52 protein-coding genes, 2 tRNA genes, 1 pseudogene and 1 riboswitch (1 of these 56 only partly in view) are annotated in these 55,005 nt (G+C 70.8%); of the genes and pseudogenes, 23 read left to right on the top strand and 32 right to left on the bottom strand.

Annotation, left to right across the window (positions count from 1 at the left end; all coding sequences use genetic code 11):
* The 3 genes in view from AB0C75_RS32260 to AB0C75_RS32250 are tightly spaced (each overlapping or abutting the next) and all read left to right on the top strand, a layout consistent with a single transcriptional unit that may run on beyond the window.
* Positions 1 to 321, top strand: partial view of a DUF742 domain-containing protein gene (locus AB0C75_RS32260; protein ID WP_362895479.1) — the 3' portion only. The gene continues 51 nt to the left of window position 1, outside the view; the window shows 321 of its 372 coding nt (coding positions 52-372); its start codon lies beyond the left edge, outside the window; the stop codon is at positions 319 to 321.
* The gene (locus AB0C75_RS32255; protein ID WP_362895477.1) at positions 299 to 919 is read left to right on the top strand and encodes an ATP/GTP-binding protein; all 621 of its coding nucleotides are present in this window, start codon (positions 299 to 301) and stop codon (positions 917 to 919) included. Before AB0C75_RS32260 ends, AB0C75_RS32255 begins: the two co-directional genes overlap by 23 nt.
* Entirely contained in the window at positions 916 to 1,497 is a 582-nt protein-coding gene (locus AB0C75_RS32250) for a GAF domain-containing protein (protein WP_362895475.1), read from the top strand. The genes AB0C75_RS32255 and AB0C75_RS32250 overlap by 4 nt, the downstream gene beginning before the upstream one ends.
* Before the next feature lie 20 nt (positions 1,498 to 1,517).
* On the opposite strand, the gene AB0C75_RS32245 is transcribed toward AB0C75_RS32250, so the two are convergent.
* A complete protein-coding gene (locus AB0C75_RS32245; protein ID WP_362895474.1) occupies positions 1,518 to 2,243 on the bottom strand; it encodes a TetR/AcrR family transcriptional regulator in 726 nt (241 codons plus the stop codon).
* A 161-nt stretch (positions 2,244 to 2,404) separates the two neighbouring features.
* Between AB0C75_RS32245 and AB0C75_RS32240 the strand changes: the two genes are divergently transcribed.
* The gene (locus tag AB0C75_RS32240; protein WP_362895472.1) at positions 2,405 to 3,352 is read left to right on the top strand and encodes an NAD-dependent epimerase/dehydratase family protein; all 948 of its coding nucleotides are present in this window, start codon (positions 2,405 to 2,407) and stop codon (positions 3,350 to 3,352) included.
* Between the two features lie 14 nt (positions 3,353 to 3,366).
* On the opposite strand, the gene AB0C75_RS32235 is transcribed toward AB0C75_RS32240, so the two are convergent.
* The gene (locus AB0C75_RS32235) at positions 3,367 to 4,266 is read right to left on the bottom strand and encodes a transketolase (protein WP_362895470.1); all 900 of its coding nucleotides are present in this window, start codon (positions 4,264 to 4,266) and stop codon (positions 3,367 to 3,369) included.
* Between the two features lie 49 nt (positions 4,267 to 4,315).
* Complete coding sequence (locus AB0C75_RS32230; RefSeq protein ID WP_362895469.1) at positions 4,316 to 5,029, bottom strand: transketolase; 714 nt, start codon at positions 5,027 to 5,029, stop codon at positions 4,316 to 4,318.
* Positions 5,030 to 5,158: 129 nt separating this feature from the next.
* Between AB0C75_RS32230 and AB0C75_RS32225 the strand changes: the two genes are divergently transcribed.
* Positions 5,159 to 5,232: transfer RNA gene (locus tag AB0C75_RS32225), tRNA-Pro, on the top strand.
* Positions 5,233 to 5,366: 134 nt separating this feature from the next.
* Here AB0C75_RS32225 and AB0C75_RS32220 read toward each other — a convergent pair.
* The 3 genes from AB0C75_RS32220 to AB0C75_RS32210 all read right to left on the bottom strand — a co-directional run bounded on the left by AB0C75_RS32220 (position 5,367) and on the right by AB0C75_RS32210 (position 7,975).
* Positions 5,367 to 6,278: a DUF2510 domain-containing protein gene (locus tag AB0C75_RS32220; protein WP_362895467.1), complete on the bottom strand. Its 912-nt coding sequence runs from the start codon at positions 6,276 to 6,278 to the stop codon at positions 5,367 to 5,369.
* Positions 6,279 to 6,347: 69 nt separating this feature from the next.
* Positions 6,348 to 7,019 carry a response regulator transcription factor gene (locus AB0C75_RS32215; protein ID WP_362895465.1) on the bottom strand — a complete coding sequence of 224 codons (672 nt, stop codon included), beginning with the start codon at positions 7,017 to 7,019 and terminating at the stop codon, positions 6,348 to 6,350.
* Between the two features lie 2 nt (positions 7,020 to 7,021).
* Positions 7,022 to 7,975 carry a HAMP domain-containing sensor histidine kinase gene (locus tag AB0C75_RS32210; RefSeq protein ID WP_362895463.1) on the bottom strand — a complete coding sequence of 318 codons (954 nt, stop codon included), beginning with the start codon at positions 7,973 to 7,975 and terminating at the stop codon, positions 7,022 to 7,024.
* Between the two features lie 245 nt (positions 7,976 to 8,220).
* Here AB0C75_RS32210 and AB0C75_RS32205 point away from each other — a divergent pair, with 245 nt between their 5' ends.
* The 5 genes from AB0C75_RS32205 to AB0C75_RS32185 all read left to right on the top strand — a co-directional run bounded on the left by AB0C75_RS32205 (position 8,221) and on the right by AB0C75_RS32185 (position 12,484).
* On the top strand, positions 8,221 to 8,565 hold the full coding sequence (locus AB0C75_RS32205) for a hypothetical protein (protein WP_362895461.1): 345 nt from the start codon (positions 8,221 to 8,223) through the stop codon (positions 8,563 to 8,565).
* An 82-nt stretch (positions 8,566 to 8,647) separates the two neighbouring features.
* Positions 8,648 to 9,382 (top strand): FCD domain-containing protein, encoded by a 735-nt coding sequence (locus tag AB0C75_RS32200; protein WP_362895460.1) that lies wholly within the window; start codon positions 8,648 to 8,650, stop codon positions 9,380 to 9,382.
* Positions 9,383 to 9,534: 152 nt separating this feature from the next.
* Positions 9,535 to 10,302, top strand: coding sequence for a (Fe-S)-binding protein (locus AB0C75_RS32195; protein WP_362895458.1), 768 nt, complete (start codon positions 9,535 to 9,537; stop codon positions 10,300 to 10,302).
* Positions 10,299 to 11,852, top strand: coding sequence for a lactate utilization protein B (locus tag AB0C75_RS32190; protein WP_362895456.1), 1,554 nt, complete (start codon positions 10,299 to 10,301; stop codon positions 11,850 to 11,852). The genes AB0C75_RS32195 and AB0C75_RS32190 overlap by 4 nt, the downstream gene beginning before the upstream one ends.
* On the top strand, positions 11,849 to 12,484 hold the full coding sequence (locus AB0C75_RS32185; RefSeq protein ID WP_362895454.1) for an LUD domain-containing protein: 636 nt from the start codon (positions 11,849 to 11,851) through the stop codon (positions 12,482 to 12,484). The genes AB0C75_RS32190 and AB0C75_RS32185 overlap by 4 nt, the downstream gene beginning before the upstream one ends.
* Before the next feature lie 192 nt (positions 12,485 to 12,676).
* Here AB0C75_RS32185 and AB0C75_RS32180 read toward each other — a convergent pair whose 3' ends face one another.
* From AB0C75_RS32180 to AB0C75_RS32155, 6 genes are all read right to left on the bottom strand, one after another.
* Positions 12,677 to 14,572 (bottom strand): DUF2264 domain-containing protein, encoded by a 1,896-nt coding sequence (locus AB0C75_RS32180; RefSeq protein ID WP_362895452.1) that lies wholly within the window; start codon positions 14,570 to 14,572, stop codon positions 12,677 to 12,679.
* Positions 14,569 to 15,597: a hydroxyacid dehydrogenase gene (locus AB0C75_RS32175; protein ID WP_362895450.1), complete on the bottom strand. Its 1,029-nt coding sequence runs from the start codon at positions 15,595 to 15,597 to the stop codon at positions 14,569 to 14,571. The genes AB0C75_RS32180 and AB0C75_RS32175 overlap by 4 nt, the downstream gene beginning before the upstream one ends.
* A gap of 52 nt (positions 15,598 to 15,649) precedes the next feature.
* On the bottom strand, positions 15,650 to 16,525 hold the full coding sequence (locus AB0C75_RS32170) for a carbohydrate ABC transporter permease (RefSeq protein ID WP_362895448.1): 876 nt from the start codon (positions 16,523 to 16,525) through the stop codon (positions 15,650 to 15,652).
* Positions 16,522 to 17,523, bottom strand: coding sequence for a sugar ABC transporter permease (locus AB0C75_RS32165; protein WP_362895447.1), 1,002 nt, complete (start codon positions 17,521 to 17,523; stop codon positions 16,522 to 16,524). The genes AB0C75_RS32170 and AB0C75_RS32165 overlap by 4 nt, the downstream gene beginning before the upstream one ends.
* Before the next feature lie 44 nt (positions 17,524 to 17,567).
* Positions 17,568 to 18,935, bottom strand: coding sequence for an extracellular solute-binding protein (locus AB0C75_RS32160; protein ID WP_362895445.1), 1,368 nt, complete (start codon positions 18,933 to 18,935; stop codon positions 17,568 to 17,570).
* Between the two features lie 102 nt (positions 18,936 to 19,037).
* Positions 19,038 to 20,159, bottom strand: coding sequence for a substrate-binding domain-containing protein (locus AB0C75_RS32155; RefSeq protein WP_362895443.1), 1,122 nt, complete (start codon positions 20,157 to 20,159; stop codon positions 19,038 to 19,040).
* A gap of 143 nt (positions 20,160 to 20,302) precedes the next feature.
* On the opposite strand from AB0C75_RS32155, the gene AB0C75_RS32150 reads away from it, so the two are divergent.
* Positions 20,303 to 21,094, top strand: a complete 792-nt coding sequence (locus AB0C75_RS32150) for a sulfite exporter TauE/SafE family protein (RefSeq protein ID WP_362895441.1) — start codon at positions 20,303 to 20,305, stop codon at positions 21,092 to 21,094.
* 40 nt (positions 21,095 to 21,134) lie between these two features.
* On the opposite strand, the gene AB0C75_RS32145 is transcribed toward AB0C75_RS32150, so the two are convergent.
* Positions 21,135 to 21,536, bottom strand: coding sequence for a hypothetical protein (locus AB0C75_RS32145; protein ID WP_362895439.1), 402 nt, complete (start codon positions 21,534 to 21,536; stop codon positions 21,135 to 21,137).
* A 60-nt stretch (positions 21,537 to 21,596) separates the two neighbouring features.
* Positions 21,597 to 22,169: a DUF309 domain-containing protein gene (locus AB0C75_RS32140; RefSeq protein ID WP_362895437.1), complete on the bottom strand. Its 573-nt coding sequence runs from the start codon at positions 22,167 to 22,169 to the stop codon at positions 21,597 to 21,599.
* Between the two features lie 106 nt (positions 22,170 to 22,275).
* Here AB0C75_RS32140 and AB0C75_RS32135 point away from each other — a divergent pair, with 106 nt between their 5' ends.
* Positions 22,276 to 24,930, top strand: coding sequence for an AAA family ATPase (locus AB0C75_RS32135; protein ID WP_362895436.1), 2,655 nt, complete (start codon positions 22,276 to 22,278; stop codon positions 24,928 to 24,930).
* A 49-nt stretch (positions 24,931 to 24,979) separates the two neighbouring features.
* Positions 24,980 to 25,053: transfer RNA gene (locus tag AB0C75_RS32130), tRNA-Pro, on the top strand.
* Positions 25,054 to 25,197: 144 nt separating this feature from the next.
* Here AB0C75_RS32130 and AB0C75_RS32125 read toward each other — a convergent pair.
* Positions 25,198 to 25,588: pseudogene (locus AB0C75_RS32125) on the bottom strand (site-specific integrase); the annotation flags it as partial.
* 186 nt (positions 25,589 to 25,774) lie between these two features.
* On the opposite strand from AB0C75_RS32125, the gene AB0C75_RS32120 reads away from it, so the two are divergent.
* Entirely contained in the window at positions 25,775 to 26,869 is a 1,095-nt protein-coding gene (locus tag AB0C75_RS32120) for a hypothetical protein (RefSeq protein WP_362895434.1), read from the top strand.
* A 29-nt stretch (positions 26,870 to 26,898) separates the two neighbouring features.
* Here the strand turns inward: AB0C75_RS32120 and AB0C75_RS32115 are convergent, their stop codons facing one another.
* Positions 26,899 to 27,330 (bottom strand): peptidoglycan-binding domain-containing protein, encoded by a 432-nt coding sequence (locus tag AB0C75_RS32115; RefSeq protein WP_362895432.1) that lies wholly within the window; start codon positions 27,328 to 27,330, stop codon positions 26,899 to 26,901.
* A gap of 324 nt (positions 27,331 to 27,654) precedes the next feature.
* Between AB0C75_RS32115 and AB0C75_RS32110 the strand changes: the two genes are divergently transcribed.
* A complete protein-coding gene (locus tag AB0C75_RS32110; RefSeq protein WP_362895430.1) occupies positions 27,655 to 28,632 on the top strand; it encodes a helix-turn-helix domain-containing protein in 978 nt (325 codons plus the stop codon).
* Between the two features lie 274 nt (positions 28,633 to 28,906).
* Here AB0C75_RS32110 and AB0C75_RS32105 read toward each other — a convergent pair whose 3' ends face one another.
* From AB0C75_RS32105 to AB0C75_RS32090, 4 genes are read right to left on the bottom strand one after another with little or no spacing between them, the layout of a single operon-like run.
* Positions 28,907 to 30,613, bottom strand: coding sequence for an ABC transporter family substrate-binding protein (locus AB0C75_RS32105; RefSeq protein ID WP_362895428.1), 1,707 nt, complete (start codon positions 30,611 to 30,613; stop codon positions 28,907 to 28,909).
* A 14-nt stretch (positions 30,614 to 30,627) separates the two neighbouring features.
* A complete protein-coding gene (locus AB0C75_RS32100; RefSeq protein ID WP_362895426.1) occupies positions 30,628 to 32,754 on the bottom strand; it encodes an ABC transporter ATP-binding protein in 2,127 nt (708 codons plus the stop codon).
* Positions 32,751 to 33,707 carry an ABC transporter permease gene (locus AB0C75_RS32095; protein ID WP_362895424.1) on the bottom strand — a complete coding sequence of 319 codons (957 nt, stop codon included), beginning with the start codon at positions 33,705 to 33,707 and terminating at the stop codon, positions 32,751 to 32,753. Before AB0C75_RS32095 ends, AB0C75_RS32100 begins: the two co-directional genes overlap by 4 nt.
* A 1-nt stretch (position 33,708) precedes the next feature.
* The gene (locus tag AB0C75_RS32090) at positions 33,709 to 34,692 is read right to left on the bottom strand and encodes an ABC transporter permease (protein WP_362895422.1); all 984 of its coding nucleotides are present in this window, start codon (positions 34,690 to 34,692) and stop codon (positions 33,709 to 33,711) included.
* Between the two features lie 210 nt (positions 34,693 to 34,902).
* Between AB0C75_RS32090 and AB0C75_RS32085 the strand changes: the two genes are divergently transcribed.
* The 5 genes from AB0C75_RS32085 (at position 34,903) to AB0C75_RS32065 (ending at position 40,408) form a co-directional block, all read left to right on the top strand.
* Positions 34,903 to 35,109, top strand: a complete 207-nt coding sequence (locus AB0C75_RS32085; RefSeq protein ID WP_362895420.1) for a hypothetical protein — start codon at positions 34,903 to 34,905, stop codon at positions 35,107 to 35,109.
* Positions 35,110 to 35,202: 93 nt separating this feature from the next.
* A riboswitch (cobalamin riboswitch) is annotated at positions 35,203 to 35,389 on the top strand.
* Positions 35,390 to 35,495: 106 nt separating this feature from the next.
* Positions 35,496 to 37,001: an ABC transporter substrate-binding protein gene (locus tag AB0C75_RS32080; RefSeq protein ID WP_362895418.1), complete on the top strand. Its 1,506-nt coding sequence runs from the start codon at positions 35,496 to 35,498 to the stop codon at positions 36,999 to 37,001.
* Between the two features lies 1 nt (position 37,002).
* On the top strand, positions 37,003 to 37,950 hold the full coding sequence (locus AB0C75_RS32075; protein WP_362895416.1) for an ABC transporter permease: 948 nt from the start codon (positions 37,003 to 37,005) through the stop codon (positions 37,948 to 37,950).
* Positions 37,947 to 38,780 carry an ABC transporter permease gene (locus tag AB0C75_RS32070; RefSeq protein ID WP_362895415.1) on the top strand — a complete coding sequence of 278 codons (834 nt, stop codon included), beginning with the start codon at positions 37,947 to 37,949 and terminating at the stop codon, positions 38,778 to 38,780. The genes AB0C75_RS32075 and AB0C75_RS32070 overlap by 4 nt, the downstream gene beginning before the upstream one ends.
* Positions 38,777 to 40,408 carry an ATP-binding cassette domain-containing protein gene (locus AB0C75_RS32065; RefSeq protein WP_362895413.1) on the top strand — a complete coding sequence of 544 codons (1,632 nt, stop codon included), beginning with the start codon at positions 38,777 to 38,779 and terminating at the stop codon, positions 40,406 to 40,408. The genes AB0C75_RS32070 and AB0C75_RS32065 overlap by 4 nt, the downstream gene beginning before the upstream one ends.
* Positions 40,409 to 40,468: 60 nt before the next feature.
* On the opposite strand, the gene AB0C75_RS32060 is transcribed toward AB0C75_RS32065, so the two are convergent.
* Positions 40,469 to 41,035: a type 1 glutamine amidotransferase domain-containing protein gene (locus tag AB0C75_RS32060; protein WP_362895412.1), complete on the bottom strand. Its 567-nt coding sequence runs from the start codon at positions 41,033 to 41,035 to the stop codon at positions 40,469 to 40,471.
* A 44-nt stretch (positions 41,036 to 41,079) separates the two neighbouring features.
* Positions 41,080 to 41,541 (bottom strand): DUF5709 domain-containing protein, encoded by a 462-nt coding sequence (locus AB0C75_RS32055; RefSeq protein ID WP_362895411.1) that lies wholly within the window; start codon positions 41,539 to 41,541, stop codon positions 41,080 to 41,082.
* A gap of 151 nt (positions 41,542 to 41,692) precedes the next feature.
* Between AB0C75_RS32055 and AB0C75_RS32050 the strand changes: the two genes are divergently transcribed.
* Together AB0C75_RS32050 and lhgO are read left to right on the top strand one after the other, a co-directional pair.
* Positions 41,693 to 42,319 carry an alpha-ketoglutarate-dependent dioxygenase AlkB gene (locus AB0C75_RS32050; RefSeq protein WP_362895409.1) on the top strand — a complete coding sequence of 209 codons (627 nt, stop codon included), beginning with the start codon at positions 41,693 to 41,695 and terminating at the stop codon, positions 42,317 to 42,319.
* A gap of 60 nt (positions 42,320 to 42,379) precedes the next feature.
* Positions 42,380 to 43,597, top strand: a complete 1,218-nt coding sequence (gene lhgO / locus AB0C75_RS32045; protein WP_362895408.1) for an L-2-hydroxyglutarate oxidase — start codon at positions 42,380 to 42,382, stop codon at positions 43,595 to 43,597.
* A gap of 58 nt (positions 43,598 to 43,655) precedes the next feature.
* Here lhgO and AB0C75_RS32040 read toward each other — a convergent pair whose 3' ends face one another.
* The 6 genes from AB0C75_RS32040 to AB0C75_RS32015 are packed head-to-tail and all read right to left on the bottom strand — an operon-like array spanning position 43,656 to position 50,942.
* Positions 43,656 to 46,340: an amino acid adenylation domain-containing protein gene (locus AB0C75_RS32040; protein WP_362895407.1), complete on the bottom strand. Its 2,685-nt coding sequence runs from the start codon at positions 46,338 to 46,340 to the stop codon at positions 43,656 to 43,658.
* On the bottom strand, positions 46,337 to 46,564 hold the full coding sequence (locus AB0C75_RS32035; RefSeq protein ID WP_362895405.1) for a phosphopantetheine-binding protein: 228 nt from the start codon (positions 46,562 to 46,564) through the stop codon (positions 46,337 to 46,339). Before AB0C75_RS32035 ends, AB0C75_RS32040 begins: the two co-directional genes overlap by 4 nt.
* 4 nt (positions 46,565 to 46,568) lie before the next feature.
* Positions 46,569 to 47,201, bottom strand: coding sequence for an isochorismatase family protein (locus tag AB0C75_RS32030; protein ID WP_362895404.1), 633 nt, complete (start codon positions 47,199 to 47,201; stop codon positions 46,569 to 46,571).
* A 47-nt stretch (positions 47,202 to 47,248) separates the two neighbouring features.
* The gene (locus AB0C75_RS32025) at positions 47,249 to 48,895 is read right to left on the bottom strand and encodes an AMP-binding protein (RefSeq protein WP_362895403.1); all 1,647 of its coding nucleotides are present in this window, start codon (positions 48,893 to 48,895) and stop codon (positions 47,249 to 47,251) included.
* On the bottom strand, positions 48,892 to 50,094 hold the full coding sequence (locus tag AB0C75_RS32020) for an isochorismate synthase (RefSeq protein ID WP_362895402.1): 1,203 nt from the start codon (positions 50,092 to 50,094) through the stop codon (positions 48,892 to 48,894). Before AB0C75_RS32020 ends, AB0C75_RS32025 begins: the two co-directional genes overlap by 4 nt.
* 59 nt (positions 50,095 to 50,153) lie before the next feature.
* A complete protein-coding gene (locus AB0C75_RS32015) occupies positions 50,154 to 50,942 on the bottom strand; it encodes a 2,3-dihydro-2,3-dihydroxybenzoate dehydrogenase (RefSeq protein ID WP_362895401.1) in 789 nt (262 codons plus the stop codon).
* 670 nt (positions 50,943 to 51,612) lie between these two features.
* Here AB0C75_RS32015 and AB0C75_RS32010 point away from each other — a divergent pair.
* Positions 51,613 to 51,813 carry an FCD domain-containing protein gene (locus AB0C75_RS32010; RefSeq protein WP_362895399.1) on the top strand — a complete coding sequence of 67 codons (201 nt, stop codon included), beginning with the start codon at positions 51,613 to 51,615 and terminating at the stop codon, positions 51,811 to 51,813.
* A gap of 25 nt (positions 51,814 to 51,838) precedes the next feature.
* Here AB0C75_RS32010 and AB0C75_RS32005 read toward each other — a convergent pair whose 3' ends face one another.
* From AB0C75_RS32005 to AB0C75_RS31990, 4 genes are all read right to left on the bottom strand, one after another.
* Positions 51,839 to 52,333: an FBP domain-containing protein gene (locus tag AB0C75_RS32005; RefSeq protein ID WP_362895398.1), complete on the bottom strand. Its 495-nt coding sequence runs from the start codon at positions 52,331 to 52,333 to the stop codon at positions 51,839 to 51,841.
* A 50-nt stretch (positions 52,334 to 52,383) separates the two neighbouring features.
* Positions 52,384 to 52,896, bottom strand: a complete 513-nt coding sequence (locus AB0C75_RS32000) for an NUDIX domain-containing protein (RefSeq protein ID WP_362895396.1) — start codon at positions 52,894 to 52,896, stop codon at positions 52,384 to 52,386.
* 67 nt (positions 52,897 to 52,963) lie between these two features.
* A complete protein-coding gene (locus tag AB0C75_RS31995) occupies positions 52,964 to 53,863 on the bottom strand; it encodes a hypothetical protein (RefSeq protein WP_362895395.1) in 900 nt (299 codons plus the stop codon).
* The gene (locus AB0C75_RS31990) at positions 53,860 to 54,873 is read right to left on the bottom strand and encodes an SPFH domain-containing protein (protein WP_362895394.1); all 1,014 of its coding nucleotides are present in this window, start codon (positions 54,871 to 54,873) and stop codon (positions 53,860 to 53,862) included. Before AB0C75_RS31990 ends, AB0C75_RS31995 begins: the two co-directional genes overlap by 4 nt.
* Positions 54,874 to 55,005 lie beyond the last annotated feature (132 nt).

The following is a 55,005-nucleotide window of genomic DNA, read 5'->3' as shown; positions in this document are numbered from 1 at the left end:
ATCCGCCCGTACACCGTGAGCAACGGCCGGACGAGGCCGACCACCGTGCTCGACCTGCTCTCCCTGGTGATGGCCACGGGGAGCGAGCCCCAGGCCCATCTCGGCCCGGAACACACCGTGGCCCTGGAGCTCTGCGGCGGACCCACGTCCGTGGCGGAGATCGCCGCCCATCTCCGGCTGCCCGCCGTCATCACCAAGGTCCTTCTGTCCGACCTGGTCGACTGCGGGGCGGTCACCGCGCACGCCCCCGCGTTCCATGACATGCCAACCGACCGATCCCTGCTGGAGGCAGTGCTCGATGGTCTACGACGACAGCTCTGACAGCTCCGGAAGCTCCGAATTCTTCCCCGTGGCCCTCAAGATCCTGGTCGCGGGTGGTTTCGGCGTCGGCAAAACGACGTTCGTGGGTGCCGTCAGCGAGATCGCACCGCTGAGTACGGAGGAGCTCCTGACGCAGGTCAGTGCGGCGACCGACAGCCTCGAAGGCATCGAATCCAAGTCGGCGACCACGGTGGCCATGGACTTCGGACGGATCACGCTGTCCGATGAGCATGTGCTCTACCTCTTCGGCACCCCGGGCCAGGAGCGCTTCTGGTTCATGTGGGACGAGTTGTCCAAGGGCGCCCTGGGGGCGATCGTGCTGGCGGACACGCGCCGGCTGGCCGAGTGCTTCCCCGCCGTCGACTTCTTCGAGCGCCGTGGCATCGGGTTCGTCGTCGCCGTCAACGAGTTCGACGGCGCCTACCGCTACGAACCGGAAGAGGTGAGGGCGGCGCTCGATCTCGGACCCGCGGTGCCGGTCGTCCTCTGTGACGCGAGGATCGCCAGCTCGGGCACCGGGGCGCTGGTCACGCTCGTCCAGCACCTCATCAACGCCACCGCACCGGCGCCGCTCTCGGGTTTCGGAGCCCATCCGTGATCCCTTACGGGACGGGCCGGCCGCTGCTCACCCCCGTGGACCTGGACGGGTCCCGCCGGGGCGCACGGCTGCGGGGACTGGGCCTCGGAGTGCGCCCCGACGCCTCGTTCGACAGCTTCGACGCCCTCGCCGACCGGGTGGCCGAGGTGACCGCGACGCCGTATTCGATAGTCAACTTCATCGACGAGAACCGGCAGTTCTTCGCGGGGCTGCACACCCCCGCCGGCATCAGGAGCGGAACCGGCCTGGGCGCGGTCGGAGCGGCCGGAGGCAGCGGAAGCCGCCGTCTGGCCCGGGACCACGGGTACTGCCCGCATGTGCTCGTGCGGCGTAAGGCGCTGGTGCTGGAGGACGTCTGCGACTACCCGCGCTTCGCGGGCAATCCCGTGGTCGACGGCATAGGGATCCGCTCCTGCCTCGGGGCCCCGCTCATCGACCGTACGGGCGTCGCGCTCGGCACGGTCTGCGCGGTGGACACGGTGCCGCGTGCCTGGGGCCGCGCGGGACTCGACACCATCAAGCTGCTGGCCCGCGAATGCGTCGTACAGATCGAGCGCCGGAGGTCACCCGGACTCTGAACCCGGGGGCCGCCGCGCGCTCAGTCCAGGGCGAACGCGTCTGCCAGCAGGCCCAGTTGTGTGGTGAGCAGGGTGTCGCCGCGGTGTCCGGTCCCGTCGAACTGTCCCACCGCCTCGAGTCCCACCGAGCCGTGCAGCTGCGCCCATACGAGCACGGCGCCCGCCAGCCCGTGTGCGGCACGCCGTGTGTCGAGCGCCGTGTCCGGTGCGTACCCGGCGACCCACGCGCCCACCGGTGCGTCGGACGCGAGCCAGGCCTCCATCTCGGCCACGAGTGTGGCCAGGCCCGCCCCTGGTGAACCGCCCGCGAAGAGCGGCAGGAACGGGCCGAGCACCGCGCGGGCGCGGTCCAGTGTGTCGGCGGGGGCCACATAGCCCGGTACGGGGGCGCCCTGGATCAGCAGATAGCGGTGGGGCTCCGCCACCGCCCAGGCCCGATAGGCCCCGCCCAGTGTGTGCAGCCGTACGCGCGGGCTCTGGCCCGCCGCCTCGGCCCCGGCCGCCGCGTCGGCGACCGCCGTGGCCGCGTCGTCGTAGGCCTCCCTGATCAGCGCGCTCAGCAGATCGTCGCGGCTGGCGAAGTACCGGTAGAGCGCCGGGCCCGAGAGTCCCATCTCCTTGGCGATCCGTGTCAGAGCGAGCGCGCCGACCCCCGATTCGGCCAGCTGCCGCAGCGCGGTGGCCTTGATCTCCGCCCGGGTCTGCTCCCGGTACCGGGCACGCGGGCCTTCCTGTCCCTGGACCATCCCGGGCTCTCCCTCCGCTGGACGGGCACCCCGTGCTAGGTGCGCTCACTTTCGTTACGGAGTCTAACGCAAGCCGTTGCGAGACACAGATGCGAGAGTTACAGTCTCTAACGAACGCGACGGTAAATAACTTTCAGTTCCGCGACACGAAGGGGCACACCATGACCACCGCACCCGCTCTTCACGCAGTCCTCGGCGCCGGACCGGCCGGCACCGCCCTCGCCCGCGAGCTCGCCACCCGGGGCCACCGGGTCCGGCTCGTCGACCGGAAGGGGCAGGGCCCCGCGATCGATGGGGTCGATCGTTTCGCGGCCGACGCGGCCACCCCCGAAGGCGCCCGCGCGGCCGTCGAAGGGGCGGCTGTCGTCCACCACTGCGTCAACGTCGCCTATCACCTCCAGGTCGAGGTCATGCCCCGCATCCAGGAGGCGGTCCTCGCAGCGGTCGAGGCGTCCGGCGCCCGTCTGGTCGTCCTCGACACGCTCTACCCGTACGGCGAGACCCACGGCGCCGTGATGACCGAGGACAGCCCGTGGAACGCGACCAGCCGCAAGGGTGTGATGCGCGCGGAGCTGGACACCCGATACCTCACCGCACACGCCGAAGGGCGAGCCCGCGTCGTGCTGGGCCGCTCCGCCGACTTCGTCGGGCCCGGGGTGCTCAACTCCACGCTGGGCGGCGCGGTCTTTCCCGCCGCGCTCACCGGGGGAGAGATCCCGGCCCTCGGTGACATCGATCTGCCGCACAGCTACTCGTACATCGGCGATGTCGCTGCCGGGCTCGCCACACTCGGCGAGAACCCGGACGGCGACGGACGCGTCTGGCACCTTCCGACGGCTCCCGCGCTCACCACGCGCCAGATACTCGCGATGGTCGAGGAGCGCGTCGGCCGCCCCCTGAATCTCACGGTCGTCGCCCAGCCGCGTCCGTTCGGGCCCTTCGACGAGGTGTTCATGGCCGAGTACGCCGAGATGTTCTACCAGCACACCGAAGGCCAGACGGTCGACTCCTCCGCCATCGAGAAGGCCTACGGCCTGACGCCCACCCCGCTCTCCGACTCGCTGGACGCCACCCTTGCCTGGTACGGCGAGTTCCTGGCCGGGAGCTGAGGCGGTGGTGGGTGTCAGCGGTGCAGGAAGCCGGTGATCCGCTGCCGCAGCGAGCGCGCGTCGAGCCCGTGCGCCACGAGGTGGTCCTCCATCTGCCCGTACCTGCGCAGTTCCGCTCGGCCCACCCCAAGGCCCAGGACCCGGTGCGGCAGGTCGGCCAGCGCGTCGCCCGCCGCGGCCGTCGACGTGCCCGCCAGGTACGGCTCGACGATCACGACGTCCGCCGCGCCGCCCGCACCGGCCGCGCGACGGAGCCCCGCCGCGTCGAAGGGGCGCACGGTCGTCGCGTACAGCACGGTCGTGTCCAGCCCCTCCGTCGCCGCGAGGACGTTGTCGAGCATCGGCCCGACGGCGACGATCACCCCGCCCGTCCCCTCGCGCTCGATGCTGAACCCGCGCCCCGTGACCGGCCGGCCCGCGCCGTTCGACTGGAGCGAGAGCCGCACGTAGACCCGGTCGTCCCCCGCGACGGCCCGCCGTAGCAGGGCCTCGGCCTCGTCCGGGTGCCCCGGCACGTGCACGGTCCAGCCGTCGAGGGTGTCGAGGAGCGAGACATCGCCCGGCGACATATGGGTGAAGCCCCCGGCCGGCCAGTCGTACGAGCCTCCGGCGCTGACCAGGACCCCGCCCACCCCCTGGTGTCCCAGGTCCAGCTTCACCTGCTCGAAGGGGCGCTCCACGAGAAAGCTCGCGAAGGTGTGCATCACAGGGCGCAGCCCGGTCAGTGCCATCCCGGCGCCGGCCCCGATGAGCAGTTGTTCCCTGATCCCGACATTGACCACCCGGTCGGGGTGGGCCTGCTCGGCCCGGTCGAAACCGTCGCGGCTGATCTCCGCGAGGACCAGGGCGACGCGTGGGTCCGCGTCCAGCAGGCGGGTGGTGGTGGAGATGAAGCGGTCGCGCATGGTGTCCATGGATGCGTCCTCTGTCCTGTTCAGGTGCGGGTGTCGGGCGGTGGGCCGGTCAGCGCTTGGGGGCCACGCGGGCGACCACGGCGTGCGGGCGGCCGGGGTGCGGCGCGGTGAAGGCGGCGTACAGCGCCTCGTGGTCACGGCCGTCCACGGTCAGGGCCGACCAGCCGGCGGCTTCGAACCTGGCCGCGATGCCGCCGGGCCTGGCGTACGTCGCCGAGGCGTTGTCGATCACCACCGTGTGCAGTTGTCCGAGTCCGGCCGGCCCCGCGTAGGCGATGGCTTCGTGGTTGCTGCCCTCGTCCAGCTCGGCGTCGCCGGTCAGTACCCATACGCGGGGCTCCGTCAGCCCCTGGGCCCGCAGTCCCAGCACGCTGCCCACGGCGAGCGGCAGTCCGTGCCCCAGGGACCCGCTGCCGATCTCGGCGCCGGGGACCAGCATCCTGTCGGGGTGGTGCCCGAGCGGCGAGTCGTACGAACCGAAGCCGGTCAGCAGCTCCTCGTCGAAGAAGCCGCGTGCGGCCAGCACGGCGTAGTACGCCATGGGGCCGTGCCCCTTCGAGAGCAGGAACCGGTCGCGGGCGGGGGAGTGGACGGTGGCGGGCGAGATCCGCAGCACTCGGTCGTAGAGCACCCAGAGGGCGTCGAGCGTGGAGGTCGCGGCCGGGCCGTGCTTCTCGTCACCGGTCATGAGGCTCATCAGCCGGTCGAGCGCGTCGTAGCCGTGCGGGGGCGGGGGAACCGTGTCGGTCAGGTGGTTCGTCATGCACTCAGCGTTCAACATCAAGTGTGGTTGAGGTCAAGCGCCGGACAACGGGTTCGTGAGCACCGGTGCAAGTGCGGTATTGTTCTCATGCGCGTTCAGCCAGGGGGAAACCCCAGGTCAGACGGGCAGCGGGACGTAGCGCAGCTTGGTAGCGCACTTGACTGGGGGTCAAGGGGTCGCAGGTTCAAATCCTGTCGTCCCGACTCGAAGGAGTCGCAGGTGAGGGCCGGTTTCGGAGGTTTCCGAGACCGGCCCTTCCTCGTCCGCGGAGGGCTGATCCCACGAGCGGAGGCCGCACCGGAAACCTCCGGTACGGCCTCGGGCGGTGTCGGGTGCGTCAGGCGGTCTCGCCGGTACCGGAGCCGGACCCCTTCGCTTCCTTGATGCCCTTGGTGATGTCGTCCAGGACCGAGAGCTTCGGTGCCTTGGCGTTGATGTCGAAGCCGGAGCGGACGACCACCAGCATGCTCTTGATGTTGGGGGAGGGGAACGCGAGCGACTCGACGTAACCGTCGTCGCCGTTCTTCGTCACCACCTTCCACCGCACCACATAGCCCTTCTGCCCGGCGACCGTGACGGCCTCGGACTTGAGCTCCTCATGCGAGGTGATGCCGCCGTAGACCTTGTCGCCGTACGACTCCTCGGCGTTGACCTTGATGTCGGCAGCCGCCGCGGCCTTGGCCGTCGTCGCCTCGATCTCCAGGGCCTGGGCGGGCGCGGAGGACACCCCGCCGAGCACACATGTCTGGGACTCGTCACCGGGGCAGGTGTACTCGCCGGTCGTCAGGCCCGCACCGACCGCGCCCGACCTGCCGGTCCAGCCGTCGGGTACGGGGATGCTGATCCCGCTGGCGGCGTCGGTGGCGTACCCCTCCTCCGTCTGCGGCAACTGCTGGTCGGGGTTCTGCTCCTCGCCCCCGCCGCCGTCCTGGCCACCGCTGTCCTGGCCGCCGCCGTCCGGGACGCCGGGGAGACGAGGGCTCTGCGAGGGGTCGGGTGCCGTGGCCGCGCTGCCATGCGTGTCGTCCGTGGTGTCGCCCAGCAGATAGCCGCCGCCACCGACGGCCGCGAGCACGACGACGGCGGCGGCGATACCCGCGCCGATGCGTATGCGACGGCGTCTGACCGTCGCGGGAGGTATCCGGAGCTGGTCGGTCCAGTGGCTCCCGTCCCACCAGCGTTCCTGGAGGGGGCCGTTTCCTGAGTGCCCGGGGTCTGGATGCCAGCCGGGCGGGGTCGTCTGGGTCACCAGAGCACCGTAAGCGAACTGGGTGAGAATCCTATGAAACGCACAGCATCGATGTGTGGGACCGCGGCCCTACGGTTCGATCAGGCCGGCCCGGATCGCGTAACGGGTGAGTTCCAGGCGGTCGCGCAGCCCCAGTTTCTGCAGCAGGTTGGCCCGGTGCCGCTCGACGGTCTTGACGCTGATCACGAGCATCTCCGCGATCTCCTTCGACGAGTGGCCCTCGGCGACCAGCTTGAGGATCTCCTCCTCTCGCTCGGTGATCGCCCGGTCCGGAACGTCGCCGCCGTCCCTGGCCCGGTCCAGATAGTTCCGGATGAGGGCGGTGACCGCACCCGGGTAGAGAAACGGCTCGTCGCGCATGGCGGCGCGGCACGCCTCGACGAGATCACGGTCGGCGACGGACTTCAGTACGAAACCGGAGGCGCCGGCCTTCAACGCCTCGAAGAAGTACTGCTCGTTGTCGTACATGGTGAGCATCAGGATGCGCAGCTCCGGCATGACCCGGGACAGCTCGCGAGCCGCCTGAAGGCCCGTCAGGCGGGGCATGGCGATGTCCAGGACGGCCAGGTCGGGCCGCTCCGCGCGCGCCATCTCGATGGCCTCGGCGCCGTCGCCCGCCTCGGCGACGACCTGGAGGTCGGGCTCGCCGTCGAGGATCAGCCGCACGCCTCGGCGGACCAGGGCGTGGTCGTCCGCGAGCAGGATGCGGGTCTTCCCGGGGCCGGTGGGGGTGTGAGGCATGGTCAGGCGCTTCCGTTCCGTACGGGCACATCGAGGCGTACGTCCGTGCCGCCCGTCGCACCGGCACCGAGAGTGAGTGTGGCACCGATGAGCAGGGCGCGCTCACGCATCCCGCGCAGGCCCGCACCCTCCGGGGCGTCCCCGAGGCCTCGGCCGTCGTCGCGGATGCGCAGCTCCACCCCGCCGCGGCTGCGGCGCAGGGAGACTTCGAGCAGGGTGGCTCCGGCGTGCCTGACGGTGTTCGTGACCGCTTCCTGGGCGATGCGGTAGACGACGAGCTCCGCCTCCTCGCCGAGCGGGGGCAGGTCCTTCTCCGTCCGCCGTCTGATCGTCAGTCCCCTCGGCGTCGGCGTCTCGGTGGTCAGTGCCGTCAGGGCGCTGACAAGACCGAGCTCCTCCAGCACCCCGGGGCGCAGCCGCCGCGCGATCCGGCGGATCTCGTCGAGGCTGCCCCGGGTGATCTCCTGGACGTGGGTGAGCTCCTCGCGCAGCGGCTCAGGGGCATGGCCGGTGACCCGTTTCAGCTCCAGCAGCACCGCGGTCAGGGTCTGGCCCACTTCGTCGTGCAACTCCTGCGCGACCCGGCGGCGTTCGGCCTCCTGGGCGTTGAGGGCCCGGGCACTGCTCGTCGCGCGCTCCGCCTCCAGCCGGTCGAGCATGCTGTTGAACGTCTCGATCAGGGCCGCGACCTCCCCCTCGCCCGCGACCTCGGGGCGGGGCCGTGGGCTCAGCAGGTCGATGGTCGTCATCGCCCTGGTGACCCGTTGCAGCGGGGCGAGCCCCAGGCGCAGGAGCAGGGCGTTCGCACCCAGCATCAGGGTCATGCCGCCGGCCATGATGAGGGCCTCGGTCAGCACCACAGGGGCGGACACCGTGATCGGGCCGAGCAGCAGCAGGGCCCCGGCGGCGACCAGCACCGCGGCGTTGAGCAGGAAGATGCGCCAGAACAGGGACAAGACCGCACGGCCTCCTTCGGACAATACGCGGGTGGGTGACTGCCTCTACTATCGCCGGTCGGGAGGCTGCGCACGGCCCCGCTCGTCCCCGTGGGCCCGGCCGTGACCTGCCTGCGGCCTGTCTGCGGCGCATCTGCATGGTCGACCCCCTCGAAGATGGGTGTCAGTCCCGATGTTCCCCGGACCCCGCCCGGACCGACGATGGAGTCGGACCCGACGGGGTTCCGATCCGGGAGGGAGTCACCATGCCCCACTACGACGAGCGGCTGCGCGGCCTCGAGGACGGGCTCCGCGCCGACCACCCCGAACGCGCCGACGCCCCGGGCCACGCCCCGGGCCACGCCCCGGGCCACGCCCCGGGCCACGCCCCGGGCCAGGACGCTCCGCCCCGCTTCCGCTCCAGCCGCACGCTGCTGTGGCTCGCCGCCGGAGTCATCGGCCTGGTGGCCGGCATCTTCATCGGACACGGGCTGCTCATCGCGGCCGGCCTGGTGGTGGCGGGGATGGCGGCACAGCTCCTCGACCCCCAGCGCAGGGCCTTCGAACCCCGGCGCAGGGGGCCGCGGGGCGGGGTGCCGCGTCTCCACTGAGGTACCTCCGGGCTTTGGTCCGACCACACGCGCTGTGTGACATAGTCGGATCATGAGTATCGCCCGGAGCAGGGAGTAGCGGATGCCCGTCGAGTGGCAACCCGTACGGCAGTCCCGCACCCATGAGCTGGTGCTCCAGAGCATCGAGGAACGGGTCTTCGCCGGAGAGCTGAGGGCGGGCGACCGGCTGCCGCCCGAGCGGGAGCTGGCGCCCGTGCTCGGCGTCAGCCGGTCCGCTCTGCGGGAGGCGCTCCGGGTGCTGGAGACCATCGGCGTCCTGGTCGCCCAGCCCGGCCGCGGCCCGGACTCCGGAGCGCGCATCGTGCGCAACCCGGACGACGCGCTCGGCAGGCTGCTGCGCCTGCACTTCGCGCTCGGCAGCTACAGCCTGCACGACGTGCTGGAAGCGCGTGTCGTGCTGGAGCGGTCGAGCTGGGAGGCCGCGGCCCGGCACGCCGGGGACGAGGACCTCGACGCCGCGGGGGAGCTCGTCCGGCGGATGGGGGAGCCCGATGTGGGGGTCGCCGAGTTCAACGACCTCGACACCCGCTTCCACGTGCTGATCGCCGGAAGCTCGGGCAACGCGCTCACCTCCACACTCACCTCGGCCGTGCGGGAGTCCGTCCGCCCGCTGATCCTCCGGGCCCTCGAGCGGACCGAGGACTGGCCGGCGACGGCGGGCGCCCTCAACGCGCAGCACGCACGGCTGCTGTACCTCGTGCGTGAGGGGCGGGGCGGCGAGGCGGCGGACCTGGTCGAGGAACACATCAGGGGGCTGCACGGCACGCTGGTCGAGGAGAACGGCGACACCCCGTAGCGGGACAGAGGCAGAACGGAAGCGGGAGCGGGGACGGTGCACACGCACCGTCCCCGCTCCCGCTTCCGCTTGCTGCCGCCGGGCGCGTCCCGCGACTTCCCCGATCGGACCGAGGCTAGTATGGTCGGACCATAAGCAACCGGGGAGGCCCCATGCGTATCGGACTCTTCGCCACCTGTCTGGGAGACACGCTCTTCCCGGAGGCGGTGAAATCCACCGCGGTGCTGCTGGCCCGCCTGGGCCACGACGTGGTCTTCCCGCCGGACCAGACCTGCTGCGGCCAGATGCACGTCAACACCGGCTACCAGCGCGAACCCGTTCCGCTGGTGCGGAACTTCGCCGAGCAGTTCGGCGACGCCTCGATCGACGCCGTCGTCATGCCGTCAGGGTCCTGTGCGGGATCGGTCCGCCATCAGCACGAGATCGTCGCCGAGCGGTACGGCGACGCCGCGCTGCGCGCCGGGGTCGCCACCGTCAAGGCCAAGACGTACGAGCTCTCCGAGCTGCTGGTCGACGTCCTCGGTGTCACCCAGGTCGGCGCGTACTTCCCGCACCGTGTCACCTACCACCCCACCTGCCACTCCCTGCGGATGCTGCGCGTCGGTGACAAGCCGCTGCGGCTGCTGCGCGCCGTCGAGGGGATCGACCTCGTGGAACTGCCCGAGGCGGACTCCTGCTGCGGCTTCGGCGGTACCTTCGCCGTGAAGAACGCCGAGACCTCCACCGCGATGCTCCAGGACAAGATGCGTAACATCTCGGACACCGGGGCCGATGTGTGCTCCGCCGGTGACTCCTCCTGTCTGATGCACATCGGCGGCGGGCTCTCCCGGATCAAGTCCGGTACGCGCACCCTGCATCTCGCCCAGATCCTCGGATCCACCCGCACCGCGCCGTACGCCCTGATGGAGGCCGCCCGATGAGCACGTTCCTCGGCATGCCCGCCGCCCCGCCCCGTTCCCCGTACGGAACCGGGAACCTGCGGGGGGAGCGCAAGTTCCCCGAGGCCGCCCACGACGAGCTGCGCAACGAGCAACTGCGCCGCAACCTCGGGCGGGCCACCCGCACCATCCGTGCCAAGCGCATCGACGTCACCGGCGAACTCCCTGACTGGGAACCGCTGCGGGACGCAGGTTCCGCCATCAAGACCGACACCATGAACCACCTGCCCGAGCTGCTGGAACAGCTCGAGGAGAAGGTCACCGAGCGCGGCGGCACCGTCCACTGGGCGCGCGACGGCGTCGAGGCCAACGAGATCGTCACCCGGCTGATCAAGGCCACCGGCAGCAGTGACGTCATCAAGGTCAAGTCGATGGCCACGCAGGAGATCGGCCTCAACGAACATCTCGAAGCGGAAGGCATCACCCCGCACGAGACCGACCTGGCCGAGCTCATCGTGCAGTTGGCCGACGACAAGCCCTCGCACATCCTCGTGCCCGCGATCCACCGCAACCGCGACGAGATCCGGCAGATCTTCCTCGACGAGATCCCCGACATCGACCCGGACCTCGACAACGTGCCCGCGCACCTGGCCGCCGCGGCCCGTGCCTATCTGCGCGAGAAGTTCATGACCACCAAGGTGGCGGTCTCGGGAGCCAACTTCGGCATCGCGGAGACCGGCACCCTCACCGTGGTCGAGTCGGAGGGCAACGGCCGGATGTGCCTGACGCTGCCCGACACCCTCATCACCGTGATGGGCATCGAGAAGGTCCTGCCGCGCTATCAGGACCTGGAGGTCTTCCTCCAGTTGCTGCCCCGCTCATCGACCGGCGAGCGGATGAACCCGTACACCTCGATGTGGACCGGTGTGACTCCGGGCGACGGGCCGCAGGACTTCCATCTGGTCCTCCTCGACAACGGCCGCACCGCCGCGCTCGCCGACACGATCGGCCGCGAGGCGCTGAACTGCATCCGCTGCTCGGCCTGTCTCAACGTCTGCCCCGTGTACGAACGGGCCGGCGGGCACGCGTACGGATCGACGTACCCCGGGCCGATCGGCGCGGTGCTCACCCCGCAGCTCGCCGGGATGGACGCGGCCAAGGGCGACCCCAACAGCTCGCTGCCCTACGCCTCCAGCCTCTGCGGCGCCTGCTTCGACGCCTGCCCCGTGAAGATCGACATCCCCTCGATGCTCGTCGAACTCCGACACCAGCACACCGAACAGTCCGGAACCACGGCGGAGAAGCTCGCCATGAAGGCCGCCGCCACCGTGATGAAGTCGCCCAGGATCTACACAGCCGCGCAGAAGGCCGCATCCCTCAGCCGCTCCGTCGGTGTCGGTGGACGCGACCGCACCATCTCGCATCTGCCCGCACCGTTCGACGGCTGGAGCGACAGCCGCGACACCGCCGCCCCGCCCAAGCAGTCCTTCCGCTCCTGGCTGGCCTCGGACGAGGGCCGGTCCACCATGCGCGAAGCCTCGACGCAGGGCGCTGCCCGGCGCGCCGACGACCAGCAGGAGGAGGAGCAGTGACGACCACCGCACGCGACACGGTGCTGGGCAGGATCAGGGACGCCCTGGCCCTCGCGCCCACCCCCGGCGGCGAGATCCCCCGCGACTACCGCACGGGCCGTACCCTTCCGGACGATGAACTCCTCACGCTCCTGACCGACCGGCTCGTCGACTACAAGGCCGAGGTCAAGACCTGCACCCGGGACCGCACGGCCGAGGTGGTCGCCGGGATCCTGCGGGAGCGCGGCGCCCGGCGGATCGGGGTTCCGGACGGTCTGGACGAGCAGTGGCTCACCGCCTACGACGGCGAGGTCCAGCGGGACTCCGCGGACATCCCCGCACCCGGCCTCGACGCGCTGGACGGTGTGGTGACGGCCTCCGCCGTCAGTTGCGCGGAGACCGGCACGATCTTCCTGGACGGATCGCCCGACCAGGGCAGGCGCGCGCTGTCCCTCGTCCCCGACCTGCATGTGTGTGTCGTCGACCTGTCCTCGGTCGCGGCGGGCGTCCCGGAGGCCGTCGCACGGCTGGTGCCGGAGAGGCCGACGACGTTGATCAGCGGGCCTTCGGCCACGTCCGACATCGAACTGGAGCGGGTGGAAGGCGTCCACGGCCCCCGGACCCTCGCCGTGGTGATCCGTACCGACGCCTGATCCCGGCCTTCAGTCGTCGGCGAGGCCGCGTTCGTACGGCGTCCCGGTGCGCCTCGCAGGTGCTCACGATCTTCCGGCGCCGGTCCGTCTCCGACTCGCGCCGCGCCAGGACGCCGTTCGCGTCCGAACCGGAGGCGCACCTCGACATCGAGGACGGGAGCTGATCCCCGCGCCGGCCGGACAGGGCGGGGATCAGGACGCGTGAGTGACCTCCAGCGGCGCGAAGCCGACAAGGGTCGTCGCACCGTCCTCGGCCCAGCGCACCGCGACACGCTCCGCGTTCACATCCACCGCGCTCACCGCGGCGTCGAGCGGCCCGGAGTCCGCATCGGCGGTGAGCGAGGCCAGCGCCACCAGCACCTCGGTCCCTTCCACGTCGGCGCCCAGCCGGGGCACAACCGCCCACCGGGTGAACGCCGTGCCCTGCGGGGCCCGTACGTCCTCCTGGTCCGGCCAGCCGTGCAGCCCGTGCAGCGCGGAACGCACCGGGCCCCCGGGGTCCGTCGCCCAGCCCGTCAGCTCGGCCCGCGCCCCGGCGGGCGCGCCCAGGATCCGGTGCACCCGTAGCTCGTACCTGCCCCGGACGACCGTGACGCTCTCCACCCGCAGCCCCGGCACCGTCGGCGCACCCCGGTCGAAGACCGGTGTGTGCCAGGACGCGGCCCATCCCCAGCCGTCCCCGTGTCCGGCGCCCAGCGGGTGGATCCGGACCCGGCTGCTGCGGGAGCCCGCGACCCGTACCGACAGATGGTTGTCCGGGGTGTTCGCCGACGCGGTGGGGCCAGTGGCTGTCGAATACGCCAGGCGTGCGTAGAGCGGGTCGGACAGATCCGCGGTCTCACCCTCGTGCGGCCTGATGTGGTCGCTGCCGTGGTTGTGCAGCCGTACGACGCCGTCCGCCCGCGTCGACTGCACCAGCAGTCCCGGCGACGGCAGCGAAAGCACCCGGTCCTGGCCCTCGCTCGGAGCGGGTTCCTCGTCCGCAGTCCAGAGCGGGTGCTCCGCCGGGGCGAGCAGGGCGACGAAGGCCTTCGACGCCCAGTAGGGCGACGAAGGACCGGAGTACTCCTGGAGCGTCGCGTCGTGCGGACCGTGCCAGCCCAGACTCAGCAGACCGTCGTCCCCGGCCGAACCGCGCTCCAGGAAGTACCGCAGCGAGCCGCTGATCAGCCGGCGCGAGACGCCAGGAGCCAGCGGGGTGTGCCCGGACACCGCGCCCATCCCGACGGCGGCGCCCGCCGCGAACCGATAGGTGAGGGACCTGCCGAAGTGCAGCGGAGCGCCGTCCGCGCCGAACATCAGCGAGAAGCTCTCCAGGTGCTCGCTCAGCCGCGCGCCGTGGAGCGCGGACAGCTCCCCGTCGCCCGACAGATACGCGTCGAGCACCGGATACAGGTGCAGCGCCCAGCCGTTGTAGTGGTCGAAGGCGCGCCCGTCCCCGTCGGCGTACCAGCCCTCACCGCGGTACCAGCCCTCCAGCAGGTCGAGCGCCCGCTGCCGGGCCCGGGCCGTCTCCGCGTCGCCCCGGCCGACCGACTCCAGGAATCCGGCGACGGAGAAGGGGAAGAGATACCAGTTGTTGGGCGCGGGGGTGTGCCGCAGGGCGCCGCGCAGCCACTCCTCCGCGCGGTCCTGCGTGGCGCCGTCCAGCCGGTCCCACAGCCAGGGGCGGGTCAGCCGCAGCCCGATCGCCACCGAGGCCGACTCCACCATCGGCTGGCCGAAGACGGTGTGATCCAGGATCAGCGGCCAGGACTCTGCGTCGTCCCGCCCGGGCGAGCGGGTCCCGGCGGTGAGCCCGTCGGCGTACCGCTCCAGCCAGTTGTGAGGATCCTTGCCCTCGGCGCCGGCGACCCGGAACGCGGCGGTGAGGAACGTACGGGCGTAGCCCTCCAGGCCGTCGGACCTGACCCCCGAGCGGGAGGGGCGGCCCGGCAGGTCGAGCAGGGCACGGCCGGGGGTGGCCCACTTCCATGCGGCGTCCAGCAGTCCGTCCGCCGCCGCCTCCCAGTGGGCCCTGGTGAAGCCGGTGTACGGACTCCGCGTGCGGTCGTCGGCGGGAAGCCGGAAAGGAGAAGGAGACGTCATGCGAGGAATGCCAGCCTTTCGCGTCGTACGGGATGGGCGAAGCCGTCACCCGCGGCCCAGCGGGCGACCTCGCCGACGGCCAGATCGGCCAGTCGGCGCAGCTCGTTGCCCTGGGAACCCGCGAGATGAGGAGTGATGGTCGCGTTGTCGCAGTCCCACAGCGGATGGCCGGCCGGCAGCGGGTCAGGATCGGTGACGTCGAGCACCGCACGGATCCGGTCCGCCCGCAGGACGTCGGTCAGGGCGTCCTGATCGACGACGGCGCCCCGGGAGGTGTTGATCAGCACGGCGTCGGGCCGCATCGAGTCCAGGAGCTCGCGGCTGACAAGACCCGTGGTCCGCGGCAGCAGCGGGGTGTGGACACTGACGACGTCGCTGCCCGCGAACAGGCCGGCCAGGGTGACGGGGCGGACGCCGAGCCCGGCGGCCTCCTCGTCGGAGACGTAGGGGTCGTGGAGGAGCACTCCCAGGTCGTACGGCCGGAGCAGCTCGATCACCCGCCGGCCGATCAGGGAGGCGGACAGAATGCCCACCGTGCGGCCGTAGTTGCCCACATGGTGCGGAGTGGTGAGCCAGGCGTCGCGCACACGGCCGGCCCTGAAGTCCCGGGCGCGCTCCAGGACTTGCTTGCCGGACAGCAGGATCATCGCGACGGTGTACTCGGCGACCGGCAGCGCGTTGGCCGCAGCGGCCGACGACACCTCGATGCCCCTGTCCCAGCAGGCGTCGGTGACATGGCCGCGTACCGAGCCCGCCGTGTGGACGACGGCCCGCAGCGCGGGTGCGGCGGCCAGGACACCCGCGTCGATCGGCGGGCAGCCCCAGCCGGTGATCAGGACCTCCGTGTCCGTGAGTACGGCCCGCGCCTCCTCGGCCGTGAAGTCGTCGATCGCGGGCAGCGGCGTGAGGTCACAGACCTCGGCCAGCGCCGCCAAGGAGCCGGGGGAGAGCACCGCGGCTGCGGCGTCCGCTCCCATGGCGAGCGCGGCGCGCGGCCTGCGGTGTGCGGGGGAAGTGCTGGGCATGTTTCTCCTGTGCGGTGGTCCGGGCCGCGGTGGTCCGGGTGGGGCGGCGCGGCTACTTGACGGATCCCGCCGTCAGCCCGGACCGCCAGAAACGCTGGAGCAGGGCGAAGGCGAGGATCAGGGGCAGCACCGCGAGCAGCGAGCCCATGATGACGACGGGAAAGTACTCGGGCGATACGGACGCGGCGCTGTTCCACGTGTACAGGCCAAGACTGACCGGATACAGATCCTGGTCCGAGAGCATCACCATGGGCAGGAAGAAGTTGTTCCAGATGGCAGTGAGCTGGAAGAGGAACACGGTGACCAGCCCGGGCCCCAGCATGCGCAGCGCCACCCGGAAGTAGGCGGCCAGTTCACCCGCGCCGTCCATCCGTGCGGCCTCCAGGACCTCGTCGGGCACGTACCCCTGGCTGAAGATCCGGCCGAGATAGACACCGAACGGATTGAACAGGACGGGGATGAACACCGCCCAGAAGGTGTTGACGAGACCGGCGCCGGACGCCATCAGGTAGAGCGGCAGGGCGAGCACGGTCTGCGGCACCATGACGGCGGCCAGCACCAGGCCGAACAGCTTCTCCTTGTGGGCGAACCGGTACTTGTCGAAGGCGTAGCCGCAGGCGACGCTGATCAACGCGCCCAGGGCCGCGCCGAGCACGGCGTACAGCAGGCTGTTGCCGTACCAGCGGCCGTAGAGACCGCCGTCCATGGCGAAGAGGTCCTTCAGGTTCTGGACGAACGAGAAGTCGGTCAGGGACAGGATGTTGCTGCTGAACAGGGCGTCCCTGTTCTTGGCCGAGGCGAGCACCAGCCACAGCACCGGCAGCAGCGTGTACAGCACCGAGACGAGGACCACCAGATTGACGACCGAGCGCCCGAGGAGCCGGGGGCGCAGGGGCGAGGCGGTGCGGGTTGCGGTCGACGCACTCATCGGGCGCCCTCCTCGGCGGCGTTCGCGCGGTTGGTCCAGCGGGTGACGCCGAAGGAGAGGGCGATCGTGCACAGCAGCAGGATGACGGAAGCGGCCGCCGCCAGCCCGTAGTTGTTGCGGGTGAAGGCGGCGTCGTAGATGTACATGCTGGGTGAGAAGCGCGAGCTGATCATCGGGGTCGACTGGCTGAGCAGCATCGGCTCGGTGAAGAGCTGGAGCGCGAAGATGAGAGTGAACATCGCGACCATGACGATCGACGACCGCACCAGCGGCGCCTTGACCTGGAGGGCCGTGCGGACGGGCCCCGCACCGTCGACGACCGACGCCTCGATCACCTCGCGGGGGACCGCCTGGAGGGCCGCGTAGAACACGACCATGTTGTAGCCGAGGTTGCTCCACAGCGCGATGTTCACGATGGACGGGAGCACCATGTGCACCCCGAGGAAGTCCACGGTGAGATCGGCCCTGCCGAGCAGGTCGATGACCGGGCTGATCCCGGGGGTGTACAGGTACAGCCAGATCAGGGCCGCGATGATGCCCGGCACCGCGTGCGGCAGGAACAGGGCGAGCTGGACTGTGCCCCGCAGGCGGACCACTCCGGAATCCAGCAGCAGTGCCAGCGCGAGGGCGCCGATCACCATCAGCGGGATGTAGACCACGCAGTACAGGGCGACGGTGCCGAGACTGCTGAGGAAGGTCGGGTCCGTCAGTACGGCGGTGTAGTTGCGGAGCCCGGCGAAGACCGTCCGCTCGGGACCGAAGCCGAGCCCGGGCTGGTCGTCGCTGAAGAAGCTCAGACGGACGGCGGTGGCGGCCGGGATCAGGAAGACGGTCACCAGGAGGACGAAGAACGGGGCCATCAGGACGCCGCAGGCGCCGAGTTCACGCCGCCGGGCGGTCCTGCGGCCCGTCGGCGCCGTCGGGTTGGCGGCCGGGCTCTCCGGCGACGGCCGAGCGGGGGCGTCCGCGGTTACGGACACGGGGGTGGCGCTGGTCATGGGTGTCACCTGCCTCTGCTGCTGTGAGGGATACGGATCGCCGGTCAGGTGGAGCGCTGGGTGGTGGAGAGACCCAGCGCCTTCAGGTCCGGCATGGTGCCCTCCTGCGCGGCCCGGACCGCTCCGAGGATGGAGCCCTGGCCCCCGCTCGCCCGTGCCAGTCCGTCCTTCATGATCCTTCCGGTGGCCGTCATCCGGGGGCCCCAGGTCCAGCCCGGGCGGATCTTGTGAGCCTCCTGCTCGAAGAGGGTGTAGATGTCCTGCCCGCCGTAGTAGGCACGGTCGAAGGCCTTGCGGCCCACGTCCACGAGGCCCGGCGCTGCGGGGTACTGACTGCTTGCGCCGCTGGAGAGCCGGGCCCGCAGCGCGTCCGGATGCGAGACCTGCCACTCGATGAACTCCATCGCGGCCTCCGGGTGCGCGCAGTTCCTGGTCACCGCGAAGGTCGAGCCGCCATGGGTCCCGACACCGGGGTCGGCCGGGTCCCACTGGGGGGACGGCGCGATGGCCCACCGGCCCTTCTGCCCCGGCCTGGCCTTCATCTGGGCACCGGCGTCCCACGCGCCGCTGAACCGGCTGAGCACGAGGCCGTTGCCGATCTGGACATCGCTGTGCCGGCTCTCCACCGCGTTCATGAAGACCAGGTCCTGGTCGGTCAGCCGCTGCCAGTAGGCGGCCACGCGACGGGTGGGCGCATCGGCGAGCGAGACGTTCCACGCGCCGCCCGAGGTGTCGAACCACTTCGCCCCGGCCTGCCACGCGAACGCGGCGACATGGTTGTCGCCGTCCGTCGGGAACAGGGCCATCCGACGGTCATCGCTCCTGTCGCGTACGGTCCTTGCCGCCTCCTCGAAGTCGTCCCAGGTACGCGGGGCGGTCAGCCCGTACCGCTCGAAGAGGTCGGTGCGGTAGTGCAGCACCATCGGTTCCACGTCGAGCGGGACGCTGAACACCCGCTTCTCGAAGGTGGTCAGCTCGAGCGCCTGCGGCAGGAGCTTCGCCCGCAGCCCGTCTCCGACCAGGTCCGTGATGTCGCGGCAGACCCCGTCGATGGCGAAGCCCGGAACCTGGGGGTATTCGAGGGTGGCGACGTCCGGGGCGTTGCCGGCCCGTGCCGCGTTGCTGAGCTTGGCGTAACCGCCCTGCGCGCCCCCGGGGATCTGCTGGAAGTCGACCCGAATGGTGTCGTGGCCGCGGTTGAACGCGTCCACGACCTCCTGACTGCCCCGCAGGGCCGACCAGAAGGTGATGCGTGTCTTCCTGTTGTGCCCGCTGCTCACGGTCCTGCCGGTACTGCTCGTGCCGCCCGATCGTGCGTCTCCGCGACCACCTTCACAGGCGCTGAGCGCGCCCGTCAGAGGCAGTGCGGCGATCGTGGCGAGCACGGATCGACGGCTCTGTCGACCAGGCATGTGCGCCTCCCGCGGCTCCTGATTCGAGACACGGGGAATACTGATCGCCTGATCGATAGTGGTCAATAGATCGATCAAAGGAAGCTTGAAGTGTTCAAACGATCAGTTATCGGGGTGGGTCACCCTCCGCGTCGATCCGCGCACTTCGAGGCGGGGGAGCAGCTCCACCCGGCGCACCGGCCCAGTGGTGCCGGCCGGGTGCGCCAGCCGGTGCAGGAGCAACTCGGCCGCCGCCCGTCCGATCTCGGCCCTCGGCGGGGCGATCGCGGTGAGGGCGGTGCTGCCCAGTGCTGCCACGACGTCGTCGTACGCCACCACGGAGCAGTCCCGCGGCACCCGGACCCCGCTCTCCGCCAGCCGCTGGACCAGCATCAGCGCGTCCTCGTCGCCGTGCAGGACGGCGCCGGTCGCACCGCGCTCCCGCAGCAGCGCGGTGAGATCCGGGACAGGCTCCCGTGTGCCGGGCTCCCCAGGGCCCGCGTTGGGGGAGCTGAGCACCACGGTCCAGTCCTCCACCTCCGGCCGGGAAGCGGCGATCTCCGCGAACGCCGACCGTATGGAGCGGGCTGTCGGGCTGTCGTTCCTGGCGGCCAGGACGAGCCGGCGGTGGCCGAGGGTGATGAGGTGGTCCACGGCCAGATGGATCCCGTACCAGTGGTCGGAGCAGACCGAGTCCAGGGCGTGCAGAGCGCTGCCGGGCCGGGGCCGCCGCTCCATCAGGACTGTCGGCACCCCCACCTCGGAGAGCCAGTCGTAATCCGCCTCCTCGCCGGCGGCGCTTCGCCACCGGGGGGCGATCAGCAGGCCGCGTGCACCGGCCGCCAGCGCCCGCGCCACCTGCGGCCGTTCGGCCCCGGCCGCCTGCGGGGCGATGTGCAGGGTGATCCGCGCGCCGGCCTCCTCGAGCGCTGTCCTGGCGCCGTGCAGGGTCTCGTAGAGGTACGAGTGCCGCTCCGGGACGACCAGGGCGATCGCGGCCCCGTCGCCCGCCGGCTGCCCGGTCCGGGCAGCCGGCACCGTCATGGTCGGCACGTCGTCCGCCACCGGCCGGACCACCCCGTGCCCGCGCCGCAGCATCCCCGCCCTGGCCAGCTCCTCCACGTCCCGCCGCAGCGTGACCGCCGAGACGTCCAGCTCGGCGGCGAGCGAGCTCACCTTCACGGCGCCCCGCGCGTGCACCACCGCGAGAATGCGCTTGCGCCTCAGCTCCACCGGCTCCCGCATGCTGCCCCCTTGCCTACCGCTGTGCGATGTTCGTTTGAACGTTTGCCTGAGTGATCGCAGCATAGCGAGGGTGGATGTCCGCGCGGTCGGAGGATGGAACGATGATCCGCCGAAGTGAGCATGTGTCTACCATCTGATCCGGAATGGACACCATCACACTGTGGCAACTGGCCGCGCTCGCGGCGGCATCCCTGCTCGTCGGCTTCTCCAAGACCGCCGTCAGCGGTGCCAACACGATCAGCCTCGCGGTCTTCGCGGCCGTACTGCCGGCCCGCGAATCGACCGGAGTGCTGCTTCCGATCCTGATCGCGGGCGACACCATCGCCGTGCTGGTCTACCGGCGGCACGCGCACTGGCCCACGCTGCTGCGGCTCTTCCCCGCCGTCGCCGTGGGCGTGGTGGCGGGGGCCGTCTTCATGCTGTGGGCCGACGACGAGGCCGTGGCCCGCTCGATCGGGGCGATCCTGCTCTTCATGGCGGGCGTCACCCTCTGGCGCAGGCGCGCCCGGCCCCAGCCGGCCCCGGGCCCTGAGCCTGCCCCGGAAGGGGAGGGCGCGCAGGAGGAGCCGTCCCCGCCCGGCGGGCGTCTCAAGGCCCGGTCCTACGGGGTGCTCGGCGGCTTCACGACGATGGTGGCCAACGCGGGCGGCCCCGTCATGTCGCTCTACCTGCTCTCCGCGGGATTCCGGAAGCTCGGCTTCCTGGGGACGTCGGCCTGGTTCTTCCTGATCGTCAACACGTCCAAGGTGCCCTTCAGCGTGGGACTCGGCCTCATCGACGCGCGGTCGCTGATGCTGGACGCGGCCCTGGTGCTCTTCGTAGTCCCGGGTGCCTATCTCGGCCGCGCCTGCGTCGGCCGCATCAATCAGAAGCTCTTCGACCGGATCGTGATCGCGGCCACCGTGCTGGGCGGCCTCCAACTGCTGCTGCACTGAAGACCACCCGCGCGTGACCGGCCCGGCAGGCCCGGCCCGGTCACGGAATGAGGAGCCAGTCCGCGCCGACCGCCGCGATCAGTCCCACGCCCAGCAGCCAGCTGCCGAGCCTGGTACGCCCGTTCCTGCTGAGCTCGATCACCACACCGCACAGGATGAGCGCGAGCCCGTAGACCCCGACGACCAGAACCGACGAACGGCTGGCTATCCGCAGCGCCAGGACGAGGGCCATCACCGCCATGCCGATCGAGGAGAGAACGATCCGCAGCCGGCGCGCCTGACGCGGCGTGAGTCTTCCCCCCGGGGCGGGGGCCTCCGGCGTGGCGGTCGCCGACGCCGTGGTCTCCGGCGTCGCCGCAGGGTTCCCACCCGGCTCCTGGTCCTGCTCGTGCCGGTGGTCTTCGTCCTGGCTCTGGTCCTGGTCCTGGTCAGAAGTGCTCATGAGGCGGGATCGTAATGGCTGTGCACCGTCATGTTCGCCGGACCCGGGGATCCGGGGCGTTCATCCACCGGCCTGCCCCGGATCCCCGGGTCCGGCGAACCCCCGACGCAGCCGCGGTGCCTCCGCGGCCGCGTCCACGGTCCGCGTGCGCCCGGCAGCTCCGCCCGACCCGGTGCCCGCCTCCGCGTCCTTCGGCCCGGGGGCGTCGACCCGGTCCGCCAGCTCCCGCGCCCAGCTGATCAGCCCGTCCACACCGATCCCGTGCGGATCCGACGCCCCGAACCCGTCCACGGCCGCGGCGCCCCGCCTCAACAGCCGCGCCCCGCCCGCCGTGTTGCCCCGAGCCGCATGGGTCAGCCCGACCGCCATCTGCGCGAGGCCCCGCCACAGCTCGCTCTCCTCGTCGGGACCCGACTTCCAGGCGTCCTCGAACACCTCGTGGGCGTGGAACGGCATCCCGGCGTCCAGCAGCCGCTGGGCCTCGCGCACCGTCTCGCCGGGGGAGCGGACCACGCCCTCGGGTTGCCGTTCCACCCCGGGAGCGCCGTACGGCAGGGGGCGTCCCAGCCCGTCCCGGGGGCGCGCGTTGCGCGCCCGTCCTTCCTCGTCGCGGTCCCTGCGAGATTCGTCCACCCCCCGATTGTGCCTCGCACCTGCGAAGAACCGCAGTAACCCTGTCCTGCCGCACCCGCGCACCGTTAGGCTCTGTGCTCTCGCAACCACCCTGGGAAGGGGAGGCATGAAGCCGTCCCGGCCGTTGTACGAGCGCGAACCGGAACTCGCCGCAGCCACACAGGCGCTGGACGCCCTCTGCGGCGCACAGGCCGCCGGAGGTCTGCTGGTCTTCAGCGGCGAGGCCGGTATCGGCAAGACCGCGTTGCTCGGCGAGATACAGGCCATGGCCGCCGACCGCTGCACCGTCTGGTCCGCCCGGGGCGGCGAGACGGTCACCTCGGTGCCTTTCCACGTCGTGCGCCAACTGCTCCAGCCCGCGCTGGTCCGGCTCCCCGCCGACGAGACCCGCGCCCTGTTCGGCGACTGGTTCGACATCGCCGCGCCCGCTCTGGGCCTCGCGGATCCCAGCGGCCCGCAGCCCGACCCGCAGGGTGTCAGGGACGGCCTCGACCACGTCGTGTCCCGGCTCGCGTCCCGCCTCAGCCACCGTCCGCTGCTGCTCATAGTGGACGACGCGCACTGGGCGGACGGCGAATCCCTCGCCTGGCTCGCCGGTTTCACCGCGCGCCTTTCCGAACTGCCCGTCCTGGTCGTGCAGGCGCACCGCCCCCAGGAGCTCGCCGACCGCGACGCCGACTGGGCCATCGCCCGTGCCCCGGAGCGCAGCACCCCCGGACATCCGGCGCTGACCCGCGTGGCGTTACGCGCGCTCACCCCGGATGCCACGGCCGACCTCGTCCGCGCCGGCCTGGGCGACCACGCGGACGACCCCTTCTGCCGTGAGGTCTGGGCCGTCACCGGAGGCAACCCGTACGAAGCGGTCGAACTCGTCGCCAAGGCGCAGGACCGCGAGCTCGCACCGGTCGAGGAATCCGCCGGCCTGCTGCGGGAACTCGGAGCCTCGGCCCGGGGCAGCGGACTCGTCGCCCGCCTCGAACGCCTGGGCACCAACGCCAACCGCTTCGCCTGGGCGGCGGCCGTGCTCGGCACCGAGATCTCCCAGGAACTCGCCGCGACACTCGCCGGAATGAGCTCGGCGGAGGCCGCCGACTGCACGGCGCGGCTGCGCGACGCCCGTATCGTCAGCGGCTTCGACCCGCTGGAATTCGTCCACCCGCTCATCGCCACCGCCGTCTACCGCTCCATCCCGCCGGCGACCCGAACCGCCATGCACGGACGCGCGGCCTGGGCGATCACCCAGGCAGGACTCGGGTCGGCGGCGGCCTCGCGCCATCTGCTCGAAGTGCACCCGGACGACGACCAGGAGCTCGTCGCACAGCTGCGCGAAGCGGCCAGGCAGCACCTCGCGGTCGGCGCCCCCGAAGCGGCGAGACGCTGTCTCGAACGCGCCCTGGACGAGCCGCCGCGCCCCCACGACCGAGCGGCGCTCCAGTACGAACTGGGCTGCGCCACACTGCTCTCCTCGCCTGCCACCACCGTGCAGCACCTGCGGGCCGCGCTCGACACGCCCGGTCTCGACCCGACGCTCCGGATCGACGCCACCTTCCGGCTGGCCTCCGCCCTGTCCCACAACAACCAGCTCAAGGACGCGGCGCTCTCGCTGGCGGCCGAGGCGTCGCGAACCGCCCCCGGCCCGGGCCTGATGCGCCTCCAGGCCGCGCACTTCCTGTGGGAGGGCATGCAGGCCACCGAGGACGACGGGCCCGCACGGTCGGCCCGTCTCGCCCGCAACGCGGACCACCTCAAGGGCCGGGACAACGCGGAGCGCGCCCTGCTCACCCTGCGGGCCTTCGACGCGATGCTCCGAGGCGAGAACGCCCAACTGGTGGTGGACCTGTGCGAGCGCGCGCTCGTCGACGGGCGTCCCGCGCGCGGGCTCGGCTGGACCGACTCCGAGTGGGGCTTCGAACTCCCCGCGATGGCGGGCATCACCTACGCCTTCACCGACCAGCTCGACCGGGCCGAAACCCTCTTCGGCGAGGCCGTGCGCGCCTTCGAGATCTCCGGCTGGAGCGGCGCGCACCTCGCCTTCGCGCACACCCTTCTGGGCCTCGTGCACCGACGGCGCGGCCGTCTCGCCGAGGCCGAGGGCTTCCTGCGCGAAGGACTGCGCCTCGCCGACCGGGCCGGCAGTGGACTGCCCGTCCACTGGGACGCCACCTGTCTCCTCGTCGACACCCTGCTCGCCCGCGGCCGTACCGCGGAGGCCAGACTGGTCGCCGACCGCTACGGCTTCGGCCCGCCCTACCCCAGCGCGATGGTCCTGCCGGACGCCCCGTGCGTACGCGGACGGCTGCTGCTGGCGGAGGGGCGCGCGCAGGAGGCCGTGGCCGAGCTGGAGTCGGCGGGAGCGTCCCTGGGGCCACGGGGCCGGTTCAACGGTGTCTGGGCGCCCTGGGCAGGGGACCTCGCCCGCGCGCTCGCGGGCACCGACCCGGTCAGGGCCGCCCAACTGGCCACCAGGGCGCGCGTACACGCGGAACGCTTCGGCACGGACACGGCGATCGGTGAGGCCCTGCGCTGCGTCGCCCTGTTCGTACCCGATGAGGAGTCCACCCACCTGCTGGCCGAGTCCGTACGCCATCTCGAGGCATCCTCGTCCGCCTACGAGCACGCCGGTGCCCGCCTGGAGTACGGCACCGCGATCCGCTCCCGCCGGGAGGTCGCCAGGGCCGAGAGGCTCGCCACCGCCTGCGGTGCCGAAGGGCTGGCGACCCGCGCCCAGCAGGTAGGCGCGTCGATCCGGTCCTCGGAGTGAGGTAATGTTTGTCCTGCGCGGCCGCCCGGGAGACCGGGAGGAAACGCATCGGGACGTGGCGCAGCTTGGTAGCGCACTTGACTGGGGGTCAAGGGGTCGCAGGTTCAAATCCTGTCGTCCCGACTGGAGACAGTCGCAGGTCAGGGCCGGTTTCGGAGCAATCCGAAACCGGCCCTTGATCATTTCTGGGGACCGGTTGGGGGCCAGCTGGAGGTTGGGCGTCCTTGACCGGGTCAGCGGGTCATGACGATGGGGCTCGGCAGTGAGCGTGGTGGTCAGTGAACCGTGGCCGGCGATTCTGCGGAGGACGTGCACTTGGACCCCGGCGGGTCGGCGAACCAGGTCAGTCCCGTGTGTCGGAGGTCGTGGCGGCGCAGATGCTCGTAGCCCGAGCTTGGTGACCACGGATGCGCTGGGCGACGAGGGGGCGGATCTCCTCGACGATAGGAACCTTGCGGGCCCACTTGCCCTTGGTGCCCTGGTCGGTCATCCCGCCGGGCGCGGGTGTGGTCTGACGCCGCACGGTCCAGATCCACTGGGTGGTGTCGATGTCTCCGACGCGGCAGCCTGAAATCTCCCCGATCCATGCGGCGGTGCACGCGTCGAAGATGACCACGTCTCCCCAGCCGCGGTACTCGTCGTGGGAGGCGGCCACGAGTGGCGGGTAGCGCCCGGCGGACCACGGAGCCGACCGAGAACGTCAAGTGGCAGGATGACCGGCAGCCGACCCAACCGCCGGTTGCCACACGGGCGTTGACCGCCACCGGGTGGCGGGCGACGGAACCGTGGCGCGGGGGACGGAGTTGTCCGACCGACCGTGATTCGTTCAGTAAAGGACTCAGTCATGATCCGCCTCATACGTGTCCGGCTCGGCGTCGCCGGGCTCGCCCTCGCCGCCGCAGCCGCTCTGCTGACGGTCGCACCTGTCCCGCAGGCCGAAGCCGCCGAGACGGTCGGTGTCGTCGAATACGACCTCGGCGACACCGCGTTCACCGACGCGCCGGAGTGGGAGGGGGCAGCTGAGGTCCGGGCCGTCGTCCACTATCCGCGTACGATCACCGGCAGTCTGCCGGTGATCGTGCTGCTGCACGGGCAGCAGCTCGCTTGCCACTCCGCCAACGAGGGGGACTGGGACAGCTGGCCGTGTCCGGCCGGCGTCGATCCCTACCCGAGCCACCGGGGCTACGACTACCTGGCGGACGCGTTGGCCCGGGACGGCTTCGTGGTGGTGTCGCCGAGCGCGAACGGCGTCAACCACTTCATGGGCGTCGCACCGCAGCGCGCACGCCTGGTGGACCGGCACCTGGAGCTCCTGAAGGAGTTCACCACGACCGGCGGCGGCCCGCTCGCCGGCCACTTCACCGACGTGCGGACCGGCCGTCCGGCGGCGGTCGACCTGAGGGGCCGTCTCGACATGAGCCGCGTCGGCACGATGGGGCACTCCGTGGGCGGCGAGGGAGTCATGTACCAGGCCGCCGACGCCAACCGCGACGAACTGCCGCAGGGCGTACGGATCCGCGGCGTGGTCTCGGTCGCCTCGCCGGGACCGAGCAGCTTCTACGACACCCTCGTGACGAAGGCGCCGCTCGCGGTGATATCCGCCGGGTGCTGGTCGCTGGGCGGGGAGACGTACTACGAGGACGCCCGCGGCCACGCGGGGGCGGAAGGCTTCCGGCTCCGGGTGACCAAGGGCAACCACAACTACTACAACACGGAGTGGACCACCGGCCCGGGACCGACCGACGGCGACGACACGGAGTGCCCGGACACGGCCGGCCGGCCGAGCGCGGAGCAGCAGCAGAGCCTCGCGGTCACCTACCTGCGGGCGTTCTACGCGTACACGCTGAAGAACGACCGGTCCGGGCTACCGGTTCTGACCGGCGCCAGGACGTTCCCCGGCATCGAGACGCAGGCGGAGAGCTTCCGACAGGAACGCTGAGCGGTGTGACGCCGAGGACCGCGGGGTCCTCAGCGGCAGTCGTACTTCGCGCCGGTCTCGTTGCTGTAGCGGGCCCACTTCATGGCCGAAGTCTCGCGGCCGTAGATGCCGTCGATCTTTGCGCCGATCCTGCCCTGGACGTATCGAACAGCGCTCCTGGTGTCCTTTCCGTAGACGCCGTCAACTGCGAGGTTCCGGCCGTAGCAGTTGTTCAGGTTCTTCTGCAGGGCTCTGACCCCGGCGCCGGTGTGCCCGTACTGCAGATAGCAGTACAGCGAATTGTTCGCGACGTTGTAGGGGAATACGTAGTGCAGACCGGACGACCCGTTCTTGGACGTGTAGGACCCCGTGCACACGCCGTCCGCCGCGTGGGCCGGGGCAGCGGTGACGACCCCTGCCAACAGACCCGCCAGCATGGTCCCCGTCGCGAGAAACGCCTTGCTCCCACCTGTCTTGCGCATGCCTGCTACTTCCTTCCAAGAAGCGAAATCACACATGTGTCCACCACGGCCCGTCGCCTCCGGCACTCCGGGCCCACTCACGGAGCATAGGGAAATGGCGGATCTCGGACTGTGTCATTCGTGCTGGGCACTGTGCCGGTGGTGCACCGCTCCGGCGGTACCTGGGAGAGTCCACGCGTGCCCGGCAAGGCCCCGTTGCGGAGCAGGAGCGGATCCGGCCACACTGCTGTCGGGAACCGCTGACGGCGAGAGGCGAGTTGTGACGGTACGGGCCGAGGTACTGCGGGGGCGGTTCCACAACCGGCACAGACGGAGGTCTGCCTCATGAGCCCGGTCCTGGACACCACGCTCATCGCGCCGCAGGACCGGGAGGAAGCGGTCCGGCACGCGGTGTGGGAATCCGTGGTGGCGGTCGACATCGACCATGGTCCTCCCGCCGAGGACTTGTCCGTTCGTATAGGACTCGGCGCCGTTGGGCCCCTCACGATCTGCTCGGCGCGAGCGACGGCGGTCACGATCCGTCGGACTGAGCGACTGGCCCGGAAGGACGAGGAGCCAGCCGTCTTCCTCGGCCTCCAGGTGAGCGGCACAAGTCTGGTGGCACAGAACGGCCGTGAGTGTGTGCTGAGGCCGGGAGAATTCGCCGTCTACGAATCGATCAAGCCCTACACGCTGCTCTTCGACAAGGGAGTCGACCACCACTTCCTGCGGTTCCCCCGCGCGGCGCTCGCGCTCCCCGACCGGCTCCTACGAGAGACCTCCACGCTCGGCCTGGGATCCGGCGACCCCTTGTCTCGTCTCGCCTTCACCTACTTCTCCCAGCTGGCCGCCAGCGACGCGTTGCACCAGGGTGCCCGCACCGGCGCCGTCTTCGAACCGAGCGTGGAGCTGCTCCGTGCCGTCCTGACGTCCCAGTACAACAACTCCAGCCTGGTCAAAGAACCGTTGGAGGCCACGCTCAGCCTGCGCATCACTCAGTACGTCCGAGAACATCTGGCCGACCCGGACCTGTCGCCGGCACGGATCGCCGCCGCACAGAACATCTCCGTACGCCACCTCTACGCGGTGCTGTCGAGGTCGGGAATCAGCCTCGGAGACTGGATCCGTGCACGCCGCCTGGCCGAATGCAGGCGCGAGCTGGCCGACCCCAGCAGGCCGTCGCGGGCCATCGCGGCGGTAGGCCGGAGGTGGGGCTTCGTGAACGCGAGCCACTTCAGCAAGGTGTTCAAGCAGGCATACGGAGTCACGCCTCGCGATTGGCGCGACGGGAGCCGCCCCCCTGGTTCCGCCGGCGCCGTCTGACGCCGGCCCGCTCAGAGGTACCGGACCTCGGAGCACCCCGAGCGGCTGGCCGTGCTGGAGTCACGACAGAGCTGAAGCACGACGAAGCCCCGACCGGTGACTTCCACCGAGCCGGGGCTTCGTCGTCTCACGCAGGTCTCACAGACTGTTTCGGTGAGACAAGGCCTTCGATCGTTTTCAGGGGCATCGTCTCAGCATGTGGGGCCCGTGCATCGGACCAGGCCGGGGACCCCGCCCCGCATTCAAGATGCGACGGAGCCCCCGGCCGTGCGGCCTACTTCTTCTGCCAGCCGATCAGCTCGGGCGGCCCCGTGACGCCGTAGTTGCCGTAGAACTGGGCTGCCCCGTAGTTGGCGAGGCCCTTCTTGACGGCCCAGATGGTGGGGCCGTTGTGGGTCGGCATGATGCCGTAGGTCTTCATGGCCTTCACCTCCGCCTTGTTGCCGGCGTCCAGTTGCTCGTCCAGGGTCGGCAGGTTGGTGACGGCCTTGGTCTCCTTGTCCATGCTCTCGGGCACCGAGCGGGAGACGTTGAGCGTGGAGTCGGAGCAGAAATTCTGGCAGATGTAGAGCATTCCGTTCGGGTCGCTCGAAATGAAGCCCATCCCGAATATGTCGAAGGCGCGCTCGGTGAACACCTTGTTGAAGTCGGCGGAGGGGTGCGCCTTGATGTCCAGCTTGACGCCGATGTTCTTCATCATCTGGGCGAGGGCCGTGGCACTGGCTTTGATGGTGGACCTGTCACCGATGGTGGGAAAGGTCAGTTCCAGCTTCTGTCCGCCCTTGGCGCGCACACCGTCCGAACCGGCCTTCCAGCCCGCGGCGTCCAGATCCTTGTTCGCCGTGTCGGCACTGAACTTCACGAGCTTGCCGAAGTTGTCCTGGTACCCCTTCTGGAAGGGGAAGAGAGCAAGAGATCCAGGCAGGGGCTCGGTGTAGCCGAGCCCCTGGAACTTGATCTTCGCGAGCAGAGAACGGTCGATTCCCTCCATCAGCGCCTTGCGCACCGCCGGGTCCTTCAACTGCGGTGAGGTGCTGTTGAAGACCAGGAGGTTGTTGGAGGTGGTCGTGCCGCGGCGAAGATCGGTCCCCTTCACCGACTTGACCTGGTTGAGCTGCTCGGCCTCCTTCACCTCCGTCGCGTCGATCTGGCCGTTCTTGAAGGCGTTGATCGAGGCGCTCTCCTCCATCTGTACATAGGTGAACTCGTCCAGATGCGGCTTGGCACCCCACCACTTGGGATTGGGCTTGTAGGAGACGGTGCCGCCCTTGGCGTCGAACTTGGAGATGGTGTACGGCCCGGCACCCCACTCCGCGTGCGGGTTGCTCACATAGGCCTTGTTGAAGGCGTCGGCCTTGGCGATGTGTGGGCTGATGACCGAGTAGAAGAGCGACTTCCAGTACACGAACGAGCCGTCGTAGGTGACGATCGCCTGCTTGGCGTCCTTGCCCTTCTTGACCGAGGTAATGCTGGAGTAGCCATCGCTGGAGCTGACGACGTACTCCTTGTCCTTCCCGTTGACCGCGCTCCAGGTGTCCCGGAACGCCGTCCAGTCGATGTCCTGGCCGTCGTTCCACTTGGCCTTCGGATTGATGTCGTAGGTGACCTGGGTGTTGCCGTCCACCGTCGTCTGCTTGACGTCGGTGAGGTAGTCCTTGTTGAAGGTGACGTTGCCCTTGGGGTCGTTGAAGGACAGCTGGGGCTGGTAGAACCAGGTGATCTTCGTCGTGTACAGCGACCCGTTGCCGTTGAGGGGGTTCAGCTGATCGGGAATCTCCACGATGGGAAGCGTCATCTTGCCCCCCTGCTTCAGGTTGCTCGCAGCCTGGGGATTGTACGAGGTCAGCACCTCGTTCGCCGAGGTGGCGCCCTTGGACTTCTCCTGCCCGGAGTCGTCGTCGGTGTCACTACCGCTGCACCCGGAAAGTACGAGGGACGCGGTGGCGGCGATCGCCAACCCGCTCAGGTGGATTCTTCTCATGACGGCCTTCCAGCTCAGTTGTCGACAAACGTGGTCGTGCCCGCGAAATGGCACGCGTCGCGGTGGTCCCGGTCCCCCCTCCCCGTGAGTTGCGGAGTGACCCCGCGGCACTGTTCCTTCTGCGGGTCGGTCAGCGTCAAGTGGAGCGGGCACCTGGTCACGAACCGGCAACCCGGCTGATCGTCGGTCGGACTGGGAAGGTCGCCCTTGAGAAGGACCCGTTCCCGAGTGCGTTCCGCGACCGGATCGGGCAGCGGGATCGCGGAGAGGAGCGACTGGGTGTAGGGGTGCCTGGGATCGTCGAAGACGGAGTCGATGGTGCCGGTCTCGACGATCCGGCCGAGGTACATCACCGCCACCCGGTCGGAGATGTGGCGCACCACCGACAGGTCGTGGGCGACGAAGAGGTAGGACAGGCCCAGCTTGGCCTTGAGGTCGTTGAGCAGGTTGATGACACCGGCCTGCACCGAGACGTCGAGAGCCGAGACCGGCTCGTCGAGAACCAGCAGCTGCGGCTTCGTGGCGAGCGCCCGGGCGATACCGATGCGCTGCCGCTGCCCGCCCGAGAAGGCTGCGGGGAAGCGGTCGCGGTGCTCGGAGTCGAGTCCCACCAGCTCCATGAGCTCCGTCACCTGGGTGCTGAGGGTCTTCTTGTCGCGCTCACCGACCGCGCGGAGGGGTTCGGCGAGGATGTCGTAGACCGTCATGCGGGGGTCCAGCGCCCCCATGGGGTCCTGGAACACCATCTGGATGTTGCGCCGGACGGAGCTGATGTCCTGCTTCCGCTTCAGGTCCGCCGTGTCCCGGCCGCAGACGGCGATGCTGCCCCGCTCGGGCGGCTTCAGCTCCATGATCTCCAGCAGGGTGGTGGTCTTTCCGCACCCCGACTCGCCGACGAGCCCGAGCGTCTCGCCCTCGCGGATGTCCAGGTCGATGCCGTTGACGGCGAAGACCGTGCCCACCTTGCGCTTGAGCAGGCCGCCCTTGGTGAGCGGGAAGGTCTTGGTGACATCGATCAGTTCCAGGACCTTCGGCCGGTCCTCTCGGGGGACCTGCGTACCCCCGTGCTCCCTGTCGGCCGGGACGGGGTAGACCGGCTCGCCGCCGATGGCGCCGTCGTCGACTTCCGTGGCACGCCGGCACGCGGTCGAGTGCTCATCGGCGGTGCCGGCCTCGGCGATCGCCAAGAGGGGTGGTTCGGCCTCCCGGCAGGCGTCCTGTACGACGGGGCAACGGTCCGCGAAGGGGCAGGCGTCGGGAAGGTCCACCAGGAGCGGTGGAGTACCCGGGACCGGGGTGAGCGCCTGCCTGGCACGGTCGTCCAGGCGGGGGATCGCACCCATCAGGCCGATGGTGTACGGCATGCGGGGCCGCGAGAAGAGCTCGTCCACCCTGGCACGCTCGACCGGGCGGCCGGCGTACATCACCATGACGTCGTCGGCGGATCCGGCCACCACCCCGAGGTCGTGGGTGATCAGGATGACCGCGGCCCCGGTCTCACGCTGGGCCGTCTTGAGGACATCGAGGATCTGCGCCTGCACGGTGACGTCGAGAGCGGTCGTCGGCTCGTCGGCGATGATCAGGTCGGGGTCGTTCGCGATGGCCATGGCGATGACGGCCCGCTGCCGCATGCCGCCCGAGAACTCGTGCGGGAATCCCTTGGCGCGGCGATCGGGGTTGGGGATGCCGACCAGGTCCAGCAGTTCTACGGCTCGTTTCCAAGCGACCGAGGTTGAGATGTCCTGGTGGGTCTGGAGAGACTCGACGATCTGGGCTCCGATGCTGAAGATCGGAGTGAGCGACGAGAGCGGGTCCTGGAAGATCATGCCGATGTGCCGGCCGCGGACCTTCGACATCCGACGGTCGTCGAGGTCGAGGAGGTTCTTCCCGCCGAGCGTGATTTCTCCGGTGACCGAGGCGTAGTCGGGGAGCAGCCCCATGACGGCCATGGACGTGACGGACTTGCCCGACCCCGACTCGCCCACGATGCCCAGGGTCCTGCCGCGGTGCAGGTCGAAGGAGACACCGCGCACGGCGTCCACTCGGCCCGCTTCCGACGGGAAGGCCACTTTCAGGTCGCGCACGGACAGCAGGGCCTGCTGGGCGCCGGGCTCGGTCGTGACAGCGCGCTGCTCGATCATGCGCGGCCTCCAGACTGCGATGTGGGATCCAGGGCGTCGCGCAGACCGTCACCGATGAGCGCCATCGCCACGGTGAGCAGCACCACCATGGCTGCGGGCAGGTAGAACAGCCAGGGGGCGGTGGACAGCGTGTTCTGCCCGTCGGCGAGCATGGAACCGAGCGATACGTCGGGCTGCTTGACGCCGAAACCGATGAAGGAGAGCGCCGTCTCGGCCTGCACGGTCGCGGCGACACCGAGGGTGAACGTCACGATCAGCAAGGACCCGATGTTGGGTACCAGGTGGCGGACGATGGTGCGTATCGGGCTGACGCCCATGAAGCGGGCCGCCGTCACGTACTCGCGCTCCCGCAGGGAGGTGGCCAGGGACCAGATCACCCTGGCTGTGAGCATCCAGCCGAACAGCGTGAGGACGACCACCAGAACCTGCCACTCACCGCGGTAGTGCGTACCGACCAGGGCGATGATGAGGAACGAGGGCAGGATGAGCAGGAAGTGCACGAGACCGAGCATCGCCCGCTCGATTTTGCCGCCGAAGTAGGCGGCAGTGGTACCGAACAGTCCGGCTATGGCGGTGGTCAGCAGCGACACCGTCACGGCGATGATCAGTGATCTGCCGAGGCCGTGCACGAGCTGGGCGTAGACGTCGTTGCCCGCGCCGTTGGTACCCAGCAGATGGCCGCCGACCCCGGGGGAGACGGTGAGTGCGGTGAAGTCCGCCTCCGTGTGGTCCCAGTGGGTCAGATACCGGCCGAACAGCGAGAAGAACACGAGGAGGGCAAAGAGGATCAGACCGCCCAGCGCCGCCTTGTTGCGAGCGAAGCGCCGTATGTAGAGCCTGGACGGGGAGAGGCGCTTGCCACTGGGGCCGGTCTTCCCCGGTTCTCCTGCTGCAGCCTCCTCGGGGTGCGCCTCTTCGGCGGCGGGCCCGATGCCGGGCATGTTGATTGCCATGTCAGCTCACCCTGATCCTGGGGTCGAGGGCCACGACGACGAGGTCGGCCAGGATCGCGCCGATGGCCGTCATGAGGGCACCGAAGGCTGCGACGGCGACGACACCGTGCACGTCGTTCGTGCTGATGGTTTTGGTGAAGTACTCACCCATGCCGTGCCAGGCGAAGACCGTTTCCGTGATCACCGCGCCGGTGAACAGCGCCGGCATCGCGAACGCGACCTGAGTGGCGACGGGAATGATCGACGTCCGTAGCCCGTGCCGGTAGATGGCCTGCTTCCGCGTCAGCCCCTTCGATCGTGCCGTACGGACGTAGTCGGAGTTGATGTGATCCAGCAGCAGCGATCGCTGCAACAGGTGGTATCCGGCGTAGGAGATGAACGTGAGCGAGATCGTGGGCAGGATGGCGTGCATCACTCTGGATCCGAAGACCGGCCAGAACCCGACGACGTCGGGGCTCTGCGCTCCCGCCACCGGCAGCAGAGTGCTGCCCACGGCCTGGTTCAGCGCGATGGCGGCGAGCACCACCCCGAGGGAGGCCACCGCGGAGGGCGTGTTGAAGGAGAGCACGGAGATTCCCTGCCACACCCGGTCGGCGGCCTTGTACTGGCGCGACGCGGTGTAGACGCCCAGCCCGACTCCGATGACGATGGCCAGGACGGTCGAGGCAAGGACCAGTTGCCCGCTGACGAAAATCCGATAGCCGACCTGGTCGTTGACGCTGCCTCCGGTCGGCGAACTGCCCCAGTCGAAGTGAGTCACGATCCGAGTGATCCAGTGCCACCACCGATCCATGATCGGTTTGTCCGGATTGAGGTTGTAAAGCGCCAGCGAGTGGTTGACCTGGGCTGGAGTTCGAGGCGGTCGCAGCGCGGTGTAGTTCGACGCAGGTTTGAGGAAGGCGTTAGCGAGGAAGTACGTGAGATTGGTCGCGATGGCGATCATCAAAAACCAGCCGACTGCTTTGCGGGCGATGTAACGCAGCACTGTGAGTCGGCCTTTCTTGCTATGGGACGTGTCGGCCCGTAGGTCCGGTGAGTGACTGGATCGCTTGGCCGCATTGACCGGGCACCGGGTCGCGATTGCTCGGACAGGACGCGCGGGCTCTCGGGGTCAGAAATTAACTGGAGCGAAACCGTTCGGTGTGGGAGTCTGTGGTGGGGGAGTGACACGCACCGGGCATGGGGCGGCAACCCCGTGACGAAACAGGGCAGTTCAGGGCGGCTGCCCGATTCGGCGGCGCTGCTGCTGACGATTTCAACTGCCCGTGAGCACGTCAAGATTGATCAGGTCGCGATCCGGTCAAGTCGAATTCACATAACGGATATTCTTCGCGTAAGTTTTCAACGTCGCGGTGGACGCGCGTTGAACGGCAAAACCTTCGGCGCCGCAAAAGGCATATAAGGCGCGTAATGCAATCATGATCCGCAGCGTCGCCCTCGGTCGGCCTCGACAGCCACCACGGCGGTGTGAATGGGCCTGGGGCAAGTCCTCGCCATCTCGTGGTTCACAATGAGTGCACGAGGCGACAGGGATCAGGAAGCCGGTGAGAATCCGGCGCGGTCCCGCCACTGTGACCGGGGAGCGGTCCTCCTGTATGTCACTGTCCGCGGCAGCGGACGGGAAGGCGGAGGGGAGCGATGATCCGGGAGCCAGGAGACTGACCTGTCGCCGGTCCAACTGCAGGGGCGAGGACACCCCGGAAAGGATCGGCTGTGACGCTGCATGCCCGGACGGAGTCGGGACACCGGCCACCATCAGGCAATCGCCCGGCACCCGGCAGGCGGAGCGTGCTGGCTGCCGGGGGCGGCCTGGCACTGGCCGCCTCAGGACTGCTCACAGGTTGTGGCGGGGACTCCAAGGACGGTGGAGGCGGCGACCGGTTCCGCGCGGCCTTCACTTCGGGCGGGTCGCAGGAGACCCTCGACCCCCATGTCGCCCCGAACTTCGTCGACCAGGCCCGCGCCAAGGCCCTGTACGACACCCTCGGCACCTACGCGGACGACATGTCCGTCCGCGAACGGCTCGCCGAGTCCTGGCAGAGCGACGCCTCCGGCACCCGGTGGCGTGTACGGCTGCGCAAGGCGGAGTTCCACGACGGGAAACCGGTCACCGCGAAGGACGTCCTTTACAGCTACCGCCGCGCCGCCGACCCCGCCACCGGATCGCCCTCGCAGGTGCTGCTCTCGGCGATCGACTTCGACGCGAGCAAGGCCGACGGCGAGCGGTCCGTCGTCCTCGTGCTGAAGGCGCCGAACTTCGAGTTCCCCACCGTGTTCGCAGGCCCCGGCACCGAGATCGTCCCCGACGGGACGAAGGACTTCCGCGAGCCCATAGGCTCCGGCCCCTTCACTTGTGTGTCGTTCACGCCCGGCGGCACCGCCCGCTACCGGAGCTGGGACGGCCACTGGGACGGCGCCCCGCACATCGCCGAGCTGGAGATCGTCCCCGCGAACGAGGAGTCGGCGCGGCTCAACGCACTGCTGTCGGGCCAGGTCCACTACGCCGCCGACATGGCCGGTGCCTCCGTGGAGCGGCTGAAGAAGAACGGCTCGACGCGCCTGCTGACCGCCCGGCGGGCCACGGCGCAGCAACTGCTGCTGCGTACCGGCCGTAAGCCGTTCGACGACCCGCGGCTGATACGGGCCGTACAGCTCGGGATCGACCGCGAGGCGCTGGTGCGGGTCGCGCTCGCCGGGCACGGCGAGGTGGGCAACGACCTCTTCGGGATGGGCCTGCGCGGCTACCCGGAGGATCTGCGGCCCCGCGAGCGGGACGTCACCGAGGCGCGGAAGCTGGTGAAGGAGGCGGGCGCCGAAGGACTGCGCATCACCGTGGAGACCAGCTCCGTGGATGCCGCGTGGGAGCCGGCCGCCGACCTGATGGCGCGGCAGCTGCACGAGGTCGGTCTTGAGCTGGGCGCCAACACCCGTGCCTCCAGTACGTACTTCAGCGAGATCAGGACGAAGGGCGTCGCCGCCTTCAACACCACCTCCACGCTGCCGGTCTCCGACTTCCTTCAGCAGCGGGTCCGGGGCGGCGCGGCCCGCAACCAGACGCAGTACGCCTCGAAGGAGTTCGACGCCCTGCTCGACCGCGCCCGCACCACCCGCGGGGAGCAGGACCGGCTGGCGCTGCTCACACGCGCCCAGAAGATCGCGCGGGACGGGTCCGGGCTGCTGGTGTGGGCGTTCTCCGACGCCAACGACGCCATCGGGCCATCGGTCACCGGCCTGCGTGCCGCGCCTCCCAACTCGCACGACTGGGCCCGGTTCGACCGGGTCCGCGTCGGCTGACGTGCGGGCCTATCTCGTTCGTCGCTCCCTGCTGGCGGTCCTGCAGTGCCTCGTGGTGCTGGTCGCCGTGTTCGCCGTCGGTTCACTGCTGCCCGGCGACACGGCCGATGTGTTGCGCGGTGAACTCGGCACGCCCGAACAGGTGGCGGCGCTGCGCACACAGCTCGGTCTCGACGAGCCGGCCTGGACCCGCTTCGGGCACTGGCTCGGCCATCTGCTCACCGGTCACTTCGGCAATTCACTGACGACCGGGCTGCCGGTGGGCGACGACATCGGCCACCGCACCGGCGTGACACTGCTGCTCGGTGTGCCCGCCCTTGTGCTGGTCACGGTGCTGGCACCACTGCTGGGTACGGTGTCCGGGCTGCGGGAGGGCAGCCGCGTCGACCGGGTGCTGAACACGGCCGCCGTGGTGCTGCACGCGGTGCCGGAGTTCGTCCTCGGGCTGCTGCTGGTCGCCTCGGTGTCGCTGGCGGCCGGACTGCTGCCGGCCACCGCCATCGGCATGGACACCACCGCCCTGCTGGCGCAGCCGGCCGTACTGGTGCTGCCCGTCACCGTGCTGACGGCCAGGCACCTGTGCGATCTGGCACGGCAGGTACGCGCCGGTGTGGCGGCCGGACGGCACAGCCCCGTCGCCGAGCACCTGCGGCTGCTGGGAATGCGGGAACGGACGGTCGTGCTGCGCCATGTCCTGCCGGGCGCCCTCGGTCCAGCCGCCCAGCAGTTCGCCCGCTGCGTGGAGGGGCTGCTGGGCGGCGCCGTACTGGTGGAGGCGGTGTTCGGATTCCGCGGGCTGGGCAGCGGCTTCGTGGAGGCGGTGCAGAACAGGGACCTGCCCCAGGTGCAGACGTACGCCCTGCTGTTCGCGGGCACCGCCGTCGCGGTGAACCTCGTCGGCGACCTGGTCGCCCACCGGCTGGCACCGCGCCGGGAGGTGACGGCATGACCGTACGGGAGAAGGTCCGGCCCCCGCGTACACGGCTGCCGCGCCGCCCGTGGATCGCGACGGCGCTGCTCGGTGTGCCGGTGCTCGCGGCTCTGCTGGGACCGTGGGTGGCCGGGGACGCGCCGTCCACCGACGGCACCCTGCCCTCGCAGCCGCCCGGCGCGGGACATCCGCTCGGCACGGACGTCCTGGGCCGCGACGTGCTGTGGCTGGTGCTGCACGGAGGCGTCTCGGTGCTGGGCAGCGCCCTGGGCGCGCTGCTGGTCGGTATGTGCGTGGGGGTGCCGCTGGGGCTGCTGGCCGCGGGCCGGCGGCGTGGATTCGACGAGACGGTGATGCGCGGGCTCGATCTGCTGCTCGCGTTTCCCGGTCTGCTGGTGCTCATGACGCTGGCCGCGACGGGGCATCGGGACCGGTACTGGCTGGTGGCGGTCGCCGGGGTCCTCCAGATCCCGGCTGTCGCCCGTCTGGTGCGCGGGGCCGCGCTCGCACCCGCCTCCCGGACGGTCGTCGAGGCGCTGTGGATGCAGGGGCACGGCTGGGCGTACATCCATCTGCGGCACCTGGCACGGGAGTTGGCGGCCCCGCTCGCCACCGACGCGGGCGGCCGGTTCGCCGTGGTGCTCTATCTGCTGGCGTCCGCCAATTTCCTCGGCCTCGGGCTGCCCGCCTCGTCCCCGGACTGGGCGGTGCTCATCGAGCGCAACAGCGACGCCCTGTTCACCCAGCCCGCCGCGGTACTGGTGCCCGCCGGTCTGCTGACGGCGCTGTGCGTCGGCGGCAACCTGCTGGTGGACCGGGCCCTCGCGCGAAGGAGGAGAGGCCGATGACCGGCTCCGCCCGCACGCCGCTGCTGGACATCCCGGAAGTCTCCGCCCACGCCGACGGGACGCGGCGCCCCCTGCTGGACCGGGTCGCGCTGACCGTCGTGGCGGGCGGCGTCACCGCGGTCGTCGGACCGTCGGGCAGCGGGAAGACCACGCTCGGCCTGGCGGTGCTCGGTACCTCGCGCGACGGGGTGCGGCTGACCGGACGCGCCTTGCTCGGGGGTACGGACCTGCTGCTCCTGGAGCCCGCCAGGCGTCCGGCGGCACGGGCCGGCCGGGCCGCGCATCTGCCCCAGCACCCGGAGACGGTGCTGGATCCGGTCCGCAGGGCCGGCGGAGCGCTCACGGAGCTGGCCGCCATCGGGCATCCGGAGCGGGCCGCGCGAAAGCCCGCCGCGCGCCGGGCGCTGGCCCTGGCGGGCCTGGACTGGGGGACCGTACGCCGCCGTTTCCCGCACCAGCTCTCCGGAGGCCAGCAGCAGCGTCTTGCTCTCGCCTCCGCCCTGGTGACGGGGGCCGGGCTGCTGGTGCTGGACGAGCCGACGAGCGGCCTCGACCCGGCGCTCGCGCACGCCCTGGGCCGTACGGTGCGGGCGCTGGCGGACGACGGGGCGGGCGTACTTCTGCTCAGCCATGACCTGCGGCTGGTGCGGGAGACGGCCGACCGGGTCATCGTGCTGGACGACGGCCGTGCCGTGGACGACGGCCCGACGGCGGACGTCCTCGGCACCGGCGTCCCCGTGACCGGCACGACTCCGGAGGGCCGCCACCGGGCCACCAGGGATCTGCTCGCCGCGGAACACGGCGACGGCGGGCGCGAAGCGGCGGGCTCCGACACCGCAGAGCCGGACACCGGCGGTCCGGACACCCCGGTCCCGACGCCGGAGGGCAGTCGCGGGGTCGCCGCCTCGGGCATCGTCGTACGCCGCCGCTCGGGTGACCCGCTCGCCGGGCCTGTGTCGATGGACTTCCCGCCCGGCAGCACAACCGCGCTGCTCGGACCGTCGGGCTCGGGCAAGACGACCTTCGCGCGGGCACTGGCCGGGCTGACCACGCCCTCCAGGGGCGAGGTGCGGTTCGACGGCCGGCCGCTGCCCCGACGGCTCGACCGGCGTACGGCAGCGCTGCGCCGCGTCGTCCAGTACGTGCATCAGAGCAGTGCCGACTCCTTCGAGGAGCACCGCCCGGTCCTCGGACAGGTCGCCGACACGGCACGGCTGCTGCGGGGGCTGGGGGAGAGCGAGGCAGCGGCGGAGGCGATCACGGTCGCCGGCGCGCTGGGACTCGACGAGGAGCTGCTGCACCGGATCCCCGGCAGGCTCTCCGGCGGTCAGCTCCAGCGCTGTGCGCTGGTGCGGGCGCTGACAGCGCGGCCGGCGCTGCTGGTGTGCGACGAGGTGACGTCGGCGCTGGACACCGTCTCCCGGCAGCGCGTTCTGGACGCGCTGCCCCGTCTCCTCGCCCCCGCCCGGTCCGCCCTGCTGTTCATCAGCCATGACCTGCCGGCCGTGCGGGCGCTGACGGATGAGGCCGTGCTGTTCGAGGACGGCCGGTGCACGCGGCGCGGGCCCCTCGACGCGGTGCTGCCCGCACCGCGTGAGGCGGCGGCCCTACGATCGGGCGGCACGTGAACCCGCGTTGTCCGGGCGCCGGCCCGCGCGGTGGCCCGTGCGGCGTGCGTCGGGAAGCCCTCAGGGCCGCGCCGCGAGCGCCGTGCGGATCTCCCCCACGAACGGTTCCAGGTCACCCGGGTTGCGTGAGGTGATCAGGGTCCAGCCACCGGATCCGTCCGTCACGACCGGCTCGTCGGTCCACTCGCCCCCCGCGTTGCGGATGTCGGTCCGCAGCGACGGGTAGGAGGTCAGCCGCTTACCCGTGACGACATCCGCCTCGACCAGGGCCCAGGGGCCGTGACAGATGGCCGCGACGGGGCGGCCGGAGTGCGTGAAGGAACGGACGATCGCGGTGGTGGCGCTCCGGAGCCGGAGGGAGTCGGCGTTGAGCGTGCCGCCCGGGATGAGCAGCAGGTCGTAGTCCGTGGGGTCGGCGTCGTCCAGTGTCAGGTCGGGGCGGACCCTCTTCCCCGGGTCCTTGTCACCGACCAGCGTCACGATGTCGTCCGTCGACTCGGCCGCGACATCGACCTGTGCTCCCGCACCGCGGAGCTGCTCGACGGGCACCACCAGCTCGTCCTGCTCCACGCCGTAGTTGGTGACCACGGCCAGCACCCTGCGTTGCTTCATGTTGTTGTCCGCCATCGGTATCCACCTTTCGGTCGGCCCGGAACACGGGTCCGCGTCGCTCAGGCCTCGTCGTCGTCCTGGATGTGGACCGCCGCCTCCTCGGCGGAGGCCGCGCCCCCGTCGATGCCGACGTCCCGGCCCAGCACCCTGTTGTTGCGTACGGCCCCGGGCTCCTCGTCGGTGACGGCGACGCGTCCGGCGCGCTCGTCTCCCGCGTCGTCCTCCTCGGGACCGTTGTCCTCCGGTCCGTCGGCGGCCCGGTCGGCCGGGAGGGGATCGTCCTCGGGCACCTCCTGCGCGAGGCGCCCGTCGAGGGACTCGCCCTCCCGCTGCTCCTCGCCGGTCGTGCCGTACTTCGACACGCCCAGCGGCTTCTCCGGAGGGGAGTACCCCGTGTCCAGCATGTCGTCGAGGTCGGGTTCGTCGATCACGTTCTCCGGGTCGAGGTCGTCATCGGGCCGGTTGGCCGCGTCAGAACCTTCCGGCTGGTAGACGTCGTCACCGCGTCCTTGTTCCGACATGGGGGCGCTCCTTCCCGTCGGCCCCGGCAGCTTATGACCGATCCCCGGCCGCTGCGACCGGGGCGGGGGAGGGACCCGAGCGGCCGGCGAGGATCGGCGAGTCTCGCGGATATAGGAACGCTTGTTCTAATGCTCGGCTAGACTTGCTTCCATGTCCGTTCATCTCCAGGGTTCACTGTTCGACCAGGCCGACCGCCCGCAGCTGGGTCCGCTCGCCGGGCTGCGCAGGACGGTCCTCGGCGACGGGGCGTGGATCGACCTGCTGCCGGGCTGGCTGAGCGGCGCCGACGACCTCTTCGCCGAGCTCGTGAAGGCGGTGCCGTGGCAGGCCGAGCAGTGGCAGATGTACGACCGTATGGTCGCCGTGCCCCGGCTGCTCGCCCACTACGGCGCCGAGGACACACTTCCGGACCCCGTGCTGCACGAGGCACGTGAATCACTGTCCTGCCACTACGCCGACGAGCTGGGCGAGTCCTTCACCACGGCGGGGCTCTGCTACTACCGTGACGGCCGCGACAGCGTCGCCTGGCACGGCGACCTGTCCGGACGGAGCCGGTACCAGGACACCATGGTGGCGATCCTCTCCCTCGGGGCCCCGCGCGATCTGCTGCTGCGTCCCCGTGGCGGCGGGGACATCGTGCGCCGGCCGCTGGGCCACGGCGACCTGATCGTCATGGGCGGCTCCTGCCAGCGGACCTGGCAGCACGCCATCCCCAAGACCGCGCACGCCAAGGGGCCGCGGATCAGCGTCCAGTACCGCCCCCGCGGAGTGCACTGACCCGACGCGCGGCGGCCGTGTCCCGAGGAGGCTGCTACACAGCAGGAAAGGAGGATGCCAGTGACGGAAGAGACGATCGGCATCGTCGGCGCGGGCATCGTGGGTCTGGCCACGGGCCGGGAGGTCGCGCTGCGCCGTCCGGGCACACGGGTGGTGGTCCTCGACAAGGAGGACCGGGTCGCGGCCCACCAGAGCGGACACAACTCGGGTGTGGTGCACGCCGGGATCTACTACCCCCCGGGCAGCCTGAAGGCCGACCTGTGCGTACGAGGGGTGTCTCTGCTGCGCGAGTACTGCCAGGAACGGGAGCTGCCGTACCAGGAGATCGGCAAACTCGTCGTCGCCGTGCGCGAGGACGAACTGGGCCGCATGGAGAGCCTCCACGAGCGGGCCAGGAACAATCACGTGCCCGACCTGCGGAAGATCTCCAAGGAGGAGATCAGGGAGATCGAGCCCAGCGCCGGCGGTGTCGCGGCACTCCACTCGCCCCGCACGGCGATCACCGACTACCCGGCCGTCGCCCGGCAGTTCGCCGCGGACATCGTGTCCTCGGGCGGCGAGGTGAAGCTCGGCTTCCCGGTGTCCTCCCTCACGGACGTTCCCGACGGCGTCGAGGTGGCCTCGGGCGACGAGCGGATCCGGGTCGACCGGCTGATCCTGTGCGCGGGGCTCCAGTCGGACTCCGTCGCCGGTCTGGCCAAGGACACGAAGGAGCCCAGGATCGTCCCCTTCCGGGGTGAGTACATGCTCCTCAAACCGGACAGGGCCGGCCTCGTGCATGGCCTGATCTACCCCGTGCCCGATCCGCGCTACCCCTTTCTCGGGGTGCACTTCACGCCCCGGGTCGACGGGTCGGTGGAAGTCGGCCCGAACGCGGTCCTGGCACTCGCCAAGGAGGGCTACAGGCTCTCCGACGTGTCCGTGGGAGACCTCGCCCGGCTCGCCGCCTACCCGGGCGTCTGGAAGATGGCCGCACAGCACTGGAGAACGGGCATCAAGGAGTACCGCGGCTCCCTCTCCACCCGGGCCTTCATGAAGGCCGCCGGCGACTACGTGCCCGGCTTGGGCACCGCGGACGTGGTCCGGGGAGGGGCCGGTGTACGGGCCCAGGCCCTCGATCCCGACGGTTCGCTCGTGGACGACTTCCGCATCCACCGGATGGGCCGCGTCACCGCCGTACGCAACGCCCCCTCGCCGGCCGCGACCGCCTCCATGGCCATCGCCGAGTACATCTGCGACGCCGTGTTCGCGAGAGCCGCCCGGCCTCGCGCCACCTGACCGGGTCTCACGTCTGACCGGGTGAGAGGCATCTAAGGTGACCCTTAGTTGTTCTCCCTCATCGTTCGGAGTCCCCTCTCGTGAACACGCCGGTGCCGCTCTCGCCGAGCTCGATGGGCTGCCCGCGCAGCTTGACCTGGTCGTCGGTGCGGCCGAGGTGGACGACCTCGCCCTGATCCGTCCAGCGCGCCAGGTCGCCCGTCCGGTACATGCGCTCCGCCTGCCGGCCGAACGGGTCCGCGACGAAACGGGACGCCGTCAGCTCCGGGCGGTTCAGATACCGGTCGGCCAGCTGGCGCCCCGCCAGGTAGAGCTCGCCGGGTACCCCCGGCGGGCAGGGCCGCAACGCCGCGTCGAGCACGTACAGGCGGGTGTTCCACACGGGCCGGCCGATCGGCACGGGCCCGGACGCGTCCGTCGCACAGGGGTGGAAGGTGACATCGACGGCCGCCTCCGTGGGGCCGTACAGATTGTGCAGCTCGACACCGGGCAGCGCGCGTGCGAAGGCGTCGGCCGTCTCCCTGGACAGGGCCTCACCGCTGGAGAAGACCCTCCTCAGCCCTCCGCACCCGTCCGCCCCGGATCCCGCCAGGAAGACCTGGAGCATCGACGGCACGAAGTGGCAGGTGGTGACGGACTGTTCGCGGATCAGCCGGGCCAGGTAGGCCGGGTCCTTGTGGCCGCCGGGTTCGGCGATCACGAGGACCGCGCCCTGGCGCAGCGGCCAGAAGAACTCCCACACCGACACGTCGAACGCCGCCGGCGTCTTCTGGAGCACCCGGTCGTCCGACGCGAGCCCGTGGAGGCTCTGCATCCAGCGCAGCCGGTTGTCGATCGCCGCGTGCGACACGACGACGCCCTTGGGACGGCCGGTCGAGTCCGAGGTGTAGATGACGTACGCCGGATGAGAAGGGGTGAGAGGGCGCGACGGGTTCACCCAGAGGTACTCCGAGACGTCGAGGCCGTCCAGGACGACCAGCGGCGTGCCGGTGTCCTCGGGGAGCCGTCCCGCCCGGTCGGTCACCGCGCACACAGGCGCCGCGTCCCGCAGCATGTACGCGAGCCGCTGCTCCGGGTAGTCCGGGTCCAGCGGCAGATACGCGGCCCCCGCCTTCAACACGGCGAGCAGGGACACCACGAGCTCCACCGAGCGCGGCACCGAGACCGCCACCACCGCACCGGGCCGCGCGCCCAGTGTCCGCAGATGCCGGGCCAGCCGGTTGGTGCGGGTGTTCAGCTCGTCGTAGGTGAGCGAGGTGTCGCCGAACACCAGGGCCGTCGCATCAGGGGTGCGCGCGGCGCGCGACTCGATCGGACCGATCAGTGTGGTGGGCGGCAGGGTGCGGGCGGTGTCGTTGAACGTGTCGAGGACCAGTTCGAGTTCGGCCTCCGTCGCGATTCCGTGCGCGGCCGTCGGAACGTGGGGATCGGCCCGGCTCAGCCGCTCGACCAGCTCCAGGAAGCGCTGCTGATGGGCGGCCAGCTCCTCGGCGCCGTACAGCGCCGGATTGCCGTCGTGGTCGATGCGCAGACCCCGGCCGTCGGACCGGTCGTAGATGTTCAGCGTCAGGTCGTCGACCGGTCCCGCGGACAGATTCCTGGCCCGCGCGGGGGCGCCCGCGAAGTCCACGTCGTAGTCGAAGGACATGACATTGACGAGGGGCCCGACAAGACCGCGGCTCTCCCCGAGCAGCCGCAGGTCGCGACGTATGTCCTCGTAACGGAACCGCTGGTGGTGACGGACCTCGCGGATGCCGAGCACCACCTGGCGGACCAGCTCGGCGAAGGTGGCGTCGGGGGAGACCTCCAACCGCAGCGGAAGCACGTTCATGAGCATGCCGGGCACCCGCAGCGAGACGGATCCCATCCGTCCCGTCATCGGCAGCCCGAGCACGACCTCGGGGCGGCCGGTCGCCCGCGAGGTGTACAGGGCCTGAGCGGCGATCAGGACGTCGGGCCAGGAGGCACGCAGCCGGTCGGCCAGGTCCCGCACACCCTCGGTGGCCTCGGTGCTCAGATACGCCGTGCGGCGCAGGAACGTCCGGGAGGGCAGCGCCCCGCGTCCCGCGAGCCGGGGCACGTCGGGACGGTCCGCGAACGACTGGTTCCAGTGGGCGCGGTCGGCGGTGAAGGCCTCCGACGACCGGTACGCCGCGTCCTCGTCGACCAGGTCGGCCAGCGTCCCGAACACCCGGGGCCCGGGGTCCTCGCCCCGGGCGAGCGCGGTGTAGACCTCGGCGGTCCGGCGTACGAGGAGCGAGTAGCCGTAGCCGTCCATGACCAGGTGGTGGATCCGCTGGTACCACAGCCACCGCTCCTCGCCCACCCGGAACAGGGCATGCCGGAACAGCGGTCCTGAGGCAAGGTCGAAGGGCTCGGCCAGGTCCGCGCGCATCCACTCCTCGGCCCGTCGGCCCGCGTCGGACGCCTCCCGCAGATCGAACGTCGTCAGGGGAAGCCCGACCGAGGGGAGCACCCGCTGACGCGGGCCGTCGGGGGAGTCGGCGACGGTCACCCGCAGGGCGTCGGCCTCGGCGGTCACACGGCGCAGAGCCGCCGCGAACAGACGCGGGTCGAGCGGCCCGTCGATCTCCAGGCACTCCGCGGTGTTCTGCGCGGGGCTGAGCGGATCGATGGACTGCGCGAACCACATGCCCGCCTGTGCGGCGGTCAGCGGCAGTGCGGAGGACGAGGTGTCAGGGGACGGGCCCGTCTCGTCGGGATCGGTGAGCAGAGCGGTCATGAGGCCTCCAGCAGCGGCGCCCATACATCGATGGAGGGCTGTTCGGGCAGGTCCGCGGAGTCCGCGTCGACAGCGTGGTTCCTGCGCCGGCGCTCCAGCAGCGTCATGATGCGGACCGAGTCCAGACCGTGGTCCAGGAGGTTCTCGTCGACGGGGATGTCCGAGGGGCTCCGACCGAGGATGTCTGCGACGCCGTGGCGGACCGGCTCAAGGGTGAGCGCCACGACGTCAGAGCTCCTTCAGGAGTGCGTCGGTCGAGGTGACGAAGGCGCAGCGGCCCGCGGCCCAGCGCAGCGCCATGTCGTGGTCCTCGCGCGAGAAGTCCGCCACGGCGTCGGCGACCAGGAAGGCCTGGATGTCACGCATCCACGCGTCGCAGGCACTCATGAGCACCCCGATGTGCGCGTACACACCCGTGATCACCAGTTGGTCGCGGCCCGACTCGCGCAGCAGGGAGTCGAGTTCCGTGCGTACGAACGCGCTGTACTTCCATTTCGTCAGGACCGTGTCGCCGTCCGCCGGCGCGACGGCGCCGGGAATCGCCAGCGCCTCGGGGTCGTCGGCCGCTCCGGGCCCCCAGAAGTCGAGCTGGAGACCGCGTTCCTCTGCCGTCTGACCGCCGCGCTGCACCGAGTAGACGACGGGCACACCGAGCCGGCGGTATGCCTCGATGACCCGGGAGGTGTTGTCGAGCATGCCGGTGAGCGGCTGCTCGCCGTACGGGAACGCGCCGAGGAAGTGGTTCTGCAGGTCGTGGACGAGGAGCACGGCCCGCGCGGGGTCGACACTCCAGTCCACGCGGTTCGCGGGCAGTTCGGCCTCGGTGGGCAGGGCGTAGGAAGCGATGGCGGGAAGAGCCATGGGGTGGAACCTTTCGGTGCCGCGCTGGGCGGTACTCGGTGCTGATCTCAGTGAGCGGACTCGGTCCGGCCGGGTACCGCGTCGGAGCGCAGCCCCTTCTTGCTGACCTTGCCGATCCCGGTCTGCGGGAACGCCTCGACGAACTCGACGAGGTCGGGGATCTTGTACGCGGCGACACCGCGTTCACGCACAAGACGTTTGATCGCGGGTGGCTTGAGCGGCTCGGCCCCCTCGCGAAGGATGACGTAGGCCAGGGTGCGTTCCCCCAGATACGGGTCGGCCACCCCCACGACGGAGACGTCGTGGACCGAGGGATGACCGAGGATGATGTTCTCGATCTCCTCCGGCGCGACCTTCTCACCGCCCCGGTTGATCTGGTCCTTGGCACGCCCCTCGACGATCAGGTGGCCCGTCGGGGTGCGGCGCACGATGTCACCCGTGCGGTAGAAGCCGTCGTGCGTGAACGACTTCTTGTTGTGCTCGGGTGCCCGCCAGTAGCCGCGGATGGTGTACGGGCCACGGGTCAGCAGATGCCCGAAGTCCCCGTCCGGTACGTCCTCGTCGCTGTCGTCGACGACACGGACCTCGTCGTCCTCGGAGATCGGCCTGCCCTGTGTGGTGACGACGGTCTCGGGGTCGTCGTCCAGGCGCGTGTAGTTGACGAGCCCCTCGGCCATGCCGAAGACCTGCATCAGCCGGCATCCGAGCGCAGGCTCCAGTCGGCGGGCCGCCGCCTCGCTGTACTTGGCCCCGCCGACGAGGATCAGGTCCAGGCTGGAGAGATCGTGCGCCGAGCCGGGCGCGGCCTCCGTCCAGATCAGCGCCAGGGGCGGCACCATCCCGGTCATCGTGACGCCTTCGCGCTCCACGAGCGGGAACGCCGTCGCCGGATCGGGGGCGGGGCACAGGACCACGGTCCCTCCCGCGTACAGCGTGCCGAGCCAGCCCGGGGAGCTCATCGGGAAGTTGTGCGCGGCGGGGAGCACGACCAGATAGCGGGTGTCACCGTCGACGCCGCAGATCTCGTTGGATCCGCGCAGCGAGTAGATGTAGTCGTCGTGCGTACGCGGGATGAGTTTGGGGACGCCCGTCGTACCGCCCGACAGCTGGAGGAAGGCCAGATCGTACGGCTGGGGCTCGTATCCGGCTCCTGTCGGCACGCACGGCACATCGGACAGGGCGGTGTGCTCGCCGGGCGAACCGACGACGAAGACGTGCTTCAGGCTCGGCGTACGCTCCTTGACCTTCGACGCGAGCGCGAGATGGTCGAAACCGGCGTGCCGGTCGGGAACCACGTAGGCGACGGCCTCGGTGAACGAGCAGAAGTACTCGATCTCCGTCTCGCGGTGCGCGGGGAGCGCGTAGACCGGCAGGGCGCCGATCCGGAAGAGCGCGAAGACGACCTCGATGAACTCGGCGATGTTCGGGAGCTGTACGACGACCCGGTCGCCGGGGCCGATGCCGCGCGCCGCGAACCCGGCGGCCAGCCGAGAGGCGCGCTCGTCCAGTTCCCCGTACGTCCACGTGCGTCGTCCGGAGGCCGGATCGACCACAGCGACGCGGTCCGGGTGCGCGGCGGCGCGCTCGCGCAGCACACCGCCGAAGGTCTCACCGCGCCAGTGGCCGGCCGAGCGGTAGCGCTCGGCGAACTCGGCTGGCCAGAGCGGGGCGTCGGGTGTGTCGACCGCGGTCACAGGGCGGCTCCCACGGCGCTCAGGAAGGTGCGGAATTTTGCCCCGGTCTCCGCCGTCTCGGCGTCGGGTGAGGACTCGGCGACCACACCCGCTCCGGCGAACAGCCGCAGGGTGCGGCCCTCGGCCTCGGCGCAGCGGATCGTCACGACCCAGTCGCCGTCGCCGTTCGCGTTCTGCCAGCCGACCATGCCGGTGTACGCGCCGCGGTCGAAGGGCTCCGAGTCCGCGATGACCTGCCGGGCCACATCGGTCGGCGTGCCGCAGACCGCCGGGGTGGGGTGCAGGGCCGACGCCAGGTCGAGTGCGGTGGAGGAGGAGGGGTCGCGCAGCTCCCCGGTCAGGGTGGTGGACAGGTGCCACATGGCGGCGGTCCGGACGAGGGTGGGGCGATCGGGCACCTCCAGACGCGAGCAGAAGGGCGCGAGCGCCTCACGGATGGCGTCGACGACGACCGCGTGCTCGTGGAGGTCCTTCGGCGAGTCCAGCAGCGCTGCCGCTCTGCGGACGTCCTCAGCCAGATCGCCGCTGCGCTGCGCCGAACCTGCCAGCGGATTGGCGACGAGCCTGCCGCCCCGGCGGGCCACGAGGAGCTCGGGGCTCGCACCCACGAGCGTGCGGCCGGGGCCGCTGGGGACGGCGAAGGTGTAACCGTCCGGGTCACGGCGCGCCAGGCGGCTCAGCATCCCGGGCAGGTCGAGGTCGCGTGCCGAGGTCAGCTCCAGGGTGCGGGCCAGGACGACCTTGTCGAACTCACCGGCGCGCATCCGCTCGACGGCGGCGGCGACCGCGGCGGAGTACTCCTTCGCGGCCGGCACCTCACGTATCTGCCAGGTGTCGTCCTGAGCTGCCCGCGGGTCGTGCGTCGCGATGAGCGGGTCCGCGCGCAGGGCGCTCGCCCAGCGGACGGTCTCCGGGACGGCGAGAGCGGCCACCCCGCCGGGCGCGAACGGCACGGAGCCCACGACGACGGGTGCGGGGTCGCCCCCGCGCCGGGCGTCGTCCAGGACCTCCCGCACGCGCAGGGCGAGCGGCCGTGCGTCGTGCGCCACCAGCGCCGCGGTGCCGGAGCCGAGCAGGGTGTGCCGGGGCGTCGCGAGGAAGCGGTCGGTGCCGGGCCGGTAGGCCTCCAGCAGAGTCGTCGCCTCACCCGGGGAGTCGAGCGGGGGAGGGGCGGTGGGGACGCGCAGAGATGCAGACATGGGTGGTCTCCAGTGGGAGGGCTAGAGCGCCGGGGGGTGACAGGGGGTGGGGGTGGGAATCAGGCCCGCAGGGTGGCACCGCCGTCGACGTACAGGTCGTGCATGGTGATGTGGCGGGCACGGTCGGACACCAGGAAGGCGACGGCGTCGGCGATGTCCGATGCGTCGGCGATACGGCCGAGCGGGATCCCGGTGCGGTATGTCGCGGGGTCCCCCTCGACGACACGGCGGGCGGCGGCTTCCTCGTCCCCCGCCGCCCACATGCCGCGCTGCATGTCGGTCAGGGTCGAGCCGGGGGACACGGTGTTGCACCGCACCCCGTCGGCGGCCACTTCGAGACCGAGACACTTGGTGAACATCACGGCCGCGGCCTTGGACGCCGCGTAGGCCGCCATCTCCGTGCGGGGAATGCCGGCCGCGTTGGAGGCCACGGTGACGATGCTGCCCGAACCGCGCCCGGCCATCCGGCGGGAGACGGACCGCGACACATGGAACACGCCGTTGGTGTTGACGGCGAAGGTGGCCGCCCACTCCTCGTCGGAGAGGTCCGCGACCCGCGAACCACGGAGAATTCCGGCCACGTTGACGGCGATGTCCAGCGGGCCGAGCGTGTCCTCCGTCCGCGCCACGAGGTCCTCGACGGCCGAGGGGTCCGTGACGTCGAGCGTGCGCGCGGTCACCAGGCCGTCGTAGGTCTTCTCCAGGGCCGCGATGCCGTCGGCCGCCAGATCGGTGGCGAGGACGCGGGCACCACGGTCTGCGAGTGCCCGCACGACGGCCTCGCCTATGCCGCGTCCCGCGCCCGTCACGAGGGCGAGCCGGCCGGAGAGTTCCTGTTCGGTGCTCATGCGGTCGCCTCCCGGACGCGGGCCGTTGCCGACGTGACGGGACGTGAGGTCCCGCGGGACGAGGGGGGCGAATACGGCGCCATGGCCAGGGTTCTCCGTTTACATCGACGAATCCCGTTCCGGCGGGGCGCTCAGGGCATAGGTCTGCCCGTCACCCGCCAGAACCGGACGAGTGCATTTAGGTTAGGCTAACCTTAGGTCGATAGCGCAAGAGGGTCGGCCAAGATCAGCCGGATCTCGCCCATCCAAAACTCCCCCACCACGGTGGCGCTCAACCCCCCGGGCTGTTACGGGACTTCGATGCCGCGGCAGTTACCCATGAAATTGTTCACAATATGACTGACGAGAAAGTCCCGGGCGCGGTCGCGGTGACGCGGGGGTGTCCCGACGATGCGCGGAAGGCGGAGGGGTGACGTCGAATCAGGCCACCGGCAGGACAGGCCGGAGAGCGGTCTCCAGTGGCATCAGGGAGGCGCTCGTCGCGGGCGACATGGTGCCCGGACAGCCGCATCGGACGAGGTGCGCCTGGAGCTCAAGGGCATCGGGGCGGCTATGGGCCGGGCGGTGGAGGACGGTGACCCGGACGCCTGCTCGGTGCTGAACCGCAGGCTGCAACGAGTGCCTCGGTGGCGTCAGCGACCAGAAGGTCGCCCAGGCGCTGCTGGAGCGGATGAACGGCCAGATGGTGCGCTACCAGATCCGTCTCGCGCTGCGCCCCGGTCGTCCGGCGCGGTCCCTGCCGCAACACCTGGCGATCATCGACGCGGTCGTCGCCGGTGACCCCGACGCGGCGGAGGCGGCGGCGCTGGCGCATGTCGAGAGCGTCATCGAGGCTCTGCGGGAGACCCCCACGCCGGTCCGCCTCGGCTGACCGGGCGGGTCCCCTGGATCCGCTCTCAGGCCGAGAGCCGGTCCAGGAACGCGGCGAGCTTCCCCTGTGTCCGCTCGATCTGCTGCTCGACGGTCAGCGACTCCTCGAAGCGTCCGCCGGGGGCGGGCTTCTTCCTGCCGCGTACGTACAGCGAGCAGTCGAGGTCGGTGCAGAGGTGGATGCCCACGGAGTTGCCGTCCCGGCCCGCCTGCCCCCGCTTCCGGGCCGTCATCAGCGAGACCCCGCTGCCCGGGTGTGTGGTCAGGCAGACCGAGCACATGCTGCGGTGCAGGAAGCCGCGCTGCTGGGACGGGAAGCGGAGCGTGACGCCGGTGAGCTCGCCGTGCAGCTCGGTGACGATGTAGCTCCGGTCCGGCGCCGAGAGGTCGCGCCAGCCAAGGAAGTCCAGATCGTCCCAGCGGCGCTCGTCGAGGTCGCGGGGCAGCGGCAGGCGCTTCGCCTCCCCTTTGGAACAGTTGATGAACGACGCTCGGATGTCCTGCTCGTTGAGGGCTCTCACGTCTTCGACGCTAACGCTGCCTATGAGCCCTAGGCAAATGTTTAATTGTTCTAGGGTCCTTCCGTGGTCTCCCGGCCCTCTGGCGCGATCCGCAGGTGATGGGCCGGCGGGTGCGTGATGCCCAGATCCGGGCGCCAGACGGCCAGGATCTGCGCGGAGGGGTCGAACAGGGGGCCCGGCAGCGCCTCGGGGGCGGTCCACCGCCATGCGCTGATGAGATGCGGTTCGGTGACCCGGGCCTCCGCCGAGTCCGCCCTCACCTGTGCGCCCATGCTGATCCGGTTGATGCCGGCCACCACGTCGTGCACCATCGCGAAGACGGTCACCGCGTCCACGGGCACCCGCAGGCCGGTCTCCTCGCGCAGTTCGCGGGCGGCGGCCGCAGCGACGGACTCGTGCGTCGGGTCGACCTTGCCGCCGGGGAGCTCCCAGGTGCCGCCGTGGTGCCGGCCCAGCAGGATCCTGCCCTCCGGATCCAGCACGATGACGCCCACCCCGAGGGAGGCCTGGGCGAGCGGCGGACGGGCGTTCCGGGGAGGGACGTTCACGGAATCCGTTGTCATGTGCTGCACTGCTCCCGGTGGTCGGAGGCGGGTTCCACTGAGTACCCCGTCATCCTCACACGCGTGGTCACACCACCAGATCGAGCGTGGTGTCGGCGATGCCGAGGCGTACCGACTGACCCCACGTCAGCTCCAGTGCGTCGGACTCCATCCCGTCGCCGAACACCACCATCCGGTCCGACTCGACGGTGAGCCTGAGGCCGTCCCGGCGCCCCAGTTCGCCCGCGACCAGTGAGGTTCCGGTGGCCGGTGAGGGCCAGGCCTCGCGCACGAACCAGATCAGCCGCGGATCGGAGGGGGCCGGCAGCCGCAGGGTGCTGCCGCGCTCGCGCCAGAGGGACCGCAGCCAGCCGGTGGCGCCCGTACCGGTGCCGACCAGGACGCCCGAAGAGGCCTGCGGTTCGCCGGCGGAAGGGTCGCCGTCGGGGCCGATGCGGTAGCGGGCGGTCTGGTGACCGGGCGGTCCGAGGTAGATCTCGTTGAGGGCCAGGAGCCGCTGTGTGTCGTCGGCGACGGCCTCGGTCATCGTCAGCGCGTCCACCTGTGTGCCGGGTGACACGGCGGCCCGGCACAGCGCCGCCGTGTCACGGGCCCGGTGGCGTACGAGGACTCCGGGGTTGCGCCCCGGCTCCGTGTCGATGCCCACCACCGGCTGACCGGACAGGTACTTCGCGGCGTTGGCGACCAGGCCGTCCTGCCCGACCACGACGATCACGTCCTCCGGCCCGAACAGGAAGCGGTCGAGATCCGCCCGCTCCACCCGGCTTCTGCGCCACCGCAGCGGCAGGGCGGCGGCCACCTCGGTGAGCGCCTGTCTGTCGAGCCGGTGGCGCTCGGCCACCTCGTCGAGCGACCGGCCGCGTCCCGCCAGCACGAACGCGGCCTGCCCGTGCGTCCCGTGCCGGGCCAGGAGCTCCTCGTACTCCGTCGTGCGGTGCACCAGGACCGCGCGCGGGGCCAGGCTCACGCCCGCGCCTCGGGCTCCGGCCTGCCGAGCCTGGCGAGCAGGCCGGTCAGGACGTCGGGGGAGAGGGTGAGGCTGTCGATCCGCGGCAGGTTCTCGGCCAGCCGCGTCGCGGCCAGGGCGTGCAGCGTCCCGGGGTCGGCGTCCGCGTGCGCCCGCAGCCAGGCCGCCTGCGCCTCGGCGCGTGCGGCTCCGACATCGCGGGCGGCCTCCGCCTCCGCGCGGGCCAGCCGCACGGTACGGGCGGCCTCGGACGCCGTACGCACCCCGTCGGCCGCCGACTTCTCCTCGGCCTCCCTGCGCGCGTTGGTGCCGCGCTGGTCGACGAGCTGCTCCTCGCGGCGCGCCAGCTCGATCTTGCTGGCGAGCTCGTTCTCGGCGATGGTGCGCTCGCGCTCGACGGCGACCGCCCGGCGCTCGTACACCGACCGGTCGGCCTCCTGCTGGATCTGCTCCCTGGCCGGGGTCCGCAGCGCGCGCTCGACCTCGGCCTCGGGGCGGATGGCGACCACGCGTACGGCGACCACCTCGATGCCGGTGGCGGGCAGCCGGGGCTCTCCGGCGAGACCCGTGGCCACCCGGTCCCGTACGGCGGCCACGCCGTCCACGAGGGCGGTGGCCAGGGGTGTGCGCGCCAGGACGTCCAGGGTGTGCTGCTGCGCGGTCTCGGTGAGCAGGGTGGCGATCTGCTCCAGCGGTGCGCCGCGCCAGATCCCGGTGTCGGGGTCCAGCGAGAAGTCGAGCCGGGCGGAGGCCTCTGCGGGGTCGCTGATCCGGTAGGTGACCGTCGCCTGCACGGTGACGTCCTGGAAGTCGGCCGTACGGGCGTGGAACGCCATCGCCAGCTCGCGGTCGTCGACCGGGACCTCGGAGAGCGCCGCGGTGAGCGAGCGGTACCAGAAGCTCAGTCCTGGCCCGTCGTGCGTGAGCCTGCCGCGCCTCTGGTGGCGGATGTGGGCGGTGGGCGCGGAGCGCAGGTGCCGCCAGCCGAAGCGCCGGGTGATGTCGGCCATCTCGGGACCCCCTTTTTCTCGTCATGGAGACGATAATGGTCCCCGCTGAATATCGTCAAGAGGACGAGAAGGGGGGTGGGGGAGTGGCGGACATGACGCGGCCGGCCGGTGGTCTCCGAGGAGACCACCGGC

It is taken from the genome of Streptomyces sp. NPDC048565, from assembly GCF_040650935.1.
In the GTDB taxonomy this organism is placed as follows: domain Bacteria; phylum Actinomycetota; class Actinomycetes; order Streptomycetales; family Streptomycetaceae; genus Streptomyces.
This window is presented reverse-complemented; position numbering and strand designations above follow the sequence as displayed.

What these genes read in the sequence shown, in the direction of transcription:
- AB0C75_RS32245 (WP_362895474.1), bottom strand. Translation starts at nt 2,243, where the DNA reads ATGGTCCAGGGACAGGAAGGCCCGCGTGCCCGGTACCGGGAGCAGACC.
- AB0C75_RS32070 (WP_362895415.1), top strand. Translation starts at nt 37,947, where the DNA reads ATGACCGTACGGGAGAAGGTCCGGCCCCCGCGTACACGGCTGCCGCGC.
- AB0C75_RS32150 (WP_362895441.1), top strand. Translation starts at nt 20,303, where the DNA reads ATGGACACCATCACACTGTGGCAACTGGCCGCGCTCGCGGCGGCATCC.
- AB0C75_RS32135 (WP_362895436.1), top strand. Translation starts at nt 22,276, where the DNA reads ATGAAGCCGTCCCGGCCGTTGTACGAGCGCGAACCGGAACTCGCCGCA.
- AB0C75_RS32105 (WP_362895428.1), bottom strand. Translation starts at nt 30,613, where the DNA reads ATGAGAAGAATCCACCTGAGCGGGTTGGCGATCGCCGCCACCGCGTCC.
- AB0C75_RS32055 (WP_362895411.1), bottom strand. Translation starts at nt 41,541, where the DNA reads ATGTCGGAACAAGGACGCGGTGACGACGTCTACCAGCCGGAAGGTTCT.
- AB0C75_RS32160 (WP_362895445.1), bottom strand. Translation starts at nt 18,935, where the DNA reads ATGCCTGGTCGACAGAGCCGTCGATCCGTGCTCGCCACGATCGCCGCA.
- AB0C75_RS32255 (WP_362895477.1), top strand. Translation starts at nt 299, where the DNA reads ATGGTCTACGACGACAGCTCTGACAGCTCCGGAAGCTCCGAATTCTTC.
- AB0C75_RS32195 (WP_362895458.1), top strand. Translation starts at nt 9,535, where the DNA reads ATGCGTATCGGACTCTTCGCCACCTGTCTGGGAGACACGCTCTTCCCG.
- AB0C75_RS32145 (WP_362895439.1), bottom strand. Translation starts at nt 21,536, where the DNA reads ATGAGCACTTCTGACCAGGACCAGGACCAGAGCCAGGACGAAGACCAC.
- AB0C75_RS32015 (WP_362895401.1), bottom strand. Translation starts at nt 50,942, where the DNA reads ATGAGCACCGAACAGGAACTCTCCGGCCGGCTCGCCCTCGTGACGGGC.
- AB0C75_RS32065 (WP_362895413.1), top strand. Translation starts at nt 38,777, where the DNA reads ATGACCGGCTCCGCCCGCACGCCGCTGCTGGACATCCCGGAAGTCTCC.
- AB0C75_RS32200 (WP_362895460.1), top strand. Translation starts at nt 8,648, where the DNA reads ATGCCCGTCGAGTGGCAACCCGTACGGCAGTCCCGCACCCATGAGCTG.
- AB0C75_RS32165 (WP_362895447.1), bottom strand. Translation starts at nt 17,523, where the DNA reads ATGACCAGCGCCACCCCCGTGTCCGTAACCGCGGACGCCCCCGCTCGG.
- AB0C75_RS32175 (WP_362895450.1), bottom strand. Translation starts at nt 15,597, where the DNA reads ATGCCCAGCACTTCCCCCGCACACCGCAGGCCGCGCGCCGCGCTCGCC.
- AB0C75_RS32050 (WP_362895409.1), top strand. Translation starts at nt 41,693, where the DNA reads ATGTCCGTTCATCTCCAGGGTTCACTGTTCGACCAGGCCGACCGCCCG.
- AB0C75_RS32020 (WP_362895402.1), bottom strand. Translation starts at nt 50,094, where the DNA reads ATGTCTGCATCTCTGCGCGTCCCCACCGCCCCTCCCCCGCTCGACTCC.
- AB0C75_RS32040 (WP_362895407.1), bottom strand. Translation starts at nt 46,340, where the DNA reads ATGACCGCTCTGCTCACCGATCCCGACGAGACGGGCCCGTCCCCTGAC.
- AB0C75_RS32180 (WP_362895452.1), bottom strand. Translation starts at nt 14,572, where the DNA reads ATGACGTCTCCTTCTCCTTTCCGGCTTCCCGCCGACGACCGCACGCGG.
- AB0C75_RS32110 (WP_362895430.1), top strand. Translation starts at nt 27,655, where the DNA reads ATGAGCCCGGTCCTGGACACCACGCTCATCGCGCCGCAGGACCGGGAG.
- AB0C75_RS32205 (WP_362895461.1), top strand. Translation starts at nt 8,221, where the DNA reads ATGCCCCACTACGACGAGCGGCTGCGCGGCCTCGAGGACGGGCTCCGC.
- AB0C75_RS32100 (WP_362895426.1), bottom strand. Translation starts at nt 32,754, where the DNA reads ATGATCGAGCAGCGCGCTGTCACGACCGAGCCCGGCGCCCAGCAGGCC.
- AB0C75_RS32030 (WP_362895404.1), bottom strand. Translation starts at nt 47,201, where the DNA reads ATGGCTCTTCCCGCCATCGCTTCCTACGCCCTGCCCACCGAGGCCGAA.
- AB0C75_RS32155 (WP_362895443.1), bottom strand. Translation starts at nt 20,159, where the DNA reads ATGCGGGAGCCGGTGGAGCTGAGGCGCAAGCGCATTCTCGCGGTGGTG.
- AB0C75_RS32235 (WP_362895470.1), bottom strand. Translation starts at nt 4,266, where the DNA reads ATGGACACCATGCGCGACCGCTTCATCTCCACCACCACCCGCCTGCTG.
- AB0C75_RS32010 (WP_362895399.1), top strand. Translation starts at nt 51,613, where the DNA reads ATGAACGGCCAGATGGTGCGCTACCAGATCCGTCTCGCGCTGCGCCCC.
- AB0C75_RS32000 (WP_362895396.1), bottom strand. Translation starts at nt 52,896, where the DNA reads ATGACAACGGATTCCGTGAACGTCCCTCCCCGGAACGCCCGTCCGCCG.
- AB0C75_RS31990 (WP_362895394.1), bottom strand. Translation starts at nt 54,873, where the DNA reads ATGGCCGACATCACCCGGCGCTTCGGCTGGCGGCACCTGCGCTCCGCG.
- AB0C75_RS32240 (WP_362895472.1), top strand. Translation starts at nt 2,405, where the DNA reads ATGACCACCGCACCCGCTCTTCACGCAGTCCTCGGCGCCGGACCGGCC.
- AB0C75_RS32120 (WP_362895434.1), top strand. Translation starts at nt 25,775, where the DNA reads ATGATCCGCCTCATACGTGTCCGGCTCGGCGTCGCCGGGCTCGCCCTC.
- AB0C75_RS32215 (WP_362895465.1), bottom strand. Translation starts at nt 7,019, where the DNA reads ATGCCTCACACCCCCACCGGCCCCGGGAAGACCCGCATCCTGCTCGCG.
- AB0C75_RS32115 (WP_362895432.1), bottom strand. Translation starts at nt 27,330, where the DNA reads ATGCGCAAGACAGGTGGGAGCAAGGCGTTTCTCGCGACGGGGACCATG.
- AB0C75_RS32230 (WP_362895469.1), bottom strand. Translation starts at nt 5,029, where the DNA reads ATGACGAACCACCTGACCGACACGGTTCCCCCGCCCCCGCACGGCTAC.
- AB0C75_RS32095 (WP_362895424.1), bottom strand. Translation starts at nt 33,707, where the DNA reads ATGGCAATCAACATGCCCGGCATCGGGCCCGCCGCCGAAGAGGCGCAC.
- AB0C75_RS32060 (WP_362895412.1), bottom strand. Translation starts at nt 41,035, where the DNA reads ATGGCGGACAACAACATGAAGCAACGCAGGGTGCTGGCCGTGGTCACC.
- AB0C75_RS32170 (WP_362895448.1), bottom strand. Translation starts at nt 16,525, where the DNA reads ATGAGTGCGTCGACCGCAACCCGCACCGCCTCGCCCCTGCGCCCCCGG.
- AB0C75_RS32190 (WP_362895456.1), top strand. Translation starts at nt 10,299, where the DNA reads ATGAGCACGTTCCTCGGCATGCCCGCCGCCCCGCCCCGTTCCCCGTAC.